This is a genomic window from Streptomyces sp. NPDC041970, from assembly GCF_055588985.1.
The window spans coordinates 56564-113397 of record NZ_JBVJCD010000002.1 but is presented as its reverse complement, the minus strand read 5'-3'; the positions used below and the strand labels follow the sequence as shown (position 1 = coordinate 113397).

The window sequence follows — 56834 nt, the reverse complement described above, 5'->3', positions numbered from 1 at the left end:
CTCGGCATGATCGAGGAGATCGAGCGCACCGGCGACGCGAGCGCCTACGTCAAGCAGGCCCTGGACAAGGGCGAGCGCCTGATGGGCTTCGGCCACCGCGTCTACCGCGCCGAGGACCCGCGCGCCCGCGTACTGCGCCGCACGGCCCGCGAGCTGGCCGCGCCGCGCTTCGAGGTGGCGGAGGCGCTGGAGAAGGCCGCGCTGGAGGAGCTGCACAACCGGCGCCCGGACCGGGTGCTGGCGACGAACGTGGAGTTCTGGGCGGCGATCGTGCTGGACTTCGCGGAGGTCCCGGCGCACATGTTCACCTCGATGTTCACGTGCGCCCGCACGGCCGGCTGGTCGGCGCACATCCTGGAGCAGAAGCGCACCGGCCGCCTGGTCCGCCCCTCGGCGACCTACGTGGGCCCGAGCGCGCGCGACCCGCAGGCGATCGAGGGGTACGCGGACATCACGGGCTGAGGCTGAGGCGGTGGGCCGGGGCGGGGTGGGGTGGGCCGGGCCGGGGTGGGGTGGGCTTGTGGAGCCGCTCGGGCCCGGCCTGGTCCGGGCTGGGCTGGTCCGGGCTGGTCCGGTCCGGGCTGGGCTGGGCTGGTCTGGTCTGGTCGCGTTCGGGGTGGGGGGCGGCTGGTGCTGGGGGCGGGTGGGCGGTTCGAGGTCGGGGCGGTTGGCGTCGCATGGTCGGGTCAACTGGCGTACAGGGGCCATCGGAACGCCGCTACGGGGTATCCGTACGGCCACATCTCCGATCCGAGGAGGCCCGACATGACCGCCCCCCGACCGTCCCTGACCCTGTCCAGTACGGTGCTCGACGCCCCGGACGCCGCGCAGTTGGCGGACTTCTACCGCCGCCTCCTCGGGTGGGAGACGGTGCAGGAGGAACCGGGGTGGGTGAAACTCCTCCCGCCCGGCGGCGGTTCCGGCCTGGGCTTCCAGACCGAGAAGGAGTACACGCCCCCGGCGTGGCCCGTCTCCCCCGGCGAACAGATGACGATGCTGCACCTGGACTTCGAGGTGGCGGACCTGGAGACGGGCGTGGCGCACGCGGTCGCGGAGGGCGCGACGCCCGCGGAGTTCCAACCGCAGCCCGACGTACGGGTGATGTTCGACCCGGCGGGCCATCCGTTCTGCCTCTTCGTCAACAACCAACTCCCGGACCGCGCACCCGCGATCAGCCCCGACTGGGTGGCCGAACAGACCCGCGACCTCGCCTCCCAGGACCGCGTGACGGCAGCGGACGCACTGACCGCCCAACCGCCGACGAACACCCGCGCGCCGGAGCCGGATGAGGCGTCGTAACGCGAGGGTTCGGGTCGGCCGGGGGCCGTCAGCGCGGCGGCGGTGATGGCCGGCCAGGGCGGGTGGACAGTGCGGCGGTGATCGGAACAATGGGACTGCACGTCGTGCGGCCACAAGCCGCTTGCGAGACGAGGTCGATATGTCCGTTTCCCAGGAAGTCATGAAAAACAGCCTGCCGACCGTGTAAAACCACAGGTCAGGAAGTGTCGTCCCCGCGCGTGCGGGGTTGGTCCCGCTAGATCAGGACAGCCAGAGTGAGACGCCGGGTCGTCCCCGCGCGTGCGAGGTTGGTCCCCGGTACTGCGCCGAACGAGGACAGCCGACCATGTCGTCCCCGCGCGTGCGGGGTTGGTCCCCGCTCGGCCGGGTGGCACCGGACAGGCAACTCGTCGTCCCCGCGCGCGGGGTTGGCCCCCGTTCTCCGGCCTCTGGTACGCGCTCCACGAAGTCGTCCCCGCGCAAGGTCACCCCCCCCAGCCGGCTCCCCTCCGCCTGGGCGAACTACCGCCCGCTCAGCCCGCCAACGATGCCGGCCCCGGCGGCCCGCAGAGCAGCCTGCGGGCCTCCCTGGGGCTTCGGCCGGTCACACCCGTGACTTCGCCGGCTCCGCCTCCGGCTCGTCGCCGATGGCTGTGACGTGCCGCAGCACGACGGCGGACAGGATCGCCAGGACCACGGTGCTCGCTGCGGCCACGGCCATCGCCGTGTTCATGCCGGAGGTGGCGGCCTCCTTGGCGAGGTCGAGCCAGCCGGCGGGCATCTGCTGGGCCGAGGCGACGGCGCCGGCGAGGCTGTCGCCCGCGGCGTCGGCCACGTCCGACGGGGTGCCGGCGGGGATCCGGTCGTCGATCCGGTTGCGGTAGACCGAGGTCGCCAGGCTGCCCAGGATCGCCACACCGAGCGCGAGGCCCAGTTCCTGCACGGTCTCCGACATCGCCGAGGCCGAGCCGGCCTTTTCCGGCGGCGCCGCCCCGACCACCAGGTCCGTGCCCAGGGCCGCGATCGTCCCGAGCCCGAGGTAGACGAGGCCGAAGCCGACGACCATCAGGGCGATGCCGCCCGAGGGGCCCACCAGGGCGAGCAGGACGTACCCGACCGTGGACAGCACCAGGGTGGCCGCCACGACGAGGCCCGGCGGCACCCGTCGCGCGACCAGGGGCGAACCGATCGCGGCCAGGAACATCAGCAGGGCGGGCGGGCCCATCCACAGCCCCGCCTCGACCGGCGGCAGCCCCTCCACGAACTGGAGCTGCTGGGTGATCAGCAGCATCGAGCCGCCGACGCCGACGAGACCGACGAGCAGCACGCTCAGCGCGGAGCTGAACGTCCGGTCGGCGAACAGGCGTACGTCCAGTAGCGGGCTTTCCAACTTGCCCTGCCTGCGGACGAACAACACCGCGAAGACCACGCCGATCAGCGCGGCGGTGATCATCGGCAGATCGAGGCCGTCCTTGGCGAAGCGCTTCACCGCGTAGACCACCGGCAGGATCGCGACCAGCGACAGCGTCACGCTGATCAGGTCGAGGCGGCCGCTCTGCGGCGCCGCGTACTCGGGGATCAGGAGCGGCGCGGCCACCAGCAGCACGAGCGCGACCGGCACCGCCAGGAGGAACACCGAACCCCACCAGAAGTGGTGCAGCATCGCCCCGCCGACCACAGGGCCGAGCGCCATGCCGAGCGCGAAGCTCGTGGCCCAGACACCGATCGCCAAGGAGCGCTGCCGCTGGTCGGCGAACATGTTGCTGATCAAGGCCAGGGTGGACGGCATCAGCGTGGCGCCGGCGATTCCGAGGGCCGCCCGTGCGGCGATGAGCATGTCGGCGTTGGTGGCGCAGGCCGCCAGTACGGACACGATCCCGAAGGCCGCCGCCCCGGTCATCAGCAGCCGACGGCGGCCGATCCGGTCGCCCAGTGTGCCCATGGTGAGCAGGAATCCGGCGATCAGGAACCCGTAGGCGTCCATGATCCACAGCTCTTGGGTACCGGACGGGCGCAGGTCCTCGGCCAGTGCGGGGAGGGCCAGGTACAGCACGGTGACGTCGAGGCCCAGCAGCACGGTGGGCAGCGAGAGGACGGCCAGCCCTCCCCATTCCCGGACTCCCGCCCTACGTACGTTCGTTGAGCTCACAGCTCTCCCCGTCCTCTCCCGAGTCGCCGACATGCGATCGCCACTGTGCCGCCCCTCACGCACGGTTTCCTGAGGGTCGTCCGGCGATAAAATGCGGCGATGCGATACGGGGTGCTCGGCCCGCTGGCCGTATGGGACGCCGAGGGGCGGCCGGTCCGGGTCCCCGAGGCGAAGGTGCGCGCCCTGCTGGCGAACCTGCTCGTGCACGGCGGCGGGCCGGTGCCGGCGGACCGCCTCATCGCGGACCTGTGGCCGAGCAACCCGCCCGGCGGCTCCACCAACACGTTGCAGACCAAGATCTCCCAGTTGCGCCGGGTGCTGGGCCGGGACCAGGTGGTTCGCGAGCCCGCCGGCTACCGGCTGTCGCTCGCGGACGCCGTGGTCGACGTCCTGACGTTCCAGAAGCTCGCCGACCGCGCCCGCGTCCACCGTGAGCCGGCCGTACAAGCGGATCTGTTCGCCGACGCGCTCGCCCTGTGGCGGGGCCCGGCCTACGCGGACGTGGCCGAGTCCCTGTTCGCCCGCGGTGAGATCGCTCGGCTGGAGGAGCTGCGCCTAACCGTCGTCGAGGACCATGCGGAGGTCCGCCTGACCCTGGGCGAGCACACGGCGCTCGCGGCGGAACTGGGGGCGGTGGTGGCACGGCACCCTATGCGCGAACGGCTGCGCATGGCCCATATGCGCGCCCTGTACCGCTCCGGGCGGCAGGGCGACGCCCTGCGGAGTTTCCGGGAGCTGCGCCGGGAACTGGCCGAGGAGCTGGGGGGCTCGCCCGGTCCGGATGCCACCGCGCTGCACGAGGCGATCCTGCGCCAGGAACCGCAGTTGGCCACACCGGCGATCGGCTCGCGGTCGTGCCGGACGAACCTGCCCGCCCCGCTGACCCCCCTGGTCGGTCGGCGCGAGGCGGCCGCCCAGGTGCTGGCCCGGCTGGACCCTCGTGCGGGCGCCCGCCTCGTCACCCTCACCGGCCTCGGCGGGGTGGGCAAGACGCGGCTGGCGATCGCCGCTGCGGGCGACGCGGCCGGGCGGTACGCCGACGGGGTGTGGCTGGTCGAGCTGGCCGGCCTGGGCGCCGGGTCCGGCCCGGACGACATCGCCGAACGTGTCATCACGACGCTGGGCCTGTGCGACACGGCCGCGACCGAACCGGACCTGGACGACCTGGTGGGGTGGCTGTGCCGGGCCGTGGCCGACAAGCAGCCGCTGATCCTGCTGGACAACTGCGAGCACCTCGTCGAGCCGGTCGCCGTACTCGCCGAGTCCCTGCTGTCGGCCGCACCGGCGGCCCACCTCCTGCTCACCAGCCAGGAAGCCCTCGACATCCCCGGCGAGATAGTGCACCCGGTGTCGCCGCTGGCACTGCCGGAGCACACCGATCCGCAGGCGGTCGCCCGGTTCAGCGCCGTCGAACTGTTCGTGCAGCGGGCCGCCGCGGCGGTGCCCGGCTTCGCCCTGGACGTGGACAACGCGGCGGCCGTCTCCACCATCTGCCGCCGTCTCGACGGCATTCCGCTCGCCCTGGAACTCGTCGCGCCCCGGCTGCGGACGCTGAGCCCGCAGGAACTCGCCGCCCGGTTGGACGACCGGTTCGCCCGCCCCGACGTACGGGCGCGCGGACTCCCGGACCGCCAGCGGACGTTGCGGGGGATGCTCGACTGGAGCTGGCACCTGCTGACGCCGGACGAACGCACCGTACTGCGCCGCCTGGTCGTCCATGTCGACGGTTGGGTCATGCCCTCCGCCCAAGCGGTCTGCGCCGACGCGGAGTTGCCGTCCGAGCGGATTCCCGACCTGCTCTCCCGGCTGGTGGACCGCTCGTTGGTGGTCCGTACGGGAGACCGGTTCCGGCTGCTCGAATCGGTGGCCGCCTATGGCGCCGAACGGCTGGCGGAAGCGGACGAGGAGAGCGCCGTACGCGCCCGCTTCGTGCGGTACTGCACCGAGTCGGCCGAACGGGAGAACGAGCGGCTGCGCGGCCCGGACCAGCGGTGCTCTCTGGCACGCCTCAACGCCGAGACCGTCAACCTGCGCCGCGCCCTGGACTTCGCGGTGACCCAGGACTCCGCCGGGTACGCGGTGCGGCTGGTGAACGCACTGGCCTGGTACTGGTTCCTGCGCGGGCGGTACCCCGAGGCCCGCAGGTCGCTGCGGACGGCACTGATGGCCGACACCGACGCCGCGCCTGCCGCACGCCTGACGGCACTGAGCTGGCTGGCCGGTTTCGAACTGCGCACCTCGCAGGCCGATGCCGCGCTCGGCCCGGCGGGCGGCGGCGACCCCACCGCCGGGATCGAGGAACCGGTGGTGAAGGCCCGCCTCCAGTGGTTCGTCGGGACCGGGCTGATCGGCCGCGGTCACGACCGCGAGGGACGGCTGCTGGTGGAGGCCGGCCTGGCCGGTGCCCGTGCCGCCCGAGACCGCTGGGGCGAGGCCGCGGCTCTGGTGGAGTTGGCGAGCCACGCCCCGGCGCGGGACGGGTCCGCGGAGCTGGGCGCGGCGTTGTTCCGCGAGGTCGACGACCGGTGGGGCCAACTCCGGGCCACCAGGTCCCTGGCACTCGCGGCCGAACGCTCGGGCGACCCCGTACGAGCCGAACGGCTGCACCGCGAGGGCCTCCTGTTGGCCGAGGAGCTCGGACTGTGGACCGAGGTCGTCGAGACGCTGACGTTCCTCGGCAGGACCGCGCTGGCGAACGGCTCCACCGAGCGGGCGACGGAGCTGTACGAGCGCGCGCTGTCCGTGTCGGCCGAACGCGCTTACCACCGGGGCGAGATCCGGGCCGAGATCGGCCTCGGACACGTCGCACGGCTCCGCGGCGACCGGGACGCCGCCACGTCCCACCTGAACCGTGCCTTGGCCAAGAGCCGGCTCTCGGGCCACGCCACGCACGCCGCGGCGGCACTGGCGGAGCTGAACCTCCTCACCTCGGCGTGACCGAACTGCCGTGGGCTAGCCCGGCGTTCACCTGTGTACGTCAAGCCCGGCACTCCGGTGGTCCGGCCCGGCTCGGCCTGCTCCGGCGACGTGCGCCCGAGCGGGGGCGTATTCGCTCGTGCTCGCTGCTCGATCAGGTCCATGGCGGACGCGCCGCCCTGGGTGCGGATGCGGAGTGACTTCGGCTCGGGAGTGAAGGACGCACTGGCCAACGCGACGCCGTGACAGTCGACCCACGGGGCGGGTCCTTCGACTGCGCACTGCCAGTCGGTTTCTCGGGTTCCCGAGTCGCGCTTCGGATGGCCGTATCACCCGTTCGGGAAGCGCGAGCCGGTGTCTCTCGCGCCTCGGGGTCCACGGTTCGAGGTGCGGGTCTTGGGAGTCGAGTGCCCCTGCAACCGGCAGGAGGATGGAGGGGCGGGCAGCCGGGGCACTGCGGGCCAGCTCGAACCATCCCTGCCACGGCGGCGGCCACCTGACACGGGTGGACAGCGCGGCCGCGATCGGAACAATGGGACTGCACGCTCTGCGCTCGCAAGCCGCTCCCGCCAAGAGGTCGATATGTCCGTTTCTCAAGAAGTGATGAAAAACAGCCCTCTGGCCACATAAACCCGCAGGTCAGGAACTGTGGTCCCCGCGCGTGCGGGGATGTCCCCGGCGTCGCTCTGGTGCTCGAAGGTTTCGTCGAGTCGTCCCCGCGCGCGGGGCTTGGTCCCCACGCCCCATCCCAAAAGTTCGGAATGGGGCTCCCGCGCGTGTAGGGATGCTCCCGAGCGGTGCCACGCCGCACCCAGACCGGGGCCCGTGAGTGGGTTACTTCCTCCTGGGGCGGATGACCTCGCGCGGGTCCCGGAGCCACACGTGCTGTCCCCGGTCGGTGGCGGACAGGCCGAACTGCTCGGGACCAGGCCGCCCCAACCCCTCGTACTCCCACCAGACCTGCTCGATCTCCTCCCAGAGCAGGCCGGGGCCGTACTGCCACACCTCTTCCCCCGTCGCGGCCGTCGCCCCGACCCCACCCTCACGGGTCGCCCACACCCGGACACCGCCCTCGGCGGTGTCCTGATGGACGAGCCGTACGCCGGGCAACCGCGCCCCGGCGAACAGTGCGAACCCGAGGTCGAGGAGCCGTACGGGGTCCAGGCCGCCGGCACGGGACCGGCCCCGGCCCTGGACCTCGTGGAGGTCTGCCGTGCGGTGGGTCCGCATGGGCATGTACGTCGCTCCGCCGCAGAACGGGCCGACCGCCGTGCCGTCGTCCTGGACGCGGAGTTGGACCAGGGCGCCGGACCAGAAGTCGCGGGCGAGCGGGGCGACGATGATCCCGCCGGGCCGGACCTGCCGGATCAGCGTGTGCGGTACGTGCCGCAGGGCGCAGGTGGAGATCAGCCGATCGACCAACCCCAGCCCCGGCCACACTTGTTCACCGTCACCGACGCGCAGGTGCGGCCGGTACCCGGCCTCGGCGAGGGACCGCGCCGCCTGCCGTGCGACGAGGGGGTCCACCTCGACGCTGTACACCCGCTCGTCCCCGAGCCGTTCGCAGAGCAAGGCGGCGACGTGGCCCGTGCCGGTGCCGATCTCCAGCACCCGGTGGCCGTCCTCGACCTGGAGGAGCCCGAGCATCCGGGCGACCATGGACGGCATCGAGTTCGACGAGGTGGCCATGCCCGGCCCGTCCTCGGCCCCGTCGTCAAGCTGCGTGACGACCGGCTCGTCACTGTTGACCAGCGCCGACCACGCCTCCCTACCGACGACCGGCTCACACCGGTCCGGGAGCTGCCGCCAGACCACCGCCGGCACGAACCGACCACGCGGCACAGCCTCGAACACCCGCCGCCACGACTCGGTGAGCAACCCCCGATCAGCGAGATCCCGCACCAGATCCGCGTACGTAGGGGCCTGCCGCGCGGTACTCACGACTGCAGGACGTACTGGGGGCGGCTGCCGTCCGGAGACGGCTTCGGCTCCGAGGGCGGCGTCCACGGCTTGTCCGAGGGCGCGCCGCCGTGCTTGCCCGTGTCGGCCTGCGCGGTAGAGGTCATCATGGGGTCTCCTTCAACTTCCGGGAACGATTGATGCGGTAGACGCCGAACGGTGGGAAGAGATCGACGCGGCACGGGTAGTCCTGCTCCGCGCACGCGGCGCAGAGCAGGTCCCGGCCACTGCCCGTATGCCGGGCGGCGGTGACTGGGGCGTTCCAACACGCCTCGCAGGTACGTACGTCCGTGGCGGACAGGGCGATGGTCATCGGCGCTGCATCGAGTACGGAGCGGAGGGCCCACGAGCCGGAACCGGGCACGGCGATCGGTGCAACACCACCGTGCCGCCCGGACCGGACGCCCCGTCCACCGCGATCGACTCCGATTCCCCCGGTAGGATCGCCCGCCCGCAGCGGTCACACACCACGGCGCACCTCGCGCCACACACGGCTGAGCCTCACGGCGTCCGGACAGCGGCCTCGGCCCGTGCGGCACACCGCGCACACCACGGTGTGACCGAGCAACGCGCGATACGCCGCCTCCGGGCGTGCCGCGCCCCCGGCCGCACTCACCGCCCCAACTCCGCGCATCGCGGGCACTCGCAGGTGGGAAGTTGGTGGGTGGCCTCGGGTTGGTCAAGCGGGATCACCTCGGCCCGTTCCTGGAGAACACGGACATCGCCCTCCCCGGTCACTGCGTACACCTTGATCGTCATCGTCACGACAAGAGCCCTTCCACTACCCTCGGTTGCAAGTTCGTCACTGTGCCTACGACGGTAGGGAGCAGGGGCGATCTCTTGAACTGACCGTGAGTACGGGTTACCGGCCGCTTTCAGTAGGCAAGGAGGGCATCATGGGTGCCGGATCGCGTACCACCCTGACCGGCGATCGAGGAATGGCACCAAGGGGCCGCGGCGGAGTGATTTCCGGGTACGTGTTCCGCCTTATCCGCGAGCAGTTAGGTCACACTCAGGAATCCCTGGCCGAGCGGCTGCGGGTTTCTTCCGACACCGTCGCCGGCTGGGAATCGGGACGCCGCCCCCTGATCGCTCTACCAGTCGGTCAGATGCTCGCATACCGCCATCAGCTCTTCCGCCTGGGCAGCGCACCCGCCTTGCTCCTGGCGCTGGAACGGGCCACGGAGGCCGACGTACTGTTGTCGGCCGCCCTCAACGAGGGCACACCCATCGATAGCAGCCCGATCGGCGCGTGGGTCATGCAGCGCGAGCTGGTCGAGGTGCTGTCCTGGCCACTCAATGGTGTGCTTCCGACGCCGTTGCGAATGCTGCCAGAGCCGCCACGACCACGACGGGGACCCGTAGTGCGAGGGCCGGAACTCCCCGTTGCCGACCGCAGGCGCTTCTTTACCCATATGCGCCAGGCAGCGGAGCAGGCGCGTAACCGAGACCGCTTCCTCCTGCGCCGCCAGGCTCTCTACTTGGCCGGGTACGACGATGCATCCGACACCTCGGATTGGCTGTCCCAACAGCAGCGGACCGAGCGCCCGCCCGATTGGCTGACAGGCTGGCTCAACGCCCGTTCGGTCGCAGCTGTCGCCGCCAGGCAGGGTGACCGGGACCGAATGAAGCACTTCATCGCCACGACTCTCGCCGACAACGACACCGGCGAGGCAGCTAACCTGAACTACTGGGCTTACTGGGTCGGTGAGGGACCGACCATCCAGTTGTCCGATGACTTCATCGCTGTGGCGAACCCAGGCCAGTGGCCCGGAGACAAACTGATGTGCCACCTGGTACGCGGCCTTACCCCGGATCATGGCTTCTTCGACCTGAACGTGCACACTCTTTGGGCCCTGCTCGCCGCGCGTCCGAACCTCCTGCGCCCCGGCACCGCGGTCGGGAAGGAACTACGCGACTCCCTCCCCGTGATGTTGGATAGCCGAGAGCTGTCGACGCGAACACGCCGGGAGCTGGAAGGCATCCGATACGCGATCCGCCTTGCTGAGGCGTGAGAGGAGAAGGTCGTGGCTGACGACCTGGTTGCGGTGAGTCGCTTTCTGTACGAGGCGGGCTCGCTGAAGCAGGCTCGGCGTACCGGTTGGTGGATGGCGGGGGTTCGCGATCCCGAGAGCGTTGCCGAGCACTCGTGGCGTACGGCGTTGATCGCCTCGGTCATTGCGAAGTTGGAGGGCGCCGACCCCGCCCAGGCCGCCTACCTCGCTGTGTGGCACGACACGCAGGAGAGCCGGACCGGGGACGTGAACCACCTCGGGAAGAAGTACGCGCCCGCCGGCGACCCGCAGGAGGTCACCGCCGACCAGACGGCGGGTATGCCCGAGACACTGGCCTCGGCAATCCGTGAGCTCGTCGCGGAGTACGAGGCCAAGGAGACACCGGAGGCCGTCTGCGCCCGCGACGCCGACAAGTTGGAATGCCTGCTCCAGGGCATCGAGTACAAGGCGCAGGGCTATGCGAATGCCCAGCGGTGGATCGACAACAGCCGCCGTCGCCTCGTCACCGAGACGGCGAAGCGACTGGCCGACGAGCTTTTGGCCCAAGGAAGCATCGACTGGCTACGCACCGCCCTGGGTGAGGACACGAAGTGACTTCGGCTGAGGGTTGAAGGACGTACCCGCTGACGCGGCGCCGTGATGGTCGGCCCACGGGGCGGGTCCCGCGACTTCGCACTGCCATTTGGTTTCTCGGGTCACCGAGTTTCGCGCTTCGGACAGCCGACTCACGCGTTGCGGGAAGCGCGAGCCGGTGCCCCCGTCGAAGCTCGGTGCCCACGGTTCGAGGAGCGGGGCTTGAGAGTCGAGTGCCCCTGCAACCGGCAGGAGGATGGAGGGGCGGGCAGCCGGGGCACTGCGGGCCTTCTCGAACCGTCCCTGCCTCAGCGGCGGCCACCTGACACGGGTGGACAGCGCGGCCGCGGTCGGAACAATGGGACTGCACGCTCTGCGCTCGCAAGCCGCTCCTGCCAAGAGGTCGATATGTCCGTTTCTCAAGAAGTGATGAAAAACAGCCCTCTGGCCACATAAACCCGCAGGTCAGGAACTGTGGTCCCCGCGCGTGCGGGGATGGTCCCTTTTGCGACATAAATAACGGGACCCTGCACGGGTGGTCCCCGCGCGTGCGGGGCTGGTCCCGTCCAGACAGATTCGGCCCGGCACATGCCCGTGTGGTCTCCGAGCGCGCGGATTTGGCCCCTTTCGCTTGGGTGCGATGAACCTCGTGCCCCGTCCGGCCGCTCACCTGCCCTTCGTCACAGGGCGGGCAGAGCGGCTGGACGGGGGGTTGGGCCCCGTCCCTGCCGGGATTCCGTGGCGAGTGCGGGGGAGCCTCGCGTGCGGCTACGTCCGGCGGGGGCGGGGGATCAGGGGGCCAGCGAGGGGCCCTTCGCCTTGATGAGGCGCTGGTACTTGGGCGGGGCCGGGGCCTGGGTGGTCGTCTGGTCGTGCGCGCGGCGCTGGGAGGCGTTGACGAATGCGTTGATCGTCGCGGCCATGTTGCGTGCGTCGGTGGGCTCCACCGGTCCGAGGTCGACGACGTAGCCGACCGCCGAGCATCGGTCGCACGGGGGCGACACCCCGATGCCGCCGAGGTCGATACCCAACTTGCGCAGGGCGTTGACCAGTTCGACGGCGGCCTCGATCGCGTACTCGCGGTCCTGGTCGGCGAAGTAGTCGGGGCCGACCGGGAAAAGCTTCGTCTGCATGTGCGTCTTTCGTAGAAGGAGAAAACTTGTAGGGACTGGACTGGGCGGCTCAGGCTCCCCGGCCACGGGCGACCAGCACAGTCACCACGACGACCCACAGAAGCCAACCGGCGAACGCGGCGGCGGAAAGGGAGCAACGCTTCACGCGCTTCCCCGGCCGAATCGCACGCAGGTGGGGCAGTCGGGGCAGTCGGCCGAAGGAAGCGGCGACGGATACGGGCCGGGGAGGTGGACCACACCGGATTCCCGGTCCCGTGCGCCCCCGTCCGGCGTCCACCACCTGTCGGGGCTGTTCTCGTATGCCGTCCCGGTGAAAGGGGCCACGGCGGATGTCCGGGCTCTCCCGTCGGTCACCAGCGCCCCCGGCGGGCCCGCTCGTTCTCCTCCGCGACCAGCGGCCGAAGACGCCGTATCGTCGGGCTCTGCGAACGGTCGTCGGTCCGGGCCTCACTCACCGCCCGGACCACTCCCGCCGCTTTCGCCGTGTCCGGGCACTGCGGGGAACCGCACACGCACGGGGGCCAGCGGAACGCGGACCGGACGGGCGGCTCACCCCCTTCGGGGAAGTCCTTCCAGGTCACCACGGCCGCACCGGCTTCCCGTCCGTACTGCGGCGGTGCGGGTGCTGCCCGATCATCACGCCGTACGCGCGTACGCCCGCCGCATCACCCCGCCCCCGCGCCCCCTCACGCCCGGCGCCGGCAGCCGAACAGACACCGCACCCCTCGACGGGCACGGGCTCCAGGCCCAGAGGCCGAACCGCCGCGTTCCCCCGCTGAGCCGTCACCGCTCCCACCGCCTTCCCCGCCCGCCTCCCACGGCCAGAAGCACGGACCGCGTCGGCTTCGCGCACGGTCCCCGATGCGCGCCCAGCGGCGACGGAACCCGCGGGCCGAACCACGACGAGACCTGGGCCCGCTCCCGGCGGTGCCGCTGCTGCTTCGTCTGGTCCGCCGGGGTCGGCCGAAGCGAGGTCGACTTGGTCACGTTGTCCGCGCTGTGAGCGTGCTGCCGATCCTGATCCATGCCGGCCCTTCGCCTTTCGCCTGATGTCACTGATGTGCTTGCATCAGTGAACCCAGAGTGAGGAGCAATGACCTGCTCGCAACAGGGCTGTCGCCATTCCAACCCAAGTGGAATACCGGGGAGTTGAACACGTGAGCGAGGGAGCCGACCAGGAGGGCGGACCTGCCGATGGGGCCGCCTACTTCGGCAAGGAAGTGGAAGCACTTCGTAAGGCCATGGGCCTTTCGCAGCCCGCCTTTGCAGAAAGACTGCGTTATAAACAGCCGCAATTGAGCAAGGTTGAGTCAGGCGCCGTCCTGGCGTCGGAAGGCTTCGCAGAGGCGATGGACCGGGTGGCCGGTACGCCGGGGGTGTACGTCCGCTTACGCGCCAAGTTGCACAAGCAGGGGCATCCGGAGTGGTTCGTCCCGTACATCACTTTGGAAGAGGCGGCGAGCGGGGTAACGGACTACTCATGCACCTTCTTGATGGGGCTGTTGCAGACGCCGGAGTACGCGGCAGCCGTGATGCGGGCATCCTTTCCCCGCGAGTCCGCCGAGCAGATCGAGGAACGCGTAGAGCTTCGGCTACGTCGCCAGTCAGTGTTGGAACGCGATGATCCACCGTTGCTGTGGGTGGTAGTGCATGAGGCGGTACTGCGTACGATCGTAGGAAGCAGAGCCGTCATGGTGGGTCAACTCGAACACCTTGCGAAGGCCATGCAGTCTCCCCACATCACGATTCAAGTGCTCCCCTTCACGGCTGGAGCGGCACCCAGCCACTTGCCGTTCACGTTGCTATCGGCCAACGGCCAGCCCCTCGCCGTCTACACCGAGACCCCCATGCACGGCGGGCAGGTGGACCACACGACTACCGTGGTCGCCAAGACGGTCACGATGACCGACCGGCTCCGCATGGCGGCCGCATCCGAAGACGTTTCGCTGTCGCTTATCACCAAAATCATGGAGGATCACGCGAAATGAGTGGCATCCCCGGCCCCGAGCAGTGGGTCAAGAGCACACACAGCGCGGGAGAAGGCCAGTGCATCGAGTGGGCCCCGGAGCACGCAGCAGTCACCGGTGAGTTCCTGGTCCGGGACTCCAAGAACCCGAGCGGCCCGCACCTGACCCTCACCCCCGAAGGCTTCGCCGGACTGGTGGCGTTCGCCAAGACGCACGGCTGATCCCCCCCCAGGTGGCGCTGGAGCCCCGCCCCTCCCTCCCGGAGCGGCGGGACTTCGCCGTGCGCACGCGGGGTTGGTCCGAAGTCGCGCGGCCCGAACGCCGCCCGTGGCGGGCACCCCGCGCATGGGGGCCCTCCGTCGCTGCCGTGCGAGTGATTTCTCGCCTCCCGCCCCCGGCCTACGCCTGCCGCCCTCCCTCCAGGCCCGCCCTGTCGCACCTCAGCCTCCGTGAACGGAGACGCGTGCCGTGTCTCCCCACCAGGGCGGCGGCCACCTGACACGGGTGGACAGCGCGGCCGCGGTCGGAACAATGGGACTGCACGCTCTGCGCCCGCAAGTCGCTCCCGCCAAGAGGTCGATATGTCCGTTTCTCAAGAAGTGATGAAAAACAGCCCCCTGGCCACATAAACCCGCAGGTCAGGAACTGTGGTCCCCGCGCGTGCGGGGTTGGTCCCCCTCCGCTCTACACCGGGCCCGGCCCCCTCGAGTGGTCCCCGCGTGCGGGGTTGGTCCCGTCGTGCGGGCGGTGCGGGCGGTGCTCTCGTACGTGGTCCCCGCGATCGCGGGGTTGGTCCCCCGGTAGGCCGCATGATGGTCGCCATACCGGCGTGGTCCCCGCCATCGCGGGGTTCGTCGCCCCTTCATCGCCCCCGCCGTCACACCAGCGGCCCCGAAGCTCGGGCCCCGGCCCTCGGCCCCCGCGTCCCAGGATTCGAGGTCCGAGATCCGGCCGGGGCGCTTCACCCTTTCGAGGGTGCGTCCGGGGGGTCGGTGGTCGAAGCTCGGGGCTTGGGGTTCTGGGGTCGGGGTGCGAGAGCCGAGATTCGAGCGGCTTCTTTAACCGGTGGGGATAAAAGGGGGGTTGGGAAAACCTCCCCTCCCTTCCCGACCCGTCACGGCCAGCAAGTACGACTATTCGCGGCAGCTTGCGGCGTGGTGTCGTGACTGCTTACGGTGCGAGAACCAAACGACCCCGGCGTGGTGTTAGCGCACCAGACCGGGGTCTCACCGCACGATCGAGAAAAGGTCGATCCCGTGGCTACCCAGCACCCTAGCCCCGCCCTGCGCGCGCCCGCACCCTCCCCCGCCTACCCGATGGCCAAGCCCGGTTACGGCAAGCGATCCGCGCCCGATCAACTCCCGCGTTCGCCGCGCGACTTCGCCCTCCTCCCGGCACGCGAGCGTTACGTCGCCGGGTTCGTCGACCACCTGCCCGAAGGCGCGGCGATGAGCGTGAAGGCCCTGGCCAAGCAGCTTCCGCTCTACGGGCAGCAGGCCATCGGCACGGCGTTGACCGCCCTGTCCGTCGCCGGGCACCTGCGGCGCGTACGGTGCGCGGTCGGCTCGGGCGCCGAGATGCGTTGGGCCTTCCGGACCTTCTGGTCGCGCACCGCGCGCGACAACGAGTGGTGGAACGCCTTCCTGGCCACGGAGAACGCCCAGTTCGCGGGGGGTGCGGCACCGGTCCCCGCCCCCGGAGCCGTCGCACCGCCGCCGCCCTGGAGCCCGCCCCCCAGCGCGGAGGAGCAGGGCCCTGACGGGCCTCGCCCGGAGAGGCCGGCTCCCCCGGCGCACCGCCCCCAGACGCCGCCCGGCCCCCGCGCCGCGGACCCGGAAGCCCCCGCCGTGTCGCTCCCGGAAGCCCCCGCCGTATCGCTGCCCCGTCAGCGCACCCCGGACCCGGACTCCGGCCGGCCGTCCCCCGCCTACCTCGCCCTCGCCCGGCTCGGCCGCGCCGACCACCGGCTGGCGCTCTCCGCCGCCGACTGCGCCGCCCTGGAGGGGACGGCCGCCCAGTGGCTCGCGCGGGGCGTCGGCGTCGACTACCTGACCGCCGCGCTCACCGCCGGGCTCCCCGCGCGCGTCGATTCCCCCGTGGGCTTCGTCCGCCGCCGCCTCACCGACAAGATGCCGCCCCTGCTGCCCGTCGAGAATCCCGCTCCCGGCACCCCCGCCCGCCGCCTCCTCGTCGAGTGCGCCGACTGCGGCGCCCCCGGCCGGCCCGAAGCCCTCCCCGACGGGCTCTGCCGCGTCTGCCGCTCCCACGGCGATGAGAGCGGCAGCGGTACGGGGACACCAGCGGCCCTCGGCCCCGACATCGAGGCCCACATCGCCGTCCTCCGCGACGCGCTCAAGTGCCCCTGACCCGGCTCACCCCAACCCCTCCTCCACCAGCGCCGCCCACTGCGCCACCACCCGCGCGCGCCGGGCCGCGTCATCCGTGAGGAGGTTGGCGAGGCCGAGGCCGCGGGCCATGTCCAGCAGGCCCTGGACCGTCTCGCGCACCCCCGGCCGCGACTCGTCCGCGCCCAGGAGTTCGACGGCGATGCGGTGGGTCTCGCGGCCCACCCGCGCCTCCAGCTCCGTCACGCGCGGGCGGAGCTGGGCTTCGTCGGAGGCCGCGACCCAGAGGTGCAGGGCGGCCCGGAACAGGGGGCCGGTGTAGAGGTCGACCAGGGCCGCGACCACCTCGGCGCGGCCCTGGACGGGCAGGGCGCGCAGGGCGGCGGACCGTTCCTCGGCGACGTACTCGACCGCCCCCGTGAACAGGTCCTCGCGGGTCGGGAAGTGGTGCTGGGCCGCGCCGCGCGACACCCCGGCGCGCTCGGCGACGACGGAGACCGTGGAGCCCGCCCAGCCGTGTTCGGCCAGGCAGGCCACCGCGGCCTCCAGGAGGCGTTGCCGGGTCGCCCTGCTGCGGTCCTGCTTGGGCGCGGTGGGCGTCCGGGGGGCGGCGGAAGCGGAGCCCGTACCGGGCCCGGCCGCAGCGGACGCACCCGGTGCATCGGACGTACCAGGTGCACCGGATGCACCGGATGCACCGGACGTATCGGACGTACCGGATGCACCGGATGCACCGGATGCACCGGCACCGGCACCGGCACCGGCACCGGCACCGGCACCGGCACCGGAGTATGAGTCGGGGGGTGTCACCACACCCATGCTGGGTCCCGTCGTTCGAGGAAGGCCGTCATCCCCTCCCTCGCCTCGTCGGTGGTGAACAGGGCGGCGGAGCGGGCGATGAGGTCTTCGGCGTACTGGTCGAAGCTCCTCAGCACCGTAGCCGTGACCAGTTCCTTCGACGCGGCCAGCCCCTGCGGCGAGCCTCGGCGCAGGCCGTCCAGGATCGGGGCGAGGGCCGCGTCCACGTCGGCGGCGGCCTCGGTGACCAGGGAGATCCTGACCGCCTCCGCCGCGCCGAAGCGTTCGCCGGTGAGGTAGTAGCGGTGCGCGGCGGTCCGGTCGAGCCGGGGCAGCAGGGTCAGGGAGATGACCGCCGGGGCCAGGCCGAGGCGGGCCTCGGTGAGGGCGAAGGTCGCCGCCTCCCCCGCCACCGCGATGTCGCAGGCGGCGAGGAGGCCGAGGCCGCCCGCCCGGACGTGGCCCCCGACGCGGGCGACGACCGGTTTGGGCAGGGCCACGATCTCCCGCATCAGCCCCACGAACGCCCGCGGGTCCGGCGGCGCGCTCAGGTCCGCCCCCGCGCAGAACGTCGTACCGGTGTGCGTCAGCACCACCGCCCGTACGGCGTCGTCGGCCGCGCACCCCGCCAGCGCCTCGCGGAGTTCGGCCACGAGGGGCGCCGAGAGCGCGTTGCGGTTGGCCGGTGAGTCCAGGGTCAGGGTCGTGATGCCGCGTTCGCGGGCCGTGCCGATCAGGGTCACCGCTCCTCCGTCCTCTCCCGGTCGCGCAGCTCGCGCCGGAGGATCTTGCCCGACGCGGCTCGGGGCACCGCGTCGATGAACTCCGCCCGCCGGACCTTCTTGTACGGGGCGACCCGCTCGGCGACGTACGCCATGACGTCGTCCGCGCTCAGCCCGGCCGCCCCGGCGGTGGCGGCGCGGACCACGTACGCCTTCGGGATCTCGTTGCCGTCGGCGTCGGGCACTCCGATCACCGCCGCGTCCGCCAGGTGCTCGTGGCCCAGCAGCAGGGCCTCCAGCTCGGCGGGGGCGACCTGGTAGCCCTTGTACTTGATCAGCTCCTTGACCCGGTCGACGACGTACAGCCAGCCGTCCGCGTCGACGCGGCCGACGTCCCCGGTGTGCAGCCAGCCGTCCGGGTCGATCATGGCGGCGGTGGCGTCGGGGCGGCCGAGGTAGCCCTTCATCACCTGTGGGCCCCTGATCAGGATCTCGCCGACCGCACCCGCCTCCGCGTCCCTGGACGGGTCGTCGAGCGCGACGATGCGCATCTCGGTGCCCGGAAGCAGTCGGCCGACCGTGCCCGGCGGCGGTTGCTCGACGGCGAGCGGGACGACGTGCGTGCCGGGCGACAGCTCCGTCATCCCGTACGCCTGCCGGACGGGCGGCAGCCCCAGCCGGGCCGAGCAGGCGGCGGCGAGTTCGGCGTCGAGCGGGGCGGCGGCGCTGACGATGTAGCGGAGCGAGGACAGGTCGTACTCCCCCACCAGCGGGTGCTTGGCGAGCGCCAGCACGATGGGCGGGGCGACGTACAGGCCGGTGATGCGGTGCGTCTGGATGGCCTGGAGGAACTGCGCCAGGTCGAAGCGGGGCAGGACCACGACGGTCACGCCGCAGCGGAGGGGGACGTTCATCAGGGCCGTGAGCCCATAGATGTGGAAGAAGGGCAGGATCGCCAGGATGCGGTTGCCCTCGTCCATCGGGATCGCCGGTCTGAGCTGTTCCAGGTTGGTGGCCATGGACCGGTGCGTGAGCATCACGCCCTTGGGCGTCCCGGTGGTGCCCGAGCTGTACGGGAGGGCCGCCACGTCCTCGCCGGGGTCGAAGGCGATCTCCGGTTCGGGGGCGGTGGACGACAGCATGTCGATGATCGAGGTGTGCCCCTCGGCCTGGTCGCAGACGTAGATCTCCCGTACGCCGCCCGCGAGTTCGGCCGCGCGCCGGGCCGTCTCCAGCAGCGGCGACACGGTCACCAGCCAGCGGGCCCCGCAGTCGGTGAGCTGTTTCGCGAACTCCTCCGCCGTGGCCAGCGGGTGGACGGTGGTGACCGAGGCCCCGGCGCGGGTCGCCCCGTGGAACACGGCCGGGTAGGCGATGGTGTTGGGGCTGTGGAGGGCCAGGACGTCGCCCTTGCGGAGCCCGGCGGCGGCGAGCGCGGCGGCGATCCGCCGGTGGAAGCGGTCGAGTTGGGCGTACGTCAGGGACATGCCGTTCGCCCCGTCGATCAGGGCGACGGTGTCACCGAACGCGGCGGCCCCGCCCAGGACCGCTTCGTGGATGGGCAGGTCGAGAGCCGGTATGTCTGCGTACGTGCTGCGGAACACCATGGCGGTCCCCTGTCGTCGCGGCGGGCCGCGGCTCCGGGAGGGTCCGGAGCCGCGGTGGCGCTGTGCCTGGGAGCGGTCGGGCCCGTCAGTACGACTTCGGCAGGCCCAGGGACTGGTGCGAGACGTAGTTGAGGATCATCTCGCGGCTGACCGGCGCGATCCGGGCCACCCGTGACGCGGTGATCAGCGAGGCGAGGCCGTACTCACGGGTCAGGCCGTTGCCGCCGAGGGTGTGCACCGCCTGGTCGACCGCCTTCACGCACGCCTCGCCCGCCGCGTACTTGGCCATGTTCGCCGCCTCGCCCGCCCCGATGTCGTCGCCCGCGTCGTACAACCGGGCGGCCTTCTGCATCATCAGGCGGGCCAGCTCCAACTCGATGTGCGCGACGGCGAGCGGGTGGGCGATGGCCTGGTGCGAGCCGATCGGGGCCTTCCAGACCTGCCGGACACGGGCGTACTCCACCGCCTTGCCGAGCGCGTAGCGGCCCATCCCGATCCCGAACGCGGCCGTCATGATCCGCTCGGGGTTCAGCCCGGCGAAGAGCTGGAGGAGGCCCGCGTCCTCGTCGCCCACCAGGGCGTCGGCGGGCAGCCGCACGTCGTCCAGCACCAGCTCGAACTGCTTCTCGGGCGCGTGGAGTTCCATGTCGATCGGGGAGCGCCCGAAGCCGGGGGCGTCGCGCGGGACGATGAACAGGCACGGCTTCAGCTTCCCGGAACGGGCGTCCGCCGTGCGGCCCACGATCAGCGTCGCGTCGGCGGTGTCGACGCCGGAGACGAACACCTTGCGGCCCGTGAGCAGCCAGTCGTCGCCGTCGCGGCGGGCGGTGGTGGTGATGCGGTGGGAGTTGGAGCCGGCGTCGGGTTCGGTGATGCCGAAGGCCATGGTGAGGGTGCCGTCCGCGAGGCCCGGCAGCCACTGCCGCTTCTGCGCCTCGGTGCCGAAGCGGGCGATGACCGTGGCGCAGATCGCGGGCGAGACGATCATCATCAGCAGCGGCGACCCGGCCGCGCCCAACTCCTCCAGCACGATGGAGAGTTCGGCCATGCCGCCGCCCCCGCCGCCGTACTCCTCCGGGAGGTTGACCCCGATGTAGCCGAGCTTGGCGGCCTCGGCCCACAGCTCGTGGGTGTGGGTGCCCTCGCGCACGACGGTGGTCATGTAGTCGCGCCCGTACCGCTTTCCGAGGGCGGCGACGGCGGCGCGCAGGGCCTGGTGCTCTTCGGTTTCGAGGACGGTGCTCATGCGTTCTCCTCCGGTGGGGCGTCGGCCGCTTCGGGGTGTTCCCCGGCGGCGGGGGCTTCCTGGACGACGGCGAGCAGCGCGCCGACCTCGACCTGGCGGCCCGGTGCGGCGTCCAGGACGGTGAGGGTCCCGGCGGCGGGGGCGAGGATGCGGTGCTCCATCTTCATCGCCTCCAACCAGATCAACGGCTGCCCGGCCTCGACGGTGTGCCCCGGCGCGAGCCCTTCCGCGACGCGGACGACGGTGCCGGGCATGGGGGCGAGCAGGGAGCCGGGCGCGGTCCGCGTGGTCGGGTCGGTGAACCGGGGCAGGGCGGTGAAGGCGTACGAGGCGTCGGCGGCGTCCACGTGGACCCGGCCCCCGTACGCGGCGACGGCGAAGTGGCGGGTGACGCCCTCCACGTCCAGGGTGACCCGGTCGGGGGCGGCGGCGAGGACCCGGACGCCGGGGTCGTCGTACGGCTCGGCGCCGGTGCGCGGGGTGCGGTAGGCGACCGTGTGCTCGCTGCCGTCGGCCTCGTACCGGTAGCGCCGGGTCTGCGGCTGGGAGGGCACGTTGCGCCAGGCCCCGAAGCGGCCGGGGAACGGGCCGCCGGGGGCGGCGGCCGCCGCCTGGGCGAGGGCGGCGGCGAGGGCGGCGCGCGCGGGGTCGCCGGCGGCCGGGGCGGTGAGGTCCGCCAGGTGCCGGTCGTAGAAGCCGGTGTCCAGGCGGGCGGCGGCGAAGTCCGGGTGGCGCAGGGACCGGACGAGCAGGTCGCGGTTGGTGACCGGGCCGTGGACGCGGGCCCGTTCCAGGGCGCGGGCCAGCAGCCGGACCGCCTCGGGGCGGGTCGGGGCGTGGGCGATCACCTTCGCGAGCATGGGGTCGTAGTGCACGCCGATCGTGTCGCCCCCGGTGTAGCCGGTGTCCAGGCGCAGGCCGGGCCCGTCCGGGACGTCCAGGGCGAACAGGGCCCCGGTCTGCGGCCGCCAGTCGTGCGCGGGGTCCTCGGCGTAGAGCCGGGCCTCCACGGCGTGGCCGGCCGGCTCCGGGTGCGCGGGCAGCGGCTCGCCCTCCGCCACGCGCAGTTGCAGCGCGACCAGGTCGACCCCGAACACGGCCTCGGTGACCGGGTGTTCGACCTGGAGGCGGGTGTTCATCTCCAGGAAGTACGGCCGCCCCTCGGCGGAGACCAGGAACTCCACGGTCCCCGCGCCCCGGTATCCCACCGCCCGCGCCGCCGCTGCCGCCGCGTCGTGCAGCCGGGTGCGCAGGGCGTCGTCCAGGCCGGGGGCGGGGGCCTCCTCGATGACCTTCTGGTGGCGGCGCTGGAGCGAGCAGTCGCGGGTGCCGAGCGCCCACACGGTGTCGTACGCGTCGGCCATGACCTGGACCTCGACGTGCCGGCCGCGCTCCACGTACGGCTCCGCGAACACCTCGCCGTCCCCGAAGGCGGCCGCGGCCTCGGCGGCGGCCGCCAGCAGCTCGCCGGGGAGCGCGGCCAGGTCGCGCACGATCCGCATCCCGCGCCCGCCCCCGCCCGACGCGGCCTTCAGCAGCAGCGGCAGGTCGTCCTCCCGCGCCGCCGCCGGGTCGACGGGGGCGAGCAGCGGCACCCCGGCCCCGGCCATCAGCTCCTTGGCGCGGGTCTTGGACGCCATCAGCTCGATGGCCTTGACCGGCGGGCCCACCCACACCAGGCCCGCGTCCAGCACGGCGGCGGCGAAGGCGGCGTTCTCGGAGAGGAAGCCGTAACCGGGGTGGACGGCGTCCGCCCCGGCCGCCCGCGCGGCGGCCACGACGAGGTCGCCGCGCAGGTACGTGTCGGCGGGGGCCGCGCCCGGCAGCCGTACGGCGAGGTCGGCCTCGCGTACGTGCAGGGCGCCGGCGTCCGCGTCGGAGTACACGGCGACCGAGGTGATGCCCAGGTCGCGGCAGGTGCGGAAGATCCGGCAGGCGATCTCGCCCCGGTTGGCGACAAGCAGCGTGGTGATCATCTGGCCCTCACGTCCGGGAACAGGGGGGTGGGCTGGTCGTGCGGCCCGCGCGTCCGGGGGCGGGACGGGTGGAGCGGGGCGGTGGGGCGGGGCGGGTGGCCGTCCGCCCTGCGCGGCCCGAGGCGGGGTGGGTGGCTGTCCCGCCTGCGCGTCCGGGACGGGTGGAGTGGGGCGGTGGGGCGGGGCGGGTGGCCGTCCGCCCTGCACGGCCCGAGGCGGGGTGGGTGGCTGTCCCGCCTGCGCGTCCGGGGCGGGTGGTCATGCGGACTGCGCGGCCCGAGGCGGGGTGGGTGGTCGTGCGGCCCGCGCGTCCGGGGGCGGGGCGCGTGGCCGTCCCGCCCGCGCGGCCGGGAGCGGGGCGGGGCCTCCGGAGGGTGGGTCGGGTGGTCATCCGGCCTCACATCCGGAAGACGCCGAAGCCGCCACGGGCGCCCTCGACCGGTGCGGTGTGGATCGCGGACAGGCACATCCCGAGGACGGTCCGGGTGTCGCGCGGGTCGATGACCCCGTCGTCGTACAACCGCCCGGACAGGAACATCGGCAGCGATTCCGCCTCGATCTGCTGCTCCACCATGGCGCGCAGCCCCGCGTCGGCCTCGTCGTCGTAGGGCTGCCCCTTCGCCGCGGCGGAGGCGCGGGCGACGATGGACAGCACCCCGGCGAGCTGCTGCGGGCCCATGACGGCGGACTTGCTGCTCGGCCAGGCGAAGAGGAAGCGGGGGTCGTAGGCGCGGCCGCACATGCCGTAGTGCCCGGCCCCGTAGGAGGCCCCCATCAGCACGGACAGGTGCGGGACCTTGGAGTTCGCCACCGCGTTGATCATCATCGCGCCGTGCTTGATGATGCCGCCCTGCTCGTACTCCTTGCCGACCATGTAGCCGGTGGTGTTGTGGAGGAACAGGAGCGGGATGTCCCGCTGGTTGGCGAGCTGGATGAACTGGGCCGCCTTCTGCGACTCCTCGCTGAACAGCACGCCCTGCGCGTTGGCGAGGATGCCCACCGGATAGCCGTGCAACCGGGCCCACCCGGTGACCAGGCTCGTCCCGTAGAGCGGTTTGAAGGCGTCGAAGTCCGAGCCGTCGACCAGCCGGGCGATGACCTCGCGCGGGTCGAACGGCGCCTTCAGGTCGCCGGGCACGATGCCCAGCAGCTCGTCCTCGTCGTACTTCGGCGGCTCGGCGGGCCCCGGATCGGGGTGCGCCTTGCGCCAGTCGAGCCGGGCGACGATGCGGCGGGCCTGCCGGATCGCGTCGTGCTCGTCGACGGCGAAGTGGTCCGCGAGGCCGGAGGTGCGGGCGTGCATCTCGGCCCCGCCGAGCGACTCGTCGTCGCTCTCCTCGCCGGTGGCCATCTTGACCAGGGGCGGACCGCCGAGGAAGACCTTGGACCGATCCTTGATCATCACGGTGTGGTCGGACATGCCGGGGACGTACGCGCCACCGGCGGTGGAATTGCCGAACACGACCGCCACGGTGGGGATCCGGGCGGCGGAGAGCCGCGTGATGTCGCGGAAGAGCGCCCCGCCGGGGATGAAGATCTCCTTCTGGGACGGCAGGTCGGCCCCGCCCGACTCGACCAGGCTGACGCAGGGCAGCCGGTTGGCGAACGCGATCTCGTTGGCGCGCAGCGCCTTCTTCAGCGTCCACGGGTTCGACGCCCCGCCGCGCACGGTCGGGTCGTTGGCGGTGATCAGGCACTCGACGCCCTCGATCACCCCGATCCCCGTGACGAGCGAGGCCCCCACCGCGTACTCGCTCCCCCAGGCCGCCAGCGGCGACAGCTCCAGGAACGGGGTGTCGGGGTCCACGAGCAGTTCGACGCGCTCCCGCGCCGGGAGCTTGCCGCGCCCGCGGTGCCGGGCCACGTACTTCTCGCCGCCGCCCGCGAGCGCGCGGGCGTGCTCGGCCTCCAGCGCGGCGAGCTTGTCCACCATGGCGGCGCGGTTGGCCGCGTAGTCGGGGCCGGTGGTGTCGAGTCCGGTGGGCAGGACGGTCATACGGTCACCTCCGGGGCGCGGACGGCCTCCAACAGGGGTACGGGTACGGGCAGTCGGCGCGAGCGCAGCCACTCCCCGACGGCCTTCGCCTGCGGGTCGAAGCGGACCTGGGCGGCGACGCCCTCGCCGAGGAGGCCGCGGACGGTGAAGTTCAGGGCCCGCAGGTCGGGCAGCACACAGCGGGCGACGTCCAACGCGGCCGTCTCCGGCAGCAGTTCCTTGAAGCGTTCGACGGTCAGCGTGTGGGCCAGCCACCGCCAGGCGTCGTCGTCGCGCACCCACACGCCCACGTTGGCGTCGCCGCCCTTGTCGCCGCTGCGGGCTCCCGCGATCCGCCCGAGCGGGGCGTCGCGCGTGGGCCCCTCCGGGTACGGCGGCGGCAGCGGCGGCTCCTCCAGCAGGGCCAACTCCCGTGTGACGGAGGGAATGCCGATGATCTCCCGCTCCCCGTCCGGCAGGACCGCGACGTGCTCGACGTCCCCGGCCGGTACGTGCAGGGCCTCGAACACCCCGTAGGGCGCGCCCTTTCCCGGCGGGGCGGTGACGTGGAAGCCGGGGTAGCTGCCGAGGGCCAGTTCCACGGCGGCCCCCGAGACGGCCCGGCCGACCGCCTCGGCGTCCCGGTCGCGGACGGTGAGCCGCAGCAGCGCGCTGGCCCGCTCCTCGGTGTCGGCGTCGGGGTGGTCGGTGCGGGACAGCTCCCAGCGCACCTCGTCCGGCGGCCGCCCCCCGGAGTGCTCCAGCGCGTCGGCGAACTGCCCCCGCACCAGGCGGGCCTTGGCCTCGACGTCGAGTCCGGTGAGGACGAAGACGACCTCGTTGCGCCAGCCGCCCAGCCGGGTGAGCCCGGCCTTGAGCGTGGGCGGCGGGGCCTCGCCGCGCACCCCGTCGATCCGGACCCGGTCCGGGCCGTCCTGGGTGAGCCGAACGGTGTCGAGGCGGGCGGTGACGTCGGGGCCCGCGTACCGGGCGCCGCCGGTCTCGTACAGGAGTTGGGCGGTGACGGTGCCGACGTCGACGACCCCGCCCGTACCGTCGTGCTTGGTGATCACCGAGGATCCGTCGGCGTGGATCTCGGCCAGCGGGAAGCCGGGGCGGCGGACGTCGTGCTCGCCGAAGAACGCGTAGTTGCCGCCGGTCGCCTGGGTCCCGCACTCCAGGACGTGCCCGGCGACGACGGCCCCCGCGAGCGCGTCCAGGTCGTCCGGCCCCCAGCCGAAGTGGGCGGCGGCGGGCCCGGTGACCAGGGCGGCGTCGGTGACCCGGCCGGTGACGACGACGTCGGCCCCGGCCCGCAGGCAGGCGGCGATGCCGCCGCCGCCGAGGTAGGCGTTGGCGGTCAGGAACCCGTCCGGCACGGGGAGGGCGTCGCCCTCGACATGGGCGACGCGCACCGGGACCCCCAGCCCGGCGGCCAACTTCCTCACGGCGGCGGCGAGTCCGGCCGGGTTGAGGCCGCCCGCGTTGGCCACGATCCTCACCCCGCGCTCGTGGGCGAGCCCCAACGCCTCCTCCAACTGCCGCAGGAAGGTGGAGGCGTACCCCTTCTCCGGGTCCTTGAGGCGGGAGCGGCCGAGGATGAGCATGGTGAGTTCGGCGAGGTAGTCGCCGGTGAGGACGTCGAGGGGGCCGCCGGTCAGCATCTCGCGCATGGCGTCGAAGCGGTCGCCGTAGAAGCCGGAGGCGTTGCCGATCCGCAGCGGGGCCCGGTCGTCGGGCCGCCGGGGGGCGGTCACCGGGCGGCCTGCCCGGTGCGGGGCGGGCGGCCCGGCCCCGGTGGGCCGGCGAACGCCTGGGCGAGGTCGAGCCACCGGTCCGCCTCGGGCCCCACGGCGGTGAGGACGAGGTCGGCGCGGTGCGCGCGCCGGGTGACCAGGAGGCAGAAGTCGAGGAGCGGGCCGGTGACGCGCTGGGCGGCGCCCTCGGGCCCGTACGCGACGGTCCCGCCCTCGGGGGTGCGCAGTTCGACGCGGAACTCCTCGTCGGGCGGGGTGAGGCCGTGCACCCCGTAGGCGTAGTCGCGGGCCCGGACGCCGATCCGCGCCACGTGGCGCAGCCGGGCGGTGGGGGCGCGGACCGCGCCCAGGGCGTCCGCGACGTCCTGGCCGTGCGCCCAGGTCTCCATGAGCCGGGCGGTCGCCAGGGACGCCACGCTCATCGGCGGCCCGTACCAGGGGATGCGGGTGCCCTCCGGGGCCGTGCGCAGCGCGGTGTCGAGCCGCCGCCGCCCGGTGCGCCACCACGCCAGCAGGGCGTCCGGGGCGAGGTCGGCGACCAGCGCCTCCGCGCCCGCGTCGACGAAGGACTCCGGGTCGGCCAGGGCGCGGGCCACCTCGTCACCGAACCGCTCGGGCGCTGTGGCGGCCACGAGGGCGACCTCGTCGGTCCAGGCGAGGTGGGCGATCTGGTGGGCGACGGTCCACCGGTCGGCGGGCGTCGGCCGCCGCCACTCCTCGGGGTCCAGCGCACCGACCAGAGCGTCGAGTGCGTCGCTCTCCTCGCGCAGATCGTCGATCACGGCTATGGCAGCGGGCACGTGCGCTCCCCTCGGGACCGGGTGTGGTGCCCAGGAGCATGGCAGCGCACCGAGAAACAATCAAGCACGCTTGCATGATTTTATGACCGCTGCGGATGAGGGGGCGGGAGGGGGTCGTGGGGCGGTGCGGGGAGGGGGCTGGCACGCGGGCGTACGCGGGGCGGTGGCGGGCGCGGGCGCGTACGGCGAGAGGCGCGGGCGCACGACCGGGGCGGGTGCACGCGTAGGCGGGAGGCGCGGGCGTACGGCGGAAGGCGCGGACGCACGACCGGGACGGGTGCGCGCGTACGGCGGAAGGCACGGGCGCACGACCGGGACGGGTGCGCGCGTACGGCGGAAGGCACGGGCGCACGACCGGGACGGGTGCGCGCGTACGGCGAGAGGCGCGGGCGCACGACCGGGGCGGGTGCGCGCGTACGGCGGGAGGCGCGGACGCACGACCGGGGCGGGTGCGCGCGTAGGCGGGAGGCGCGGGCCGGCGTACGGGCGGGAGGCGCGGGCGTACGGCGGACCGTCGGCCCGGACCCACGCGAGGCGGCGGACCGTCGGCCCGGACCCACGCGAGGCGGCGGACCGTCGGCCCGGACCCACGCGAGGCGGCGGGCCGACCGCGCCCGGCCGGGTGCGGCAAGGGCCCGGCCCCTCACTTCTCGCGCGGCGCCCCCGACCGGCCGCGCACCGCGCCGATGCTCGCCCCGATGACCAGGGCGATGGCGAGGGCGTCCGTGGTGGACAGGGCCTGGTCCAGGACGAGGAAGCCCGCGGCGGCCGCGATCGCCGGCTCCAGGCTCATCATCACGGCGAACGTGGAGGCGGGCAGGCGGCGCAGCGCCATCAGCTCCAGGGTGTACGGGAGGACGGAGCTGAGGACCGCCACCGCCGCTCCGAGCGCCAGGGTGGAGGGGACCGCGAGCTTCGCCCCGGACTCCAGCAGGCCCAGGGGCAGCGAGAGGGCCGCGGCGACGACCATCGCCAGGGCCAGCCCGTCCGCCTGCGGGAAGCGGCGGCCGGTGCGGGCGCTGAAGACGATGTACGCGGCCCACATCGCCCCGGCCCCCAGGGCGTACGCCGCGCCGACCGGGTCCAGGCGGTCGAAGCCGCCGCCGCCGAGCAGGACGACGCCGACGAGGGCGAGCCCGGCCCACACCACGTTGACCAGGCGGCGGGAGGCGACCACCGAGAGGACGAGCGGGCCGAGCACCTCCAGGGTGACGGCGATGCCGAGCGGGATGCGGTCCAGCGCCTGGTAGAAGAGCGTGTTCATGCCGCCCATCGCCACGCCGAAGGCGGCCACCGTCCCCCAGTCGGCGCGCGAGTGGCCGCGCAGGGTGGGGCGGCACACCACCAGCAGGATCAGCGCGGCGGCCACCAGGCGCAGGGTGACGACGCCCAGCGCCCCGGCCTTCGGCATCAGCAGCGCCGCGACGGCCGAGCCGAACTGGACGGACAGGCCGCCGGCGACCACCAGCGCCACCGGGACCAGCGCCGCGCGGCGGCCCGCGCCGGGGCGCCCGCCGCCCGTGCCCTCGGCGGCCCCTGTCAGCGCCGCCGCCGCTTCGGGGACGGCGACGGCTGCGGCGGCCGGCTCGGCGGCGCTGCGCTGGTCGTTCACGGGGGGCCTCCGGTGGGGCGGGGACGGGACGGGGTGACGGCGCGGAACCGCGGAGCCGTCGGGGCGAGGAGCGCCACGCTATCGGCCGCGCGGACGCGGGGCGAACCCCGTCCACCGGGCCGGACCGGGAGGGCGGGCCGCCCGGCGGTCGCCGCCGTACGGCCGAGGAGGTCCCTGCCGACCGGTCCTATGAACTCTTGGGATGCACACGGATAAATAGAGGTAAGAAGGGCAAAAAAGCCCACAAGATCTTCCCAAACAGACCGTCAAGTCTCCTATAGTGACCAAGACTTGAGCAGGAATTATCAGCTCCAGTTATCACTTTAGTACACCCTTGTGGAGAACTGTCCCGTTTGTCCGGTCCCGTTCGTCCCACCCCGCCGTCCGCCACCGAGGACTCCGATTGCGCCCCTCACACCGGCCCACCGCACTCGCCCTGCTGCTCTCGGCAGCCGTCACCGGCACGTCGGCCCTGTGGGCCGCCGCCGTGGCCCCCGACACGGTACGGACCCCGCTGGCGTGGGGAGCGGGCGTCGCCGCCGTACTGCTGAGCGTCAGCGTGGCCGTCACCGTCCACACCCTGGGGACCGCCCGTGCGCTGCGCACCGTGCGGGCCGAGGAGGCGCAGCGGTTCACCGCCGAGACCTCCCGCCTGGTCTCCGCCTCCGCCGCCGAGGCCCAGCGGTTCACCGCCGAGACCGCCCGGATCAAGGCCGCCGCCTCCGCCGAGACCGCGCGGGTCGCCGCCGCGGCCCGCGCCGACAACGAGCGGATCAGCGCGGAGGCCGCCGCCGAGCAGGCCCGCCTCAAGGCCACCATCAAGGCGCTCACCACCCGCGCCACCCGCGCCGAGGCCGAGCGCTCCGCCGCCGTCGCCGCCTGCGCCAACGCGGCCGGCCGGATGCAGGCCCTGGCCACCGGCATGTTGGCCGACCTGCGGGAGATGGAGCACCGGCACACCGACGAGGCCGTCCTCGCGGACCTGCTGCACCTGGACCACCGCACCGCCCAGGCGGGCCGGCTCGCGGACTCCATCGCCGTGCTGACCGGGGCCCGCTCGGGCCGGCGCTGGGCCAAGCCGATCGTCATGGAGTCGATCCTGCGCGGCGCGATGGGCCGCATCGGCAGCTACCAGCGGGTCCGCCTCCACTCCACCAGCGACGTCGCCATCGCCGGCCACGCGGCCGAGGGCGTCATGCACGCGCTCGCGGAGATCCTCGACAACGCCGCCAACTTCTCCCCGCCCACCGCCGAGGTCCACGTGTACGTGGAGGAGGTCCCGGCGGGCATCGTCATCACCGTCGAGGACAGCGGGCTGGTCATGAGCGAGGTGCAGTTGCGCCGCGCCGAGAAGGCCGTGTCCGCCGAGAACCAGGACCTGACCACCCTGTCCGGCACCCGGCTCGGCCTCGCCGTCGTCGGCCGCCTGGCCCGCAAGCACGGCCTGACCGTCTCCTTCCGGCCGTCCGCCCGCGGCGGCACCGGCGCCCTGATGATGCTCCCGCAGGAGCTGATCGCCCGCGCGGCCACCCCCGTCCCGGCCCCGGCGGCCCTCCCCGCCGCGGAGCCGGAGCCCTCGCACACCACGGCAGACCGCCAGGACTCCGCCGAAGCCGCCCCCGCGGCCCGGTCCGTCCCCGACCCCGACCCGGCGCCGCGGCCCACGGCGGGCGAGTCGGAGTCCACCGGCTCCGTGCCCGTGATCGGCGAGAGCGGCCTCCCCAAGCGCCGCCGCGGCCGCACCCTGGCCGCCGCCGAGTCCCGCAACGGCAACGCCACCCCCGGCGGAACCGAATCCCCCCGCGCCCGTACCACCGACCCGAAGGTCCAGGCAGCCCGCTTCAGCACCTTCAGCAGGGCGGTACGAGCCAACTCCCCGCACCCGGAAGGCAACCCCCGATGACCGCGACCACCGACGAGAAGCTCAACTGGCTGCTGGAGGGGCTGCTCGACCGCACCCCCGGCGCCCGCCACGCCCTCGTCCTGTCCCGTGACGGCCTCAAGCTGTGCCGCACCCCCGAGCTCTCCGTCGACCAGGCCGACCAGTTGGCCGCGATCTCCGCCGGAATCCAGAGCCTGTCGCACGGGGCGTCCATCGAGTTCGGCGACGGCACCGGCGGCGTACGGTCCGCGATGACCGAGTTCTACGGCGGCGTCCTGTTCATCGTCGAGGCGGGCGCGGGCGCGCACCTGGCCGTCGTCGCCGACGAGGACTCCGACGTCGGCCTCGTCGGCCACAACATGAGCGAGCTGGTCGAGCAGCTCGGGGAACACCTCGTCGCCCCGCCGCGCGAGCCGGCCGACGGCTCGGCCGCGGCGGAAACCTCGTCCGTATGACGACGGCGCCCCGACCCCGTCCGGGCCGCGACGACGACCCCGACCGGCTCTACACCCTCACCGGGGGCCGCGTCCGGTCCGACTCGGCCGCCTTCGACCTGGTGACGCTCGTCGTCGCCGAGTGCGCCCCGGCCCCCGGTATGCAGTCGGAGCACGTCGCGATCCTGCGCATGTGCGAGGGCCCCACCGCCGTCGTCGAGATCGCCGCCGGCCTGAAACTGCCGGTGAGCATCGTCCGCATCATGCTGTGCGACCTGCTCGACACCGGTCGGATCAGCGCCCGCCACCCCCGTACAGCCCGTGTCGCGGACCGGCTCCCCGACCCCGACATCCTGGAACAGGTGCTCGTTGGACTCCGCAACCTCTGACCGCGCCGCCCTGAGCGCGACGGCCGACAACGGACTCAAGATCGTTGTCGTCGGCGGCTTCGGCGTCGGCAAGACCACCATGGTCCGATCCGTGAGCGAGATCCGTCCGCTCAACACGGAGGAGACCATGACCCGTGCGGGCGAGGCCGTCGACCACCTCGACGGCGTCCAGGCCAAGTCGTCCACCACCGTGGCGTTCGACTTCGGCCGCATCACCCTCGACGCACGCTCCGTGCTCTACCTCTTCGGCGCGCCCGGACAGGAGCGCTTCTGGTTCCTGTGGGACCGGCTGTTCTCCGGCACGCTCGGCGCGGTCGTCCTCGTCGACACCCGCCGGCTCGCCGACTCCTGGTACGCGATCGACCGCCTGGAGCACCACGGCACCCCGTTCATCGTGGCGTGCAACGACTTCGGCGGCCCGCTCCACACCGAGCAGCAGATCCGCGAGGCGCTGGACCTCTCGCCGGACGTGCCGCTCGTGGAGTGCGACGCGCGCGACCGCTCCTCCAGCAAGTACGTGCTCATCACGCTCGTCGAACACCTCGCCGCGCTGTCGGCCGCCCGCCTCCGCACCCCCGAGGCGGCGCTCGCCGCGGCCGGACCGACCCCGGAGCCCGCCCCGTGACCACTGCCCCCGGCTGCCCCGTCGCCCACGGAGCCGTGCCCCTGTCCGGGCCCCGCTTCCAGAACGACCCGCTCCAGCTCTACCGGGACATGCGCCGCGACCACGGCGCGGTCGCCCCCGTCGTGCTCGACGGCGACGTGCCCGCCTGGCTGGTCCTCGGCTACCGCGAACTCCACCAGGTCACCGGCGACCCCGTGCTCTTCAGCCGGGACTCCGAGCTGTGGAACCAGTGGGACCGCATCCCGGACGACTGGCCCCTGCTGCCGATGATCGGGCGCAAGCAGCCCTCGATCCTCTACACCGTCGGCGAACGGCACAGCGTCCGCGCCATGATGATCAGCAACGCGCTGGAGGGCGTCGACCCGTTCGCCCTGAAGCGGTACGCGGAGGAGTTCGCGGACGAGCTGATCGACCGGTTCTGCACCACGGGCTCGGTCGACATCATCGCGGAGTACGCCAGCCTGCTGCCCGCCCTCGTCCTCGCCAAGATCTACGGCTTCCCCGACGAGAGCGCCCACCTGCTCGTCGCCGCGCTCAACGACATGATCGACGGCCGGGAGCGGGCCCTCGCCGGGCAGCAGCACCTGGCCGGCTCGATGTTCCAACTCCTGGTCGACCGGCGCGCCGAGCCGGGCGACGACGTCGCCAGCCGGATGCTCGCCGACCCCGGCGGCTTCACCGACGAGGAGATCGTCCAGGACCTCATGGTCATGATGGCGGCCGGGCACCAGCCGACCGCCGACTGGATGGGCAACTCGCTGCGCCTGATGCTCACCGACGACCGCTTCGCCGCCTCCCTCTCCGGCGGCCGGCACAGCGTCGCGGAGGCGATGAACGAGGTCCTCTGGGAGGACACCCCCACCCAGAACGTGGCCGGACGCTGGGCCGCCCGCGACACCCACCTCGGCGGCCGCCACATCCGCGCCGGCGACCTGCTGCTCCTGGGCCTCGCCGCCGCCAACGGCGACCCGCAGATCCGGACCCACGCCTCGGCGCTGACCGGCGGCAACAACGCCTTCCTCTCCTTCGGCCACGGCGAGCACCGCTGCCCCTTCCCGGCCCAGGAGACCGCCGAGGTCATCGCCCGTACGGGGATCGAGGTCCTGCTCGACCGGCTGCCGGACGTGGACCTCGCCGTCCCCGCCGAACAGCTCACCCGCCGCCCGTCCCCGTGGTTGCGCGGGCTCACGGACCTGCCGGTGCTCTTCACGCCCACGCCCGCCCTCGGTAGACCCGGAAGCCTCGGAGGACCCGCATGACCCGCATCGCGCTCGACCCCTTCGTCGCCGACCTGGACGCGGAGAGCGCCGCGCTGTGGGCGGCCGGTCCGCTGGCCGAGGTGGAGCTGCCGGGCGGGGTGCCCGTCTACGCCGTCACCCGCCACGCGGAGGCGCGGGCCCTGCTCACCGACGCCCGCGTGGTCAAGGACATCAACGTCTGGACCGCCTGGCAGCGCGGCGGGATACCGCGGGACTGGGCCCTGATCGGCCTGGTCAATCCGGGCCGCTCGATGCTGACGGTCGACGGCGCCGACCACCGCCGGCTGCGCACCCTGGTGGCGCAGGCGCTCACGGCCCGGCGGGTGGAGCGGCTGCGGGCGGGCATCGAGGCGCTGACGGCGGCGAGCCTGGACCGGCTGGCAGCCCTGCCCGCGGACCGGCCGGTGGACCTGAAGGCGGAGTTCGCCTACCCGCTGCCGATGAACGTGATCAGCGAGCTGATGGGCGTGGACGCGGCGGACCACCCGCGGCTGAAGGAGCTGTTCGAGAAGTTCTTCTCGACGCTGACCCCGCCCCAGGAGGTCCCGCAGGTCATGGCGGACCTCGCGGCCCTGTTCACGAAGATCGTCGAGGGCAAGCGGGCCCACCCCGGCGACGACCTGACGAGCGCGCTCATCGCGGCGTCCGAGGACGGCGACCACCTCACCGACGAGGAGATCGTCAACACGCTGCAACTGATCATCGCCGCCGGCCACGAGACCACGATCAGCCTGATCGTCAACGCCGTGACCGCGCTCCAGACCCACCCCGAGCAGCGCGAGCGGGTGCTGAGGGGCGAGATCCCGTGGGAGGGCGTGATCGAGGAGACCCTGCGCTGGAACTCCCCCACCTCCCACGTCCTGATCCGCTTCGCCACCGAGGACGTCGAGGTCGGCGACAAGGTGCTCCCGAAGGGCGAGGGGCTGATCGTCTCGTTCCGGGCGCTCGGCCGGGACGAGACGCAGCACGGCCCCTCGGCGGCCGAATTCGACGCCGCCCGCACCCCCAACCGCCACATCGCCTTCGGCCACGGCCCGCACGTCTGCCCCGGCGCGGCGCTCTCCCGGCTGGAGGCGGGCATCGCCCTGCCCGCGCTGTACGGGCGGTTCCCCGAGCTGGAGTTGGCGGTGCCGGCCGCCGAGCTGCGCAACAAGCCGATCGTGACGCAGAACGACCTGCACGAGCTGCCGGTGCGCCTGGGCCGCCCGGCCGGGGGCGGCGCCTGACCGCGCCCCTGCGGGGCCGTCCACGGGTCGGAGCGCGCGTCTCACCGGACGGACACGGTTGCTGGGCCGTGCCGTCGAGGGACTACGCTCCGACCCGTGGCCGACATCCAGATTCCCGCTGACATCAAGCCCGCAGACGGACGCTTCGGCGCCGGTCCCTCCAAGGTGCGGACGGAGGCGCTCGACGCGCTGGCCGCCACCGGCGCCTCCCTCCTCGGCACCTCCCACCGCCAGGCTCCGGTCAAGAACCTGGTCGGTGAGGTGCGCGAGGGCGTGCGCGCCCTCTTCTCCCTCCCCGAGGGATACGAGGTCGTCCTCGGCAACGGCGGCTCCACCGCCTTCTGGGACATCGCGACGCACGGGCTGATCGAGACGAAGTCCCAGCACCTGAGCTTCGGCGAGTTCTCCTCCAAGTTCGCCAAGGCCGCGAAGCTCGCGCCCTGGCTCTCGGACCCGACCGTCATCGCCTCCGACCCCGGCACCCACCCGGAGCCGCGCGCCGAGGCGGGCGTCGACGTCTACGCCCTCACCCACAACGAGACCTCCACGGGCGTGGCGGCCCCCGTCCGGCGGGTCGCCGGCGCCGACGAGGGCGCCCTCGTCCTGGTGGACGCCACCTCCGGCGCGGGCGGCCTGCCCGTCGACATCACCGAGAGCGACGTCTACTACTTCGCTCCGCAGAAGTCGTTCGCCTCGGACGGCGGCCTGTGGATCGGCGTGTTCTCCCCCGCCGCCCTGGAGCGCGCCGCCCGCGTCCACGCCTCCGGCCGCCACGTCCCGGAGTTCTTCTCGCTGCCGACGGCGATCGACAACTCGCTGAAGAACCAGACGTACAACACCCCGTCGCTGGCCACCCTCTTCCTGCTGAACGAGCAGCTCCGGTGGATCAACTCCCAGGGCGGCCTGGACTTCGCCACCGGCCGCACGGCCGCCTCGTCCGCCCACCTCTACGGCTGGGCCGACAAGTCCGCGTACGCCACGCCCTTCGTCACCGACCCGGCGCAGCGCTCGCAGGTCATCGGCACGATCGACTTCGCGGACGGGATCGACGCGGCGGCCGTCGCGAAGGCGCTGCGCGCCAACGGCATCGTGGACACCGAGCCGTACCGCAAGCTGGGCCGCAACCAGTTGCGGGTGGCGATGTTCCCGGCCATCGACCCGGCGGACGTCGAGGCGCTGACCGCCTGCGTCGACCACGTCATCGAGAAGCTGTAACGCACGGCTCCGCCCGCGGAGGAACGGCCCGGCACCGCTTCGGCGCGCCGGGCCGTTCCCGTTCCCGTCACGCCGGGACCGGCACCCGGCGGGGTGGCATGGCCAAGGGCGCGCTCCCGGCCGGGACGGTCCTCCGACGATGCTCTCGGCACCAGCCCTTCCAGGAGGCCCCCCTTCCCGCGTCCCTCGGCGCGGAGGCCGCGCCGGACGTCGCCGAGCCGGTGCGGGCGGGGCGCCCCGGCGCTGCCCCGGCCCGCCCGCTCACTGCTCGGTCGCGCCCGCCAGCACCGCGCGCAGGGCGGCTATGCCGGCCAGCCACTCCTGATCCGCCCCGGCCTCGGCCCACAGCTCCAGCGGGCCCGTGTTCTCCGCGGTGAGGCGGTCCAGCGCGCGGACCGCCAGCGGGCGCAGGTCGGCGGGGAGCGGCGGGACGGGGTCCTTCGGGCCGTACGGGGTGGTGACGGGCTCGCCGCCGGGGCACTGGGCGGCGACCAGGGCGGCGGCCGCGACCGCCTCCTCCCCGTCGTCCACGTACTCCCGAGGGGCCGCGTCCGCGACGGCGCTCAGCGCGTCCCGCAGAACGTCCGCCTTCCGCTCCGCCGGCGCGCTGTCCACCCGTCCGCCGAAGTCGGCGGCGATGTCGTTGTCGAAGTGGCCGATGTCCCAGGCTCCCATGGGGGTTCCTCTCGGTGTGCCGCGATGGTCCCCCCATCCTCGCGGCCACCACTGACAGTCGGCCCGAGCCGGCTCACCGCACGCGGGAGCCTCCGCTTCCCTGGCCGTCCTCGTCCTCGTCCTCGTCGTCGCCCGGAAGGTGGACGTCGAAGACGTTGATGTTGATCTCCACGACCTCCAGTCCGGTCATCGACTCGACGGCGTCCGCGGCGTTGCTCCGGATGCGCTCGGCGAGTTCGTGGATCGGCACGCCGTACTCCACCGCCACGTCGACGTCGATCGCGGTCTGCTTCTCGCCCACTTCCACCTTGACCGAGCGCCCGGCGCCGGACGATCCGGACACCCGGTCCGTGACCGCGCCCAACGCCCTCGACGCGCCCTTGCCCACGGCGTGGACGCCGTCGGTCTCCCGGATCGCGATCCCGGCGATGGTGGCCACCACGTTGTCCGCGATGGTCGTCGTGCCGCGTCCGCCTGCCCCTTCCGTACCACCGCGCTTCGTCGTGCTTCCGCCTTGGTTGTCGACCATGTCCGCCTCACAGGGAGTCGTCTCGGAGTCGTCTCCACGAGCGGCGTGCCCGCCCGTGCGGGGTCCCCCGTCCAGGGTGCTCCCGCCCGCCGCCGCCCGCCATTCGGGCGGGGGCGGGTCAGTCCGCGGCCGGCCTGCGGGCCAGGACGAAGCCCTGGGGCGCGCGTTCCGGGTGGGGCCCGTCCGCCTCCCGCTCGCGCCGCACCCGCGACCGGACCTCCAGGCCCGCGTCCGCCAGCAGTTCGGCCACCTCGTCCACCTGCCGCCGGTGGAAGACGAGGGAGACCGGCCGGCCCAGCGCCTCGGTCAGGCGCAACGGCTCGTCCCCGACCTGGAAGCCGAGCAGCACGGGCGCGCCGGGCGCCAGGACGCGGCGGAACTCGGCGAACGCGCGCGGGAGTTCGTCGTCGGTGACGTGGATGGTGGAGTACCAGGCGAGCAGCCCGCCCAAGGAGGCGTCCGGCTGGTCGATGGCGAGCATGGACCCCTCGTCGAACCGCGGCCCCGGATGGTCCCGCCGGGCCGCGGCCAGCATCCCCGGCGAGGGGTCGATGCCGAACACGTCCAGACCCAGGCCGAGTCCGCGCAGATACGCGGTGACGCGCCCGGCGCCGCAGCCGACGTCGGCCACCGGGAGCCCGCCCCCGTCCGCCGCCGCGTGCTCGGCGAACGCGGTCAACAGGGCCCGTTCCAGGGGCTTGGCGGCCAGTTCGTCGCGGGTCCAGTCGGCGTAGCCGGTGGCGATGGCGTCGTACGAGGCACGGGTGGCGGCTGCGTGTTCGGTCATGGTCCGCCACCCTAGGGGCCGCCGTTCAGCGGGCGCCGAGCACCCACCGCTCCTCGCCGTCGTGCCGCTCCCCGGTCGGCGCGAGGCCCGCCGCCGCGGCCACCGCGGCGGACGCGGCGTGGGCGGGGTGGACGTGGGCGACGAGCGTGTGGACGCCCCCGGCCGACGCCAGGTGCGCGGCGAGGCCCCGCGCCGCCTCCCGCGCGTACCCCCGGCCCTGCCACGGGGCGCCGACCACCCAGGCGATCTCGGCCCGGTCGCCGCGTACGGTCGCCTGCACGTATCCGGCGAGGCGGCCGTCCGCGCGGATGCGGAGCACCCAGTTCCACCACCGTTCCGCCGGGTCCGGCGAACCGGCCGTCTGGCGCGCGTACCGGGCCCGCAGCCCGTCCGGGTCCGGGGGGCCGCCGCCGGTGAACGCGTACAGCGCCGGGTCCGCGAGGACGGCGGCCATCTCGTCGGCGTACGCCGGATCGAGGGGGAGCGCGTCGAGGCGGGCGGTGGCGAAGGGCGGGGGCCCGAGGGTCGGCATGGGCCCCGACCCTACGCGCCCCGCGCGCCGCTCCCCGGCCGGTCACCGGCTCAGGCGCTGGAAGCGGCGGACCGCCAGGGGCAGGCAGACCAGCGTGATGACCGCGGGCCAGACCAGGGCCATCAGCAGGGCGTGCTCCTCCACCCAGGTGCCGCCGCCGGCCACCGGGTTGCCGAACAGCGCGCGGGTGGCCGTCGCGGTCGAGGAGACCGGGTTCCAGGCGGCGACCGTGCCGAGCCAGCCGGGCATCAGCGAGGGCGCGACCAGGGTGCTGGAGACCATGGTGACGGGGAAGGCGATCGCGTACAGGCCGCCCGCCGCCTGGGCGTCGGGGACCATGAGGCCGAGCCAGACGCCCACCCAGATCAGGCTGAACCGGAGCAGCAGGAGCAGCCCGAACGCCCCCAGCGCGGCCCCCGTCCCGCCGTCCGCGCGCCAGCCGACGGCCAGCGCGGTCAGGGCGAGGACGGCCAGCTCGGCGGCGGCGACCACGAGGTCCGCGAGCCCGCGCCCGGAGGCGACGGCGGAGGGGGCCATCGGCATGGACCGGAAGCGGTCGATGACGCCCTTGCCCGCGTCGGTGACGACGGCCACCGCGGTGTTCATGAAGCCCATCGTCATGGTGGTGGCGAACATGCCGGGCATCAGGAACTCCCGGTAGTCGCCGCCGCCGGGCACCCGCATCGCGCTGCCGAAGACGTAGGCGTACAGCAGGACGGAGAGGATCGGGAAGCCGAGCTGCCAGACGATGGCGGAGGGCCGGCGCCGGTAGTGGGTGAGGGTGCGCCGGGCGACGTTCCAGCAGTCGGCCAGCGCCCAGTAGGCGCGGCCGTGCTCCGGCGCGGGGACGGCGGTGCGCGCGCGGGGGCGGGCGTCCGGAATCGTGGTCATGCGGCGGCCTCCTCGGACGCGGCGGGGTTCTGGGGGCGGGGGTGGGTGTCGTTCTCCGTACGGGGCTGGGCGGGGGGCTGCGTACCGGGCCGGGCGGGGGCCCGCGTACCGGGCCGGGCGGAGTCGGTCTCCGTACCGGTCCGGGCGGGGTCGGTCCCCGTACCGGGCCGGGCGGGGTCGCCCTCCCCGTGCGGCCCGGCCGGGTCGTCGTCGGGGTCGTGGCCCGTCCCGCGGCCGGTCAGCCGCAGGAAGACGTCGTCCAGGCTCGGCCGGCGCAGCCCGATGTCCTCCACCGCGATCCCCTCGTCCTGGAGGCTCCGGGCCACCTGGGTCAGGGCCGCCACCCGGTCCGCGACCTGGGCGTGCACCCGGCGGGTGGGGGCGTCGGTGACCACGAGCCCACCGCCGGCCACCCGGTCGACGGTCCGCGCCACCGCCGCGAGGTCGCCCGCGTCGGCGGCCACCACTTCGATCCGGTCGCCGCCGATCCGGTCCTTCAGCTCGTCGGGGGTGGCGTCGGCGATGGCCCGGCCGCGGTCGATGACGGTGATGCGGTGGGCGAGGCGGTCGGCCTCCTCCAGGTACTGCGTGGTCAGCAGCACCGTCGTGCCGTCCGCCACCAGGCCCCGGACCGCGTCCCAGACCTCGTTCCGGGCGCGCGGGTCGAGCCCGGTCGTCGGCTCGTCGAGGAAGAGGACGTCCGGCGCGAGGATCATGGAGGCGGCGAGGTCGAGCCGGCGCCGCATCCCGCCGCTGTACCCCTCGACGCCCCGGTCGGCTGCCTCGACCAGGTCGAACCGCTCCAGCAGCTCGGCGGCCCGCCGCCGGGCCCGCTGGGCGCCGAGGTGGAAGAGGCGGCCGAACATCTCCAGGTTCTGCCGCCCGGTGAGGCCCTCGTCGACGGCGGCGTACTGGCCGGCGAGCCCGATCCGGGCGCGGACCCGGCGCGGCTCGCGGCCCACGTCGATCCCGGCCACCTCCACCCGGCCCCCGTCGAACCGCAGCAGGGTCGCCAGGACCCGCACGGCGGTGGTCTTCCCGGCGCCGTTCGGCCCGAGGAGGCCGTGCACGGCGCCGGGGCGGACGGCGAGGTCGAATCCGTCCAGGGCGCGCTTCCCGCCGCCGCCCTTCTCCCGGTACCGCTTGACGACGCCCTCCGCGAGCACCGCGTATCCGGTTGCGGACATGGCACGACCCCCTGTCTCCCGACGCGCGGACCGCGCCAACTGAGTACACCGTACTCGATAATGGGTACGGTGTACTCGGTTTCTGCCCGGCCCCGTACGCTGGAGCCATGACGAACGACGGAACGGCAGCGGGACCTGCGGGCGGCGCCCCGAGCGCGAAGGCGGCGGACGGGGCGGCCACCGGGAGCGGCGACATCGCGCGCAGCCTGGAGCTGCTGTGGGGCACCGGCGAACGCCCCAGCCGCGGCCCCAAGCCGGGGCTCACCCTGGACCGGATCGTCGCGGCGGCCGTCGCCGTCGCGGACGCGGAGGGGCTGCCCGCCGTCTCGATGCGCCGGCTCTCCACCGAGCTGGGAGCGGGCACGATGTCGCTCTACCGGTACGTCCCCGGCAAGGCGGAGCTGCTGGACCTGATGCTCGACCGGGTGCTGGGCGAACCGCTGTCGGACGACCCGGCCGACGTGCCCGACGACTGGCGGGCCGCGATCGACCGGATGGCCCGCGAGTACCGGGACAACCTGCACCGCCACCCCTGGCTGCTCAAGATCAACCAGGCCCGCACGGTGCTCGGCCCCAGCGCCCTGCGCGGCCTCGAACGGGCCCTCACCGGGTTGCGCGGCATGGGGCTGCGGGACCCCGAGCTGATCGGCGTGATCATCACGGTCAACAGCTTCGTCGAGGGCCTGGCCCGGACCCACGGCGACGCCGCCGAGGCGGTGCGGCAGACCGGGCTGAGCGACCGGGAGTTCTGGGAGCGCCAGCAGCCCTACCTGGAGCGGGCCATGCTCAGCGGCGCGTACCCGGTGATGGCGGGCATGTCCGAGGACACGTTCAGCGCCGACTTCGACCACTTCGCGTTCGGCCTCGGGCGGCTGGTCGCCGGTTTCGAGGCGCTGGTCGAGGAACGCGCCCGCGAGCGCGGCGACCGGAGGTGACAGCGCCCGTGCCGCGTGCCCCAATGGAGGTATGGACGCCAGCGCGGAGCTCGCTCCGTTCGTCAGGCAGTACACCGTCCTGCTGAGCACCCGCCGGCAGGACGGGAGCCCGGTCGGCACGCCGGTCAACATCGCCGTCGAGGGCGATCACGCGTTCATCCGGACGTTCGCCTCGGCCTGGAAGGTCGAGCGGATGCGCAACCACCCGCGGGTGGAGATCGCCCCCTGCACGGTCCGGGGCAGACCCACCGGACCGCGGATCGGGGCACACGCCCGGCTGCTGCGGCCGGGCACGGCGGAGGACACGCACGCGGCCCGGATGCTGTCGCGCAAGCACCCCGTCGTGCAGGGCGTCCTCGTCCCGCTCGCGCACCGGCTGAAGCGGGACCGGACGCTGCACTACGAGCTGTGGCCGGTCACGGACGACGACTGACCCCGTCCCCGGTACGGGATCGAGGGGCCGGCACGGGACCGGGGGGCCGGCACGGGACCGAGGGGCCGGCACGGGACCGAGGGGCCGGCACGGGACCGAGGGGCCGGCACGGGACCGAGGGGCCGGAACCGGACCGGAGGCCGGAACCGGACCGGAGGCCGGAACGGGACCGGGCCCGCCCCCCGCCCCCGTGCTCACCCCCGGCGGCGCCGCCTCAGCGCGAACCAGAGCACGGCCACCCCCGCGACGACCGCCGCGCCCGTCGCCGCGCCGCTCCGGCCGCCCTCGTCGCCGCCGTCCTGCCCACCGCCGCCGGACGAGGCGCCGCCGCCCCCGCCGGAGCCCGAGCCGCCCGCCGCCTCGACCCGGACCACGTCGCTCTGCTCGCCCTCGGAGCCGAACATCAGGGCCGAGCCGTCCGCCGTGAACGCCACCGACTCCGCCTGCGGCTGCAACGGGGCGGAGACCGACCGGTCCGCGCCGAGGCGGCCGCCGGCGAAGGCGTACTCGCGGGCGCTGAAGTACGAGCGCAGGACCAGCCGGGTCCCGTCCGGCGAGAACGTCCCGTCCGTCACCCAGGGCACCTCGCCCACCCGCCGGAACACGTTCGTGGAGCCCGCGGACAGCTTCGCGGGCCCCTCGTAGAGGCCGCCGCCGTCCTCGTTCTTCGAGGCGATGTAGACGCGGCCGGTCTTCGGGTGGACCATCAGCGCCTCGGCGTCGCGGGGCCCGTCCGCGTACTCCACGTCGTACTGGACCGCCGTGACCGTCGCGTCGCGCAGGGTCTTCGGCTCGGGGAAGCGGTAGATCCAGACGTGGTCCCAGGTGCCGTTCAGGTTGTCGCCGATGTCCCCGACGTAGAGGTCCCCGTCCGGCCCGACGGAGACGGCCTCGACGTCGCGCGGCTGCCCCACCCCCTTCATGGTGATCGTGGCGACGGTCTTCCCGGTGCGGGAGTCGACGGCGTAGACGGAGGGGCCGTCGTCGCTGTCGTTGTGCGTCCAGTAGACGCCGGGGTGGGCGCGGCTGGCGGCGAGGCCGCTGGACTCGGTGATACGGGGGTCCTCGATCGTGAAGTCACGGTCGGGCCGGCCGTCCTCGGCCGCGGCCGGGCCGCCGCCCGCGAGCAGCGACAGGGAGGCGGCGAGCACAGCGGCGGCGGAGACCGCCGGGCCAGTCAGATACGAACGCATGGCCCAAGTGTCCACCGTCACGTCGCAGGCCGGAGACGGGATCGGCCATGATGGCGCCATGCGTTTTCTCTTCGTCGGCGACTCCATGACGATCGGGCGCGCCGGCGACTTCACCTGGCGTTACCGCATGTGGCAGCACCTGGAGTCGTTCCCCGGCCACCCGTACGAGATCGTCGGCCCCCGCTCGGGCCTGTACGACGCCGAGGCCGACGCCCCGCTCTCCGAGGCGTACGCCGACCCCGCCTTCCCCGCCCCGGCCCGCCGCCACCTGGCCGGCTGGGGCGAGGGGTGGCTGCACATGGCCCCGGTGATCGCGGACGCGGTGCGCGGGAGCCGCGCGGACGTCCTGCTCGTCTCGCTCGGGCTGATAGACCTCGGCTTCTACACCGACCCCGAGCAGACGGCCGCCAACGCCCGCGCGTTCGTCGCGGCGGCGCGCACCGCCAACCCGCGCGTGCGGATGGTGCTGATGCCGGTCATCCCCAACGTCCGGGCCGAGACGGACGCCCCCTTCGCCGCCTCCTGCGCGCACTTCAACGAGCTGCTGGCCAAGGCCGTCGCCGACCTGGACACCGCCGCCTCGCCCCTGCTGCTGGCCTCGCCGCCGCCGGGGTACGACCTCGGCGCGGACACCTACGACGGCACGCACCCCGGCCCGTCCGGCGAACACCGGCTCGCCGCCGCCTTCGCCGACGCGATGCACGAGGCGTGGTCCCTCGGCGGCCCCTACGCCCGGCGGGCGGCGCTTCCGCTGACCCTGTCGGCCTGAGCGCCCGACGCCACCCCGACCGAGCGCCCGACGCGGCCGCCGCCCCACCGCCCGGCGCGACCCTCACCGCGCGGACGGCGCTCCCCTCACTCCGCGCCCGGCGCCCCGAGCATCGACAGGGCGAGCTGCGTCAGCTCCCCGGAGACCTCGCCGGGGCGGGCGCGGCGGCAGCGGCGGGTGTGGTGGGCCATCAGCTCGTGGACCGTGCCGACCATGACCATGACGTCGACCCGGTAGTCCCGGTCCTCCGCCTCGCCCCGCTCCACCGCGCGCTCGGTCTCCCCGGTCAGGAACTCCGTCCACAGGGCCCGCCAGAGCTTGCAGTGCTCGTCGACCACCGCGCTCACGCCCAGCACCTCGACGAAGGTCACCCGCGCCTCGCGGGGGTCGCGGGTGACGGCCTCCACGTACGCGTCGAACAGCCGCCGCACCCGGTCCGCGATCGAGTACGCCTCGATGTCCTCGGAGAGCAGGGCGCTCTCCGCGGCCCGCAGCCCGGTCGTGGTGACCCGGTTGTGGAGGGCGATGAGCAGCCCCTCGCGGGAGCCGTACTCCTGGCGCAGGACCTCGACCGGCACCCCGGCCGCCGCGCACACGTCCTGTTCGGAGGTCTCCCGGTAGCCGTAGACGCCGAACAACTCCCTGGCCGCCTCCAGAAGCTGCTCCCGCGCCTGCGCGCGGGCGACGTCTCCGGGCCCGGTCCGCTGAACCGTCCAGCTCTCCGCCACCGGTCCTCCTTGAGCGCAAGGTGCGGGAGAGGGGCCTGCGCACCTCTGCACGAACCGCCGCCCCATTGTGCTCGCCCGCCGACGCCAGGACCGCCACGCCACACCCGTACGGGCGAACGCCCCCACGCGGAAACGCTTCTTCTTCGCGCGGCCCCCGACCGGCCCCGCGAACGGGCCGGTCGGCGGGGTCCCACCGGCCGCGGGGCCGACACCAGTTCGGCGGGTCACCGCCGGGGCGGTGCGTACGGGCCCGGCGGCTCCCCCGCCTCAGCCGTCGAGGAACTCCGCGCACCGGAACGGCCCCAGCGGCGGGCCCTCGGCCGGCCGCACGGTCACCTCGACGTCGTCCGCCCGCACCGCCGGCTCCCGCACGGACTGGAAGCTCGCCAGCGTGCACACCAGTTGGCCGGTGGCCTGGTCGCGCGCCGACGCCCAGTAGGGGCCCTCCAGGCGCACCGTGACACGGGTCCCGTCCCCGGTCACCGCGTAGCCGCCGGCGCTGTGCACCAGCGTGGTCAGCCCCTCGGCCCGCTCGGCGGGCGCGGGCCCCTGGGCGAGCAGCTTGAACACGATGTCCAGGTCGGTCACCTCCCGGTCGAGCAGGGGGACGGCCCGCGGCCCGCCGGCGGACGCGAAGTACAGCCGCGCCCCGCGCGTCAGCCCGGACGCCGGCTCCCCCGCGTCCACCACCCCCGTCGGCTGGACCCCGCACCCCGCGAGGGACACCCCCAGCGCGGCGGCCGCGACTGCCCGTCCGCTCCTCATCCCTCCCCCTCCTCGTCCCGCCGCAGGGGCAGCCGCAGCGTGAACACCGCGCCGCCTCCCGGCCGTTCGTCCACCTCGATCGTGCCGCCGTGCAGCCGCGCGTTCTCCAGCGCGATCGCCGTGCCGAGACCGCTGCCCTGGCCCGTCTCCCCGCCCGCGCCCGATCCGCGGGCGTCGGCGCTGCGGGTGCGGGCCGCGTCCGCCTTGTAGAACCGGTCGAAGACCCGTTCGCGGGCCTCCGGCGGCAGTCCGGGGCCGCGGTCGGCGACGGCCAGCGCCACCCGCTCCGCCCCGTCCGCCGCACGGTCCGTGCTCAGGGTCACGGTCACCGGCGGGGCCCCGTGCCGCAGCGCGTTGCCCACCAGGTTGGCCACGACCACGTCGACGCGGCGGCGGTCGACCACCGCCCGGACGCCCTCGGGCAGGACCGTCTCCACCCGGTCCGTCCAGCCGCGCAGCGCCAGCGAGGCCCGTACGGCGTCCGCGAGGTCGGTGGCGGCGGCGTTCAGCCGGACGGCCCCGGCGTCGAAGCGGGAGATCTCCATCAACTCCTCGACCAGCCGGGACAACCGGGCCGTCTCCGCGCCGACGGTCCGGGCCGCGCGGGCGGTGTCCGGCGGCAGTTGGTCCGCGTCCTCCTCCAGGACGGTCGCCACCATCGTCATCGCCGCCAGCGGCGTGCGCAGTTCGTGCGACACGTCCGCCACGAAGCGGCGCGCCTTCGCCTCCTGCTCGCGCAACTCCGCGTCGGAGGACTGGAGGGCGTCGGCGGTCTCGTTGAACGTACGGGCCAGCTCGGCGAGTTCGTCGTGGCCGGTGACGGCGACCCGGCTGCCGAGGTCGCCGGCGGCCAGCTCGCGGGTGGCCCGGCCCAGCTTCCGCACCGGGCGCAGGACCGTGCCCGCGGCCAGCAGGGCGAGGACGGCGGCCAGCCCCACCACCGGCACGATGCCCGCGCGCACGGAGTCCAGCAGGGCGGCGGTGTCGTCGCGCTCGGCCCGCAGGTCCGCGATGGCGAAGACCTCCAGCCCCGAGGTGCGGCGGTCCCCGTCGTCGTACGTCACGGGCGTCCCGACGACGAGGTACGGCTCGCCGCGCCACATCACCCGCTGGAACCGGGCCCCCTCCCCCGCCCGCACGGCGGCGCGCAGTTCGGGCGTGATCCGGCCCCCCGTCTCGGCGTACCCGTCGGAGACCGCCGACAGGTCCTCGTAGCGGGCGACCACCACGCGCCCGCCGACGCCCTCGGAGACCTTCGCCGCGAACCGGGCCAACGACCGCTGGTCCGGCGGCGTCTCGAAGTCGGCGGCGACCGCCGTGACCCGCTCGCGCAGGTCGTCCACGGCGGTGTTCTGGGTGCGCTGGAGGACGGCGGTGCGGGCGTCCCGGTAGGCGAGGGCGGTCGCGGTCACCGCGCTCACGAGCGCCACCAGGACGAAGGTGACGACCAGCCGGACGCGCAGCCCGCCGGTGAACCGCCGGGCGCGCCGACCGGCCGCACCCGGACCCGTGCGCCCCGCCACGCCCTTTCCCGTGCGCCCCGCCGCGGCCTTCCCCGTACGTCCCGCCGGGGCCTCGTCCTCCGTACGCCCCGGCGCGGCCCCGCCCGTACGCCTCACAGCGGCCCGAAGCGGTAGCCGAAGCCCCGCACGGTCTGGACGTACCGGGGGCGGGCCGGCACGTCCTCGATCTTCGCCCGCAGCCGCCCGACCGCCGCGTCCACCAGCCGCGAGTCCCCGAGGAAGGTGTGGTCCCACACCGAGGCGAGGAGCTGTTCGCGGCTGAGGACCCGGCCGGGGGAGGCCGACAGCTCCAGCAGCAGGCGCAGTTCGGTGGGCGGCAGCGGGATGAGCCGTCCGTGCTTGGCGACGGTCAGCCCGGCCCGGTCGATCACCAGCCCGGCGTGGTCGGGGGCCGGGCCCTGCCGCACGGAGGGCTCCGCGCGCCGCAGGGCGGCCCGGATGCGGGCCTCCAGGACGGGCGCGGTGACCGGCTTGACCACGTAGTCGTCGGCCCCCGCCTCCAACCCGGTCACGACGTCCGCGTCATCGCCCCGCGCGGTGAGCATGATGACGGGCAGGGTCGCCGAACGGGCCCGGATGCGGCGGCACACCTCGAAGCCGTCCATGCCGGGCAGCATCAGGTCCAGCACGGCCAGTTCGATCCGCGCGCCCCGCGCCCCGGCCAGCAGGGCCAGGGCCTGTTCGCCGGTGGCGGCGGTGTCCACGCCGTACCCGTGCCGGCGCAGCACGAGCTCCATCCCGTCCCGTACGGACGCGTCGTCCTCGATGAGCAGCACATGGGGCATGGGGCCGATTATGTGCGCGCCGCGCCCCCGCGCGCTCCCCGCCCAGGGGGGCGAACGCCCAGGCCGGGGCATTGTTACGTTCCCATCATGCGGCCATGGACGGGCCATCACGCGGGGCGGCGAACGTACTCCGCATGAACTTCCCCACCACCTCACGCCGCCGCCCCGCACGCTCCCGGACCACCGCCCGGCTCCGCCTGGCCGCCCTCGTGGCCGCCCCCGTCCTCGCCCTCTCCGTCGGCTGCCTCGGCGACGACGGCGAGGGGACGAAGGGGGCCGGCGCCATCGCGGACGTGCCCGCGACGGCGAGCGCGTCCCCGGCGAAGCCCGCGGACGCCGCGAAGACCGGCGCCCCGCCGGCGGGCAAGAGCGCCTTCTACGACGCCCAGGTGGCGTTCGTCCAATGTATGCGCGCCAAGGGCGGCTACCCGGACTTCCCCGACCCCAAGCTCAGCGGCTACCTGGACTGGACGAAGATCAGCGAGATCGGCTCCCAGCCGGGCCGCAACGAGGGCATCAAGGGCGGCAAGGGCAACGCCTGCGTCGACGAGCTCCAGGCGGCGATGGCGGCCGAGCCCGAGCGCGACCAGCAGAAGGCGTACGAGTCGATGCTCGCCCACGCCCAGTGCATGAGGGACAACGGCCTCGACGGGTTCACCAACCCGACGATGTCCGGCGGCAACGTGATCCCCGGCGGCGACCCCAACCCCGCCTCCCCGATCTTCGACCCCGAGTCCCCCGCGTACAAGACGGCCAGGGAGGCGTGCAAGGGCAAGCTCCTCGACGGCCTGGACGGAATGCAGTGAGGCGCGGCACCGCTCTCCTCGCGCTCGGCGCGGCGGCCGTCGCCGCCGCCGCCACCGCGGGGTTCCTCGCCCTCGGCGACGGCGGCGGCGACGCGAGCGCCACCGGCCGCCGCGAGGACCTGCCGCCCGCCACGGCGACGATCGTGCGCACCGACCTCGTCCAGTCCAAGACCGTCGACGGCACGCTGGACTTCGCCCAGCGCCGGGTCGTGAAGTCCCCCGTGCAGGGCACCGTCACGGTGGCCGCCCCCGAGGGGAAGACGCTGACCAGGGGCGAGGCGCTGTACGAACTGGACGACAAGCCCGTCTCCCTCCTGTACGGGCCGGTCCCCGCCTTCCGCGAGATGAAGCGCGGCGACCGGGGCAGCGACATCCTCCAACTGGAGCGGAACCTGCGGGACCTGGGGTACGGGGCCGGGCTGTACGTCGACACGGAGTACGGGCCGGACACCGAGGCCGCCGTCAAGCGGTGGCAGAAGCACCTCAACCGCGAGACCACCGGCCGGGTCGGCCGGGGCCACGTCGTCTTCCAGCCCGGCCGCGTCACCGTGGTCTCCGCCGACGCGCGCCTCGCCGACCAGGTCGCCCCCGACGGCCCGGTCCTCACCGTCGCCTCCACCAAGCCTGTCGTCCGGGCCCGGCTGGAGCAGGGCGACGGGGCGCTCACCGCGCCCGGCACCAAGGTCGAGGTGGCCCTGCCCAGCGGGAGGACCGCGGCCGGGAAGGTCGCCGGGACGGTCCGCCCCGAGGAGTCCGGCGCCGGGGACGGCGCGGAGGTCTCCCAGGAGGGCATCACCGTCGAGGTCGTCCTCGACGGCGGGGCGAGCGCCGCGTCCGGCGAGGACCCCAAGGCCCCGGCGAGCGTCACGTTCGTCAGCGAGGCCCGCGAGGACGTCCTCGCGGTCCCCGTCGAGGCGGTCCTCGCCCTGCGCGGCGAGAAGGGCGGCTACGGCCTCCAGGTCGTCCGGGACGGCGAGGCGACGATGATCCGGGTCGAGACGGGCATGACCGCCGACGGGCGGATCGAGGTCAGCGGCCCGGACGTGCGCGAGGGGCTGAAGGTCGGAGTGGCGGCGTCATGAGAGCCGACGGCCCCACGACGGACCGCCTCCCGCCCGGCGCCCCGGTCGTCGAACTGCGGGACGCCGCCAAGTCCTACCCCGGCGGCGTCCACGCCCTGCGCGGGGTGGACCTCACCGTCCGGCAGGGCGAACTCCTCGCGGTCGTCGGGCCCTCCGGCTCCGGCAAGTCCACGATGCTCAACCTCATGGGCACCCTCGACAAGCCCACCTCGGGCACGGTCCGGGTGGCCGGACACGACGTGTCCGCCCTCTCCGACGCCCGGCTCTCCGCACTGCGCGCCCGCCACATCGGCTTCGTGTTCCAGCACTTCCACCTGGCGGCCGGCCGCGACGCGGTGGACAACGTCGCCGACGGACTGCTGTACGCGGGCGTCCCCCGCAAGGAGCGGCGCGCACGGGCGCGGGACGCGCTCGCCCGCGTACGGCTGGACCACCGCGCCTCCCACACGCCCAACGAGCTGTCCGGCGGCGAGAAGCAGCGCGTGGCCATCGCCCGCGCCGTGGTGGGCGAGCCGCGCCTGCTCCTCGCGGACGAGCCGACCGGGGCGCTGGACACCGCGTCCGGCGGGATCATCATGGACCTGCTGCACGAGCTGCACGCGTCCGGCACCACGATCTGCGTGATCACCCACGACCACGGGATCGCGGAGGCGCTGCCGCGCCGGGTCCGCTTCCAGGACGGCGCCGTCGTCGCGGACATCCGCTCCACCCCCCGTACGGAGGCCGCCCCGTGACCCGCGACCTCAGACCGGCCCGCCTCGCGCTCCGGGACGTCCTCGGCGTCGGCGCGGTCGGCCTGCGCGCCCGCCGCGCCCGCGTGGTCCTCTCGGCGCTGGGCATCGCCATCGGGATCGCGACCATGGTCGCGGTCGTCGGGCTGTCCGAGTCGAGCCGCGCGGACCTGATGGCCCGGCTGGACCGCCTCGGCACCAACCTGCTCACCGCCGAGGCGGGCGACGACGCCCTCGGGCGGACGGTCAAGCTGCCCGAGCACGCCGAGGCGATGGTCGAGCGCATCGGCCCGGTGCGACACGCCACGGCCACCGCCGACGTCGACGCCCGTATCCGCCGCAGCGACGTCGTCCCCCCGGAGCGCACCGCCGGGGTCACCACCCAGGCGGCCCGCCTGGACCTGCTGACCACGCTCGGCGGCGAGGTCGACCGGGGGAGCTGGCTCACCCCGGCCGGCGAACGCCTCCCCACGACGGTCCTCGGCGCGGTGGCGGCCGACCGGCTCGGCATCACCCGCCCCGGCGAGACGATCATGATGAACGACATCCGCGTGGTCGTCGTCGGCATCCTGCGGCCGATCGAGCTGTTCCCCACCCTGGACCGGGTGGCCCTGGTCGGATTCCCGGCCGCCGAACGCCACTTCGGCTTCGACGGCCACCCCACCACCGTCTTCGAACGCTCCACGGACGCCTCCGTCGAGGACGTACGGGCCATCCTGGCGCGCACGGTCAACCCCGGCCAGGAGGCGACCGTCCGGGTCTCCCGCCCCTCCGACGCGCTGGCGGCCAAGGCGGCCGCCGACAAGGGGATGACGACCCTGATGCTGGGCCTGGGCGCGGTGGCGCTGCTGGTCGGCGGGGTGGGCGTCGCCAACACCATGGTCATCTCCGTCCTGGAGCGCCGCCAGGAGATCGGGCTGCGCCGCTCGCTGGGCGCGACCCGCAACGCGATCCGGCTCCAGTTCCTCACCGAGTCGCTGCTGCTGTCGGCGCTGGGCGGGGCGACGGGGGCGCTGCTCGGCGCGGCGGCGACGTACGGCTTCGCGCACGCGCAGGGGTGGACGGCGGTGGTCCCGCCCTGGTCGCTCGCGGGCGGGCTGGCCGCGACCCTGCTGATCGGGGTGGCCGCGGGGCTCTACCCGGCGATCCGCGCCTCGCGGCTGCACCCGACGGTGGCGCTGAACGCGACGTGAGGCGTACGCGGCGGGGGGCGGCCCTCCCCCGCCGCGCGGGTCAGGGCGAGACCCGCGCGATCCCGCGCCGGTCGGCCGTACGGGCCATGATCAGGCAGTACAGCGGGGCGAAGACGAGTTCGAGCACCATGGCCTGCCAGGGGGCGTCGGCGGCGGTCTCGGTGCTCGACAGCTCGCCGAAGCCCGCGGCGAGGCCGAAGGCCAGCAGGTTGTTGGCGACGTGCATGACGACGACCGCCTCCAGCCCACCGGTGCGGATCACCAGCCAGCCCCACCACAGCGCCGAGTAGAGCAGCAGGACGAACCCGGAGAGCTGGCCGAACCCGTGGGCCAGGGCGAACAGCAGCGACGCCAGGACCACCGCGGGCCACGGGGAGCGCACGGTCCGGCCGATCACCTGGACCAGCCACCCCCGGAAGACGTACTCCTCGGCCGCCGCCTGGAACGGCACCAGCGCCACCAGCACGGCCAGGCTGACGAGGAAGGCCGGCCACCCCGGAAAGCCTCCCCCGGACTCCCCCACCGGCTCGTCGCTCCAGGTCCACGCGACCAGCAGCCCCGTCTGGAGGAGCATCAGCGGGAACCCCACGGCGGCGCACCGCCCGAGCCACCCCCACCGCAGCCGCCCGAGGACGGAGGACACGGTCCCGGCCGGCCGCCGCCCCAGGTAGCGCACGCCCCACAGCACGACGGGTATGCCGACCGCCAGGCCGAGGAGCTGGACGGCCGTGTCCGCGAGCGGGTCCTCGAAGAACAGGTCGCTGTCCGGCGACACGGGCCCGGCGTCCAGCAGCTCCGCGACGACGAACCCGGCCACGGAGACGACCACCAGGCCCACCACGAGCAGCACCAGGACGACCACCAGCTCGCCCAGCCACCCGAACCTGCCGCCGTACCCGTTGCGGCCCTGCTCGTCGTACCGCGACCCGCCCGGCGCCCGCACGGGCCCGGTCGCCACCGCCCCGCCCGGCGGCCACGCCCCGCCCGGCGGCGTGGGCCACCCCTGCTGAGGCGGCGCGGGCCACCCCGGCGGGGACGGCTCGGCGGGACGGGGCGGCTCGCCCCAGGGCGGGGACACGTCAGGGTTCACAGCGATGATCTTCCGTGCCGCGCGTGTGCGGGGTCAACGCGTACGGGCCGGGGCGGGGGCTCGTCGAGGGGCGAACGCGGGAAACCCGTTCAGCGCCCATGGCGTTCTGCGAGCGCGCGGGTACCGCCCCCGCGTGAGGACCGGCGAAGGAACCACCGTGCCCGCCCACCACGACGTCGACGCCGAGAGGGAGGTGGGGGACGCCTGCGCCGCCTCCGCCTTCAAGGACGACGCGGAGCCCGGATTCTCCTGGACGCAGTACGCCGGTCACGGCCCCGGAGCGGATCCGCTCGGCGGCGCGCTCCGTGCCGGAGATCGGCTGCGGCACCGGTCGCGCCCTCGCCCACCCGGCCCTCCGGGGCGTGGCCGCGCGCGGTGTCGACCTGTCGCCGGTCATGGTGGCGAAGGCGGCGGCGCAGTGGGGCGGTACGGGCGCGGAGTCCGTGTGCGCGGAGGTGCTCGGCCACCCGGGCGCCGACGAGGAGACGTACGACGCGGTCTCCTCGTCCTTCGGGGCGGCCTGGTTCACCGCCCCCGGCCGCCTCTTCCCGCTCGTCCGCCGGCGCCTCGGTCCCGGCGGCGTCCTCGTCTTCTCCCAGCCGCCGGCCGCCCCCGGCGCGTACGGGCCGCAGGGCATGTACAGGGGCGGGTTCGCGGGCCGGGCCGTGTCCACCTACCGCTACAGCCACCGCCCGGCCGTGTGGGAGCGGCTGCTGACCCGCGCCGGATGCGCCGAGGCCGACGCGCGGGTCCTGGACGCCCCGCACCCCGGACACATCGGCACCCTCATCGTCCGGGCGGTCGCCCCGTGAACCGCGCGGGGGCGGGCGCCAAGGGACCGTGAAGCCGTGCGGCCGTCTGCCCGTGACACCGTGAACCCGCCCGCCGGAGCGGGGAGTTCCACATGGCGCTCCGGGTCGCCCTTCGGGGAGGATGGGCGTCACGCGTACGGGCGTCGGGCGCGGGGGCGGTGCGGCACGGGGTGGTACGGGTCGGATGAGTCAGTGGTTGGCCGCGCGCGGTGTGCACTACCTGTTCCTGCTGTTCTCCGCGGTGCTCGGCGTGTCCGTGGCGGTCGTCTCGGTGTGGGCGGACGGCTCCCAGGGGGACCGGAAGCTCGGGCTGGCCTTCATCGCCGGGGCCTCTGCCTTCGGGGTCGTCGTGATCACCCACCTGGAGAAGCGGCTCGTCGAGAAGGACAGGGAGCGGGCCGAGGAGCGGGCCATCCGCGCGGAGGCGGACATGGCCCAGTTGTACTCGATGAACCTGTTCCCGCTGAGCGAGGCGGTCCGGGAGCTGACCGCCCGCTACACCACCGCCGCGCCGCTGCCCGCCCCGTCCGTCCAGACGGTCGCCGACCTCGACCAGCGCCGGCAGGACGTGCTCCAGCGCGTCCTGGAGTGCGCGGTCGACCTCACCGCGCCCCCGGTCGGCCCGGCGTTCACCCCGCGCGCCCGGTGCACCTTCTACCTCTTCGACCCGGTCGCTGACACCTTCACCAAGGTGCGCGACCACCCCGGCAACCGGCCGCCCCGCACGGTCATCGACCCCGTGGGCGCGGCCCACATGAAGAACGAGATCCTCGGGGGCGGCGGGAAGCCGTTCCGGATCGACGGCAGGCAGGCGACGCGGTCCTACCTGATCCCACCGGGGACGGGGTACGAGGCGGTCATCGCCGTGCCGGTCATCCACGGCACGCGGAAGATCGGCGTCCTGGCGGTGGACGCCCCCGCCTTCTCCGACTTCATCGACGCGCACGTGCCCCTCATGCAGTCCCTGGCCAACGTGCTCGCCTCGGCCTACGCGCTCAAGTGACCCCGGTTAAGGAGGCGCCTCGTGGCGCGGTGGAACAGGCGGCGCGAACCCCTCCGGGCGTCTCCGGACGGGCCGCCGATGCCCGAGGCCATGGAGGGCGTGCCGCAGGACGCGTGGAACGTCCTGCGGCGGCGGGAGTACGCCCGCCACCGCGCCCGCGAGGCGGCGCGCGTCCGGGTGCGGGCCGAGCTGGCGCGCCCGCGCGAGCAGGCGCTGTCCCACCTCACCGTCGCCTCGGTGGCGACGGCGGTGTTCGGGGCGTCCGCCCTCGCCCTGCTGGTCATGGGGGCCGGCTGGTGGAGCCTGGCGCCGGTGGGCCTGCTGCTGCCGGCGGTGCTCACGGGGGTGTACTTCGGGCTCGTGGCACGCCGGACGGACGCACCCCCGCCCTCCTGAGGACGCGCCCCGTACGGCCCGATCCGGGCGGCCCGGAAAGCCGTTGACGTACGCCGGTCCGTCACGAAGGATCGCCGCGTGACGACCGACGAGCACCCCTCCCCCGCGCCGTCCCGCCCCCTGGCCCTGGTCACCGGCGTCGGGCGGAGCGTCGGCATCGGCGCGGGCATCGCCCGGCGGTTGGCGGCCTCCGGCTGGGACGTCGCCTTCAGTTACTGGACGCCGTACGACCGGCGCATGGCGTGGGGGGTCGAGGACGGGGCCGCCGCGGCCGTCGGGCGGGAGTTGGCGGAGGCCGGGGCCCGGTGGGCGGCGGTCGAGGCGGACCTCACCGACCCCGACGCCCCGGCCCGGATCTTCGACGAGGCCGAACAGCGCCTCGGGCCGGTGACCGCGCTCGTCCTCTCGCACGCGGAGTCGGTGGACTCGGGGCTGCTGGACACCACCGTGGAAACGTTCGACCGCCACTTCGCGGTGAACGCCCGCGCCAGTTGGCTGCTGATCCGCGAGTACGGGCTGCGCTACCGGGGCGCCCGCGACGCCGTGGCGGGCCGGATCGTCGCGCTCACCAGCGACCACACGGTGGGCAACCTCCCGTACGGCGCGAGCAAGGGCGCGCTGGACCGGATCACGCTGGCCGCCGCGCACGAGCTGGCCCGCCTCGGGGTGACCGCCAACGTCGTCAACCCCGGCCCGGTGGACACCGGGTGGATGAACGCGGAGCTGCGCGAGACCCTCGCGGCCCAGACCCCGCTCGGCCGGCTCGGCACCCCTCGGGACACCGCCGACCTGGTCTCCTTCCTGTGTTCGCCCGAAGGGCAGTGGATCAACGGGCAGTTGCTGAAGAGCAACGGCGGCCTGGCCGGGTAGCACCCCGGCCGACCCCGCGCCGCGGGCGCGGCCGACGCCCGCGGGCGGGGTGCGAACCGGCAGGTCCTTCGAGGCGTCAAGAGGTGGGGGAAGCGTCTACTCTGACGTGGTCCATGGAGTGCACAGGGGGTCGTATGCACAACGAAGACGAGGCTGGCAGAGCGGGCCACGGGACCACCGGAGAGCCCGACCGCTGGGAGGGCGACGACCTCAGCAGCACGGACGGACGCACTCCCGGACCGCCGCGCGACGCTCCCACCGCCCCCGCCCTGGTGATCGACGGCCGCTACGAGCTGCTGGAGACGATCGGCAGCGGCGGCATGGGCGAGGTCTGGAAGGCGTACGACCGCCGACTGCGCCGCCACGTCGCCGTGAAGGGCCTGCTCGACCGGAGCGCCATGACGGCGGGCACCAAGAAGGCGGCCCTCCAGCGGGCGCGCCGCGAGGCGGAGGCCATCGCCAAGATCGAGCACCAGAACGTGGTGACGGTCCACGACCAGGTCGAGTCCGACGACCAGGTCTGGATCGTGATGAAGCTGCTCGACGCCCGCTCCCTGGGCGACCTGCTGCGGCGCGAGCGCATCCTCTCCGTGCCCAGGGCCGCGGACATCGCCCTCCAGATCCTTCGGGGGCTGCGGGCGGTGCACGGCGCGTCGGTCGTCCACCGCGACGTGAAGCCGGGCAACGTGCTCGTACGGGACGACGGGCTCGCCATCCTGGTGGACTTCGGCATCGCCACGTTCGAGGGCGCCGACCGGGTCACCCGCACCGGCACCGTCATCGGCACGCCCCCCTACCTGGCCCCCGAGCTGTTCGCCCCCGCGTCGCCGGGGCCCACGCCCGCCTCGGACCTGTGGGCGCTGGGGATCACGCTGTTCGAGATGGTCGAGGGGCGGGTGCCGTTCGGCGGCGGCGAGGTGTGGGAGGTCCAGGAGAACATCAGGCAGTACCCCGAACCCGCCCTGCGCTACGCCGGTCCCCTCGCCCCGGTCGTCCAGGGGCTGTTGGCCACCGACCCGCGCCAACGGCTGGACGCGGCCACGGCGGAGGTGATGCTCCGCGAGGTCCTCGGCGACCCGAGCGCCCCGCACGCCGCCCCGGTCCACGCCGCCGCCCCGGCGACGCCCCTGCACCCGCCGACGCCCGACCCGACCGCGCCCCGCCCCGCGCCGCCTCCCCCGCCGCCCGCACGGGTACGGGCGGCCTCGGGCGCGGAGGGCGGCCGGTTCGGACGGTGGAAGCTGGTGGCGGCGGCGGTGTG

51 protein-coding genes and 1 pseudogene (2 of these 52 running past the window's edge) are annotated in these 56834 nt (G+C 74.1%); 27 read left to right on the top strand and 25 right to left on the bottom strand.

The window, feature by feature from the left end; all coding sequences use genetic code 11:
* Positions 1–462 carry the final stretch of a citrate synthase 2 gene (locus ACZ6EJ_RS01780; protein WP_469263770.1) on the top strand. Its footprint begins 639 nt before the window's first position, so 462 of the gene's 1101 nt are visible here — the last part of the coding sequence; the start codon falls outside the window, past its left edge; the stop codon is at positions 460–462.
* Between the two features lie 303 nt (positions 463–765).
* Entirely contained in the window at positions 766–1299 is a 534-nt protein-coding gene (locus ACZ6EJ_RS01775) for a VOC family protein (RefSeq protein WP_469263768.1), read from the top strand.
* Between the two features lie 583 nt (positions 1300–1882).
* Here ACZ6EJ_RS01775 and ACZ6EJ_RS01770 read toward each other — a convergent pair.
* Complete coding sequence (locus tag ACZ6EJ_RS01770) at positions 1883–3427, bottom strand: MFS transporter (protein ID WP_469263767.1); 1545 nt, start codon at positions 3425–3427, stop codon at positions 1883–1885.
* 99 nt (positions 3428–3526) lie between these two features.
* Here ACZ6EJ_RS01770 and ACZ6EJ_RS01765 point away from each other — a divergent pair, with 99 nt between their 5' ends.
* Positions 3527–6364, top strand: a complete 2838-nt coding sequence (locus ACZ6EJ_RS01765; protein WP_469263766.1) for an AfsR/SARP family transcriptional regulator — start codon at positions 3527–3529, stop codon at positions 6362–6364.
* A gap of 813 nt (positions 6365–7177) precedes the next feature.
* Here ACZ6EJ_RS01765 and ACZ6EJ_RS01760 read toward each other — a convergent pair.
* Positions 7178–8284: a methyltransferase domain-containing protein gene (locus tag ACZ6EJ_RS01760; protein WP_469263764.1), complete on the bottom strand. Its 1107-nt coding sequence runs from the start codon at positions 8282–8284 to the stop codon at positions 7178–7180.
* A complete protein-coding gene (locus ACZ6EJ_RS01755) occupies positions 8281–8412 on the bottom strand; it encodes a hypothetical protein (protein ID WP_469263762.1) in 132 nt (43 codons plus the stop codon). Before ACZ6EJ_RS01755 ends, ACZ6EJ_RS01760 begins: the two co-directional genes overlap by 4 nt.
* Before the next feature lie 786 nt (positions 8413–9198).
* Here ACZ6EJ_RS01755 and ACZ6EJ_RS01750 point away from each other — a divergent pair.
* Complete coding sequence (locus ACZ6EJ_RS01750) at positions 9199–10317, top strand: helix-turn-helix domain-containing protein (RefSeq protein WP_469263761.1); 1119 nt, start codon at positions 9199–9201, stop codon at positions 10315–10317.
* 12 nt (positions 10318–10329) lie between these two features.
* Positions 10330–10911, top strand: a complete 582-nt coding sequence (locus ACZ6EJ_RS01745; protein WP_469263760.1) for an HD domain-containing protein — start codon at positions 10330–10332, stop codon at positions 10909–10911.
* A gap of 770 nt (positions 10912–11681) precedes the next feature.
* Here ACZ6EJ_RS01745 and ACZ6EJ_RS01740 read toward each other — a convergent pair.
* Positions 11682–12023 (bottom strand): hypothetical protein, encoded by a 342-nt coding sequence (locus ACZ6EJ_RS01740; protein WP_469263758.1) that lies wholly within the window; start codon positions 12021–12023, stop codon positions 11682–11684.
* A 1157-nt stretch (positions 12024–13180) separates the two neighbouring features.
* Here ACZ6EJ_RS01740 and ACZ6EJ_RS01735 point away from each other — a divergent pair.
* The 3 genes from ACZ6EJ_RS01735 (at position 13181) to ACZ6EJ_RS01725 (ending at position 16356) form a co-directional block, all read left to right on the top strand.
* Positions 13181–14011, top strand: coding sequence for a helix-turn-helix domain-containing protein (locus tag ACZ6EJ_RS01735; protein WP_469263756.1), 831 nt, complete (start codon positions 13181–13183; stop codon positions 14009–14011).
* Entirely contained in the window at positions 14008–14211 is a 204-nt protein-coding gene (locus ACZ6EJ_RS01730; RefSeq protein WP_469263755.1) for a DUF397 domain-containing protein, read from the top strand. The genes ACZ6EJ_RS01735 and ACZ6EJ_RS01730 overlap by 4 nt, the downstream gene beginning before the upstream one ends.
* 1035 nt (positions 14212–15246) lie before the next feature.
* On the top strand, positions 15247–16356 hold the full coding sequence (locus ACZ6EJ_RS01725; protein WP_469263753.1) for a MarR family transcriptional regulator: 1110 nt from the start codon (positions 15247–15249) through the stop codon (positions 16354–16356).
* A 6-nt stretch (positions 16357–16362) separates the two neighbouring features.
* On the opposite strand, the gene ACZ6EJ_RS01720 is transcribed toward ACZ6EJ_RS01725, so the two are convergent.
* From ACZ6EJ_RS01720 to ACZ6EJ_RS01680, 9 genes are all read right to left on the bottom strand, one after another.
* A complete protein-coding gene (locus ACZ6EJ_RS01720) occupies positions 16363–16884 on the bottom strand; it encodes a TetR/AcrR family transcriptional regulator (protein WP_469263980.1) in 522 nt (173 codons plus the stop codon).
* A 257-nt stretch (positions 16885–17141) separates the two neighbouring features.
* A complete protein-coding gene (locus ACZ6EJ_RS01715; RefSeq protein ID WP_469263751.1) occupies positions 17142–17876 on the bottom strand; it encodes an enoyl-CoA hydratase family protein in 735 nt (244 codons plus the stop codon).
* A complete protein-coding gene (locus ACZ6EJ_RS01710) occupies positions 17873–19462 on the bottom strand; it encodes a 4-coumarate--CoA ligase family protein (RefSeq protein ID WP_469263749.1) in 1590 nt (529 codons plus the stop codon). Before ACZ6EJ_RS01710 ends, ACZ6EJ_RS01715 begins: the two co-directional genes overlap by 4 nt.
* Positions 19463–19547: 85 nt before the next feature.
* Complete coding sequence (locus tag ACZ6EJ_RS01705) at positions 19548–20708, bottom strand: acyl-CoA dehydrogenase family protein (RefSeq protein WP_469263747.1); 1161 nt, start codon at positions 20706–20708, stop codon at positions 19548–19550.
* Positions 20705–22684 (bottom strand): acetyl/propionyl/methylcrotonyl-CoA carboxylase subunit alpha, encoded by a 1980-nt coding sequence (locus tag ACZ6EJ_RS01700; protein WP_469263746.1) that lies wholly within the window; start codon positions 22682–22684, stop codon positions 20705–20707. The genes ACZ6EJ_RS01705 and ACZ6EJ_RS01700 overlap by 4 nt, the downstream gene beginning before the upstream one ends.
* 397 nt (positions 22685–23081) lie before the next feature.
* Positions 23082–24680, bottom strand: coding sequence for an acyl-CoA carboxylase subunit beta (locus ACZ6EJ_RS01695; RefSeq protein ID WP_469263744.1), 1599 nt, complete (start codon positions 24678–24680; stop codon positions 23082–23084).
* Positions 24677–26416: an acyclic terpene utilization AtuA family protein gene (locus ACZ6EJ_RS01690; RefSeq protein WP_469263742.1), complete on the bottom strand. Its 1740-nt coding sequence runs from the start codon at positions 26414–26416 to the stop codon at positions 24677–24679. The genes ACZ6EJ_RS01695 and ACZ6EJ_RS01690 overlap by 4 nt, the downstream gene beginning before the upstream one ends.
* Positions 26413–27216, bottom strand: coding sequence for a TIGR03084 family metal-binding protein (locus ACZ6EJ_RS01685; RefSeq protein WP_469263741.1), 804 nt, complete (start codon positions 27214–27216; stop codon positions 26413–26415). The genes ACZ6EJ_RS01690 and ACZ6EJ_RS01685 overlap by 4 nt, the downstream gene beginning before the upstream one ends.
* Before the next feature lie 643 nt (positions 27217–27859).
* Complete coding sequence (locus ACZ6EJ_RS01680) at positions 27860–28828, bottom strand: EamA family transporter (RefSeq protein ID WP_469263740.1); 969 nt, start codon at positions 28826–28828, stop codon at positions 27860–27862.
* 403 nt (positions 28829–29231) lie between these two features.
* On the opposite strand from ACZ6EJ_RS01680, the gene ACZ6EJ_RS01675 reads away from it, so the two are divergent.
* The 7 genes from ACZ6EJ_RS01675 to serC all read left to right on the top strand — a co-directional run bounded on the left by ACZ6EJ_RS01675 (position 29232) and on the right by serC (position 35858).
* Complete coding sequence (locus tag ACZ6EJ_RS01675) at positions 29232–30731, top strand: sensor histidine kinase (RefSeq protein ID WP_469263738.1); 1500 nt, start codon at positions 29232–29234, stop codon at positions 30729–30731.
* On the top strand, positions 30728–31165 hold the full coding sequence (locus ACZ6EJ_RS01670) for a roadblock/LC7 domain-containing protein (RefSeq protein WP_469263737.1): 438 nt from the start codon (positions 30728–30730) through the stop codon (positions 31163–31165). Before ACZ6EJ_RS01675 ends, ACZ6EJ_RS01670 begins: the two co-directional genes overlap by 4 nt.
* On the top strand, positions 31162–31533 hold the full coding sequence (locus tag ACZ6EJ_RS01665) for a DUF742 domain-containing protein (protein WP_469263736.1): 372 nt from the start codon (positions 31162–31164) through the stop codon (positions 31531–31533). The genes ACZ6EJ_RS01670 and ACZ6EJ_RS01665 overlap by 4 nt, the downstream gene beginning before the upstream one ends.
* The gene (locus ACZ6EJ_RS01660) at positions 31514–32158 is read left to right on the top strand and encodes a GTP-binding protein (RefSeq protein WP_469263734.1); all 645 of its coding nucleotides are present in this window, start codon (positions 31514–31516) and stop codon (positions 32156–32158) included. Before ACZ6EJ_RS01665 ends, ACZ6EJ_RS01660 begins: the two co-directional genes overlap by 20 nt.
* Positions 32155–33417, top strand: a complete 1263-nt coding sequence (locus ACZ6EJ_RS01655) for a cytochrome P450 (RefSeq protein ID WP_469263732.1) — start codon at positions 32155–32157, stop codon at positions 33415–33417. The genes ACZ6EJ_RS01660 and ACZ6EJ_RS01655 overlap by 4 nt, the downstream gene beginning before the upstream one ends.
* A complete protein-coding gene (locus ACZ6EJ_RS01650) occupies positions 33414–34643 on the top strand; it encodes a cytochrome P450 family protein (RefSeq protein WP_469263731.1) in 1230 nt (409 codons plus the stop codon). Before ACZ6EJ_RS01655 ends, ACZ6EJ_RS01650 begins: the two co-directional genes overlap by 4 nt.
* A 96-nt stretch (positions 34644–34739) precedes the next feature.
* A complete protein-coding gene (gene serC / locus ACZ6EJ_RS01645; protein WP_469263729.1) occupies positions 34740–35858 on the top strand; it encodes a phosphoserine transaminase in 1119 nt (372 codons plus the stop codon).
* 261 nt (positions 35859–36119) lie between these two features.
* On the opposite strand, the gene ACZ6EJ_RS01640 is transcribed toward serC, so the two are convergent.
* The 6 genes from ACZ6EJ_RS01640 to ACZ6EJ_RS01615 form a co-directional block, all read right to left on the bottom strand.
* Complete coding sequence (locus tag ACZ6EJ_RS01640) at positions 36120–36533, bottom strand: DUF4259 domain-containing protein (RefSeq protein ID WP_469263728.1); 414 nt, start codon at positions 36531–36533, stop codon at positions 36120–36122.
* 73 nt (positions 36534–36606) lie between these two features.
* On the bottom strand, positions 36607–37062 hold the full coding sequence (locus ACZ6EJ_RS01635) for an Asp23/Gls24 family envelope stress response protein (protein WP_469263727.1): 456 nt from the start codon (positions 37060–37062) through the stop codon (positions 36607–36609).
* A gap of 118 nt (positions 37063–37180) precedes the next feature.
* Complete coding sequence (locus ACZ6EJ_RS01630; RefSeq protein WP_469263725.1) at positions 37181–37849, bottom strand: class I SAM-dependent methyltransferase; 669 nt, start codon at positions 37847–37849, stop codon at positions 37181–37183.
* A gap of 25 nt (positions 37850–37874) precedes the next feature.
* Positions 37875–38381 carry a GNAT family N-acetyltransferase gene (locus ACZ6EJ_RS01625; protein WP_469263723.1) on the bottom strand — a complete coding sequence of 169 codons (507 nt, stop codon included), beginning with the start codon at positions 38379–38381 and terminating at the stop codon, positions 37875–37877.
* A 42-nt stretch (positions 38382–38423) separates the two neighbouring features.
* The gene (locus tag ACZ6EJ_RS01620; protein ID WP_469263722.1) at positions 38424–39272 is read right to left on the bottom strand and encodes an ABC transporter permease; all 849 of its coding nucleotides are present in this window, start codon (positions 39270–39272) and stop codon (positions 38424–38426) included.
* Positions 39269–40459 (bottom strand): ATP-binding cassette domain-containing protein, encoded by a 1191-nt coding sequence (locus ACZ6EJ_RS01615; RefSeq protein WP_469263720.1) that lies wholly within the window; start codon positions 40457–40459, stop codon positions 39269–39271. Before ACZ6EJ_RS01615 ends, ACZ6EJ_RS01620 begins: the two co-directional genes overlap by 4 nt.
* A gap of 107 nt (positions 40460–40566) precedes the next feature.
* Between ACZ6EJ_RS01615 and ACZ6EJ_RS01610 the strand changes: the two genes are divergently transcribed.
* Together ACZ6EJ_RS01610 and ACZ6EJ_RS01605 are read left to right on the top strand one after the other, a co-directional pair.
* The gene (locus ACZ6EJ_RS01610) at positions 40567–41394 is read left to right on the top strand and encodes a TetR/AcrR family transcriptional regulator C-terminal domain-containing protein (protein WP_469263719.1); all 828 of its coding nucleotides are present in this window, start codon (positions 40567–40569) and stop codon (positions 41392–41394) included.
* 31 nt (positions 41395–41425) lie between these two features.
* Complete coding sequence (locus tag ACZ6EJ_RS01605) at positions 41426–41827, top strand: PPOX class F420-dependent oxidoreductase (RefSeq protein ID WP_469263717.1); 402 nt, start codon at positions 41426–41428, stop codon at positions 41825–41827.
* Between the two features lie 194 nt (positions 41828–42021).
* Here the strand turns inward: ACZ6EJ_RS01605 and ACZ6EJ_RS01600 are convergent, their stop codons facing one another.
* Positions 42022–43020 (bottom strand): WD40 repeat domain-containing protein, encoded by a 999-nt coding sequence (locus ACZ6EJ_RS01600; RefSeq protein ID WP_469263715.1) that lies wholly within the window; start codon positions 43018–43020, stop codon positions 42022–42024.
* A 58-nt stretch (positions 43021–43078) separates the two neighbouring features.
* Between ACZ6EJ_RS01600 and ACZ6EJ_RS01595 the strand changes: the two genes are divergently transcribed.
* A complete protein-coding gene (locus ACZ6EJ_RS01595) occupies positions 43079–43789 on the top strand; it encodes a GDSL-type esterase/lipase family protein (RefSeq protein ID WP_469263714.1) in 711 nt (236 codons plus the stop codon).
* Positions 43790–43875: 86 nt separating this feature from the next.
* On the opposite strand, the gene ACZ6EJ_RS01590 is transcribed toward ACZ6EJ_RS01595, so the two are convergent.
* The 4 genes from ACZ6EJ_RS01590 to ACZ6EJ_RS01575 all read right to left on the bottom strand — a co-directional run bounded on the left by ACZ6EJ_RS01590 (position 43876) and on the right by ACZ6EJ_RS01575 (position 47590).
* Positions 43876–44517 (bottom strand): TetR/AcrR family transcriptional regulator, encoded by a 642-nt coding sequence (locus ACZ6EJ_RS01590; protein ID WP_469263713.1) that lies wholly within the window; start codon positions 44515–44517, stop codon positions 43876–43878.
* Positions 44518–44784: 267 nt separating this feature from the next.
* Positions 44785–45282, bottom strand: coding sequence for a GerMN domain-containing protein (locus ACZ6EJ_RS01585; RefSeq protein WP_469263712.1), 498 nt, complete (start codon positions 45280–45282; stop codon positions 44785–44787).
* Positions 45279–46805: an ATP-binding protein gene (locus ACZ6EJ_RS01580; RefSeq protein WP_469263711.1), complete on the bottom strand. Its 1527-nt coding sequence runs from the start codon at positions 46803–46805 to the stop codon at positions 45279–45281. The genes ACZ6EJ_RS01585 and ACZ6EJ_RS01580 overlap by 4 nt, the downstream gene beginning before the upstream one ends.
* Before the next feature lie 92 nt (positions 46806–46897).
* The gene (locus tag ACZ6EJ_RS01575) at positions 46898–47590 is read right to left on the bottom strand and encodes a response regulator transcription factor (RefSeq protein ID WP_469263709.1); all 693 of its coding nucleotides are present in this window, start codon (positions 47588–47590) and stop codon (positions 46898–46900) included.
* Positions 47591–47724: 134 nt separating this feature from the next.
* Here ACZ6EJ_RS01575 and ACZ6EJ_RS01570 point away from each other — a divergent pair, with 134 nt between their 5' ends.
* Genes ACZ6EJ_RS01570 through ACZ6EJ_RS01555 form a run of 4 tightly spaced genes read left to right on the top strand, consistent with a single transcriptional unit; the run spans position 47725 to position 51402 of the window.
* The gene (locus tag ACZ6EJ_RS01570; RefSeq protein WP_469263707.1) at positions 47725–48396 is read left to right on the top strand and encodes a hypothetical protein; all 672 of its coding nucleotides are present in this window, start codon (positions 47725–47727) and stop codon (positions 48394–48396) included.
* Positions 48393–49478, top strand: coding sequence for a peptidoglycan-binding protein (locus tag ACZ6EJ_RS01565; RefSeq protein ID WP_469263705.1), 1086 nt, complete (start codon positions 48393–48395; stop codon positions 49476–49478). Before ACZ6EJ_RS01570 ends, ACZ6EJ_RS01565 begins: the two co-directional genes overlap by 4 nt.
* Positions 49475–50212: an ABC transporter ATP-binding protein gene (locus ACZ6EJ_RS01560; protein ID WP_469263703.1), complete on the top strand. Its 738-nt coding sequence runs from the start codon at positions 49475–49477 to the stop codon at positions 50210–50212. The genes ACZ6EJ_RS01565 and ACZ6EJ_RS01560 overlap by 4 nt, the downstream gene beginning before the upstream one ends.
* The gene (locus ACZ6EJ_RS01555) at positions 50209–51402 is read left to right on the top strand and encodes an ABC transporter permease (protein ID WP_469263701.1); all 1194 of its coding nucleotides are present in this window, start codon (positions 50209–50211) and stop codon (positions 51400–51402) included. The genes ACZ6EJ_RS01560 and ACZ6EJ_RS01555 overlap by 4 nt, the downstream gene beginning before the upstream one ends.
* Before the next feature lie 40 nt (positions 51403–51442).
* Here ACZ6EJ_RS01555 and ACZ6EJ_RS01550 read toward each other — a convergent pair whose 3' ends face one another.
* Positions 51443–52345 (bottom strand): lysostaphin resistance A-like protein, encoded by a 903-nt coding sequence (locus tag ACZ6EJ_RS01550; protein ID WP_469263978.1) that lies wholly within the window; start codon positions 52343–52345, stop codon positions 51443–51445.
* Positions 52346–52649: 304 nt separating this feature from the next.
* Between ACZ6EJ_RS01550 and ACZ6EJ_RS01545 the strand changes: the two are divergent.
* From ACZ6EJ_RS01545 to ACZ6EJ_RS01525, 5 genes and pseudogenes are all read left to right on the top strand, one after another.
* Positions 52650–53304: pseudogene (locus ACZ6EJ_RS01545) on the top strand (class I SAM-dependent DNA methyltransferase).
* A gap of 184 nt (positions 53305–53488) precedes the next feature.
* Complete coding sequence (locus ACZ6EJ_RS01540) at positions 53489–54307, top strand: GAF domain-containing protein (RefSeq protein WP_469263699.1); 819 nt, start codon at positions 53489–53491, stop codon at positions 54305–54307.
* Between the two features lie 21 nt (positions 54308–54328).
* Positions 54329–54703 carry a hypothetical protein gene (locus tag ACZ6EJ_RS01535; RefSeq protein WP_469263697.1) on the top strand — a complete coding sequence of 125 codons (375 nt, stop codon included), beginning with the start codon at positions 54329–54331 and terminating at the stop codon, positions 54701–54703.
* Between the two features lie 78 nt (positions 54704–54781).
* On the top strand, positions 54782–55573 hold the full coding sequence (locus tag ACZ6EJ_RS01530; RefSeq protein ID WP_469263695.1) for an SDR family oxidoreductase: 792 nt from the start codon (positions 54782–54784) through the stop codon (positions 55571–55573).
* A 134-nt stretch (positions 55574–55707) separates the two neighbouring features.
* Positions 55708–56834 carry the 5' portion of a serine/threonine-protein kinase gene (locus tag ACZ6EJ_RS01525; protein WP_469263694.1) on the top strand. The gene runs 916 nt beyond the window's last position, so 1127 of the gene's 2043 nt are visible here — the first part of the coding sequence; the start codon lies at positions 55708–55710; its stop codon lies beyond the right edge, outside the window.

Excerpts from the sequence above, each read along its gene's own strand:
- ACZ6EJ_RS01775 (WP_469263768.1), top strand. The coding sequence starts at position 766 with ATGACCGCCCCCCGACCGTCCCTGACCCTGTCCAGTACGGTGCTCGAC.
- ACZ6EJ_RS01765 (WP_469263766.1), top strand. The coding sequence starts at position 3,527 with ATGCGATACGGGGTGCTCGGCCCGCTGGCCGTATGGGACGCCGAGGGG.
- ACZ6EJ_RS01755 (WP_469263762.1), bottom strand. The coding sequence starts at position 8,412 with ATGATGACCTCTACCGCGCAGGCCGACACGGGCAAGCACGGCGGCGCG.
- ACZ6EJ_RS01750 (WP_469263761.1), top strand. The coding sequence starts at position 9,199 with ATGGGTGCCGGATCGCGTACCACCCTGACCGGCGATCGAGGAATGGCA.
- ACZ6EJ_RS01740 (WP_469263758.1), bottom strand. The coding sequence starts at position 12,023 with ATGCAGACGAAGCTTTTCCCGGTCGGCCCCGACTACTTCGCCGACCAG.
- ACZ6EJ_RS01730 (WP_469263755.1), top strand. The coding sequence starts at position 14,008 with ATGAGTGGCATCCCCGGCCCCGAGCAGTGGGTCAAGAGCACACACAGC.
- ACZ6EJ_RS01710 (WP_469263749.1), bottom strand. The coding sequence starts at position 19,462 with ATGGTGTTCCGCAGCACGTACGCAGACATACCGGCTCTCGACCTGCCC.
- ACZ6EJ_RS01705 (WP_469263747.1), bottom strand. The coding sequence starts at position 20,708 with ATGAGCACCGTCCTCGAAACCGAAGAGCACCAGGCCCTGCGCGCCGCC.
- ACZ6EJ_RS01700 (WP_469263746.1), bottom strand. The coding sequence starts at position 22,684 with ATGATCACCACGCTGCTTGTCGCCAACCGGGGCGAGATCGCCTGCCGG.
- ACZ6EJ_RS01695 (WP_469263744.1), bottom strand. The coding sequence starts at position 24,680 with ATGACCGTCCTGCCCACCGGACTCGACACCACCGGCCCCGACTACGCG.
- ACZ6EJ_RS01670 (WP_469263737.1), top strand. The coding sequence starts at position 30,728 with ATGACCGCGACCACCGACGAGAAGCTCAACTGGCTGCTGGAGGGGCTG.
- ACZ6EJ_RS01665 (WP_469263736.1), top strand. The coding sequence starts at position 31,162 with ATGACGACGGCGCCCCGACCCCGTCCGGGCCGCGACGACGACCCCGAC.
- ACZ6EJ_RS01650 (WP_469263731.1), top strand. The coding sequence starts at position 33,414 with ATGACCCGCATCGCGCTCGACCCCTTCGTCGCCGACCTGGACGCGGAG.
- ACZ6EJ_RS01640 (WP_469263728.1), bottom strand. The coding sequence starts at position 36,533 with ATGGGAGCCTGGGACATCGGCCACTTCGACAACGACATCGCCGCCGAC.
- ACZ6EJ_RS01635 (WP_469263727.1), bottom strand. The coding sequence starts at position 37,062 with ATGGTCGACAACCAAGGCGGAAGCACGACGAAGCGCGGTGGTACGGAA.
- ACZ6EJ_RS01630 (WP_469263725.1), bottom strand. The coding sequence starts at position 37,849 with ATGACCGAACACGCAGCCGCCACCCGTGCCTCGTACGACGCCATCGCC.
- ACZ6EJ_RS01625 (WP_469263723.1), bottom strand. The coding sequence starts at position 38,381 with ATGCCGACCCTCGGGCCCCCGCCCTTCGCCACCGCCCGCCTCGACGCG.
- ACZ6EJ_RS01620 (WP_469263722.1), bottom strand. The coding sequence starts at position 39,272 with ATGACCACGATTCCGGACGCCCGCCCCCGCGCGCGCACCGCCGTCCCC.
- ACZ6EJ_RS01615 (WP_469263720.1), bottom strand. The coding sequence starts at position 40,459 with ATGTCCGCAACCGGATACGCGGTGCTCGCGGAGGGCGTCGTCAAGCGG.
- ACZ6EJ_RS01610 (WP_469263719.1), top strand. The coding sequence starts at position 40,567 with ATGACGAACGACGGAACGGCAGCGGGACCTGCGGGCGGCGCCCCGAGC.
- ACZ6EJ_RS01605 (WP_469263717.1), top strand. The coding sequence starts at position 41,426 with ATGGACGCCAGCGCGGAGCTCGCTCCGTTCGTCAGGCAGTACACCGTC.
- ACZ6EJ_RS01600 (WP_469263715.1), bottom strand. The coding sequence starts at position 43,020 with ATGCGTTCGTATCTGACTGGCCCGGCGGTCTCCGCCGCCGCTGTGCTC.
- ACZ6EJ_RS01595 (WP_469263714.1), top strand. The coding sequence starts at position 43,079 with ATGCGTTTTCTCTTCGTCGGCGACTCCATGACGATCGGGCGCGCCGGC.
- ACZ6EJ_RS01585 (WP_469263712.1), bottom strand. The coding sequence starts at position 45,282 with ATGAGGAGCGGACGGGCAGTCGCGGCCGCCGCGCTGGGGGTGTCCCTC.
- ACZ6EJ_RS01575 (WP_469263709.1), bottom strand. The coding sequence starts at position 47,590 with ATGCCCCATGTGCTGCTCATCGAGGACGACGCGTCCGTACGGGACGGG.
- ACZ6EJ_RS01570 (WP_469263707.1), top strand. The coding sequence starts at position 47,725 with ATGAACTTCCCCACCACCTCACGCCGCCGCCCCGCACGCTCCCGGACC.
- ACZ6EJ_RS01560 (WP_469263703.1), top strand. The coding sequence starts at position 49,475 with ATGAGAGCCGACGGCCCCACGACGGACCGCCTCCCGCCCGGCGCCCCG.
- ACZ6EJ_RS01540 (WP_469263699.1), top strand. The coding sequence starts at position 53,489 with ATGAGTCAGTGGTTGGCCGCGCGCGGTGTGCACTACCTGTTCCTGCTG.